Raw genomic sequence first — 56,241 nt, forward strand, 5'->3', positions numbered from 1 at the left:
CGACCGCCGCGGGCAGCAGCTCGCGCGCCCGCGCCGCCGCTCCGGCCGCGAGCAGGTTCGCCATCCTGGCCGGTGCGACCTGGCCCACGGACACCCCTTCCGGGAGCAGCTCGCGCGCCATCGCCTCCAGCCGGTCGAGCGTCTGGTCGGCCCGCGCCGTTTCACCCGAGCGACGGTGCAGGGCGGCGACGCAGGCCAGCAGCTCGATCTCCGCGTGCCGCCGGCCCCGGTCCTGCGCGCGCCGCCGGGCCGCGTCGACGTCCCGCCAGGCGCCCTCCAGATCGCCGCTGCGCATCCGCTCGGTGGCGAGCCAGGTCCGGTGGTAGATCTCCTCCTCCAGACCCAGCTCGGACGCGAGCGCGACGCCCCGCTCGGACGCGGCGATCGCCTCCCGGTGCTCGCCGCGGACAGAGTGGCTGCGCGCTACATTCGTCAGCGTCATCGCCACCCCGTAGCGCTCGCCCGTCTCCTCGAACCCGCGCAGCGCCCTCCGTAGGGCGTCCGCGCCGCCCTCCCAGTGGCCGCGATCGGCGCGGATGAACGCCTCCATCAGGTACGACATGGCCCGCGCCCACCCGTCGGGACGGCTCCGCGCCCGGCGCAGCTCGCATGCGACCACGTCGTCGAAGCCGAAGAGGTGGGCCGTGAGCAGCGTCACCGCCACCAGGAGCGGATAGCGCTCCATCGCACCGGTGCGGACGCACTCGTCGAGCACCGAGCGGGCCAGCTCGCCGTCCGAGACCACCGACCCGCTGTTGTTGGCGAGCAGGTGCAGCGCGGTGAAGGCGGCGCGGACGTGGTCGGGCAGCGCGTCGCCGAAGCGGAGCACGTCGGCCACGAAGGTGTCGGAGCGGGCGTCGAACCGGGCGTGCCAGTACAGGTACAGCGGGCCGAGGAGTCGCCAGGCCGGATCGGCCTCGCCGCCGTCGATGGCGGTGCGCAGCGCGAACACCAGGTTGTCGTACTCGGCGTCGAACAGCGCCGCAGAGTCCAGCTGCCTGTCCGTGATCAGCAGCGGCTCGTGCTCCTCGGCCAGCTCGGCGAAGTAGCGGACGAGCCCGGCCGAGACGGTCTCCCGCTCACCGGCTCGCAGGAGCCTGTCGGCCGCGTACGCGCGCACGGTCTCCAGCATCCGGTACCGCGGATCGTCCTCGCCCACCCTCTCCACGAGGGACTTCTCGACCAGCGAGCCGAGCACGTAGATCGTGTCCTCGGCCGGCAGCGCCTCGTCGGAGCACACCGCCTCCACGGCGGCGGCCCCGGCCCCCGCGGGGAACACCGACAGCCGCCGCGCCAGCACCCGCTCCTGCTCCGTCAGCAGGTCCCAGCTCCACTCGACCACCGCGAGCAGCGTGCGCTGGCGCGGCATCGCGGACCTGTCGCCCGAGGTGAGCAACCGGAACCGGTCGTCCAGCCGGCGCGCGATCTGCTCGACGCTCATCGAGCGCAGCCTGGCGGCGGCCAGCTCCAGGGCGAGCGGCATGCCGTCCAGCCGCCGGCAGATGTCCACCACCGGGCCCACGGTGGACTCGTCGAGCGCGAAGCCGGGCCGTACCGCGGTGGCCCTGTCCACGAACAGCCGCACCGCGGCCGAGCCGGCGGCTTCCGGGATCTCGGCGGGCAGGGCGAGCGGGCCGAGCTGGCACAGGGCCTCCCCGGTGATCGCCAGGGGCTCCCTGCTGGTGGCGAGGATACGCAGGTCAGGCAGCCGGTCGAGCAGGTCGTGGCCGAACTCCGCGACGGCCGCCACCAGGTGTTCGCAGTTGTCGAGCACCAGCACCGCCTGGCCGAGGTTGAGGAGCCCGGCCACCCAGTCGATCGGCTCCGGCCCGGGGGATCGCCCGTCGGAAGGCCGCAGGTCCGAGGAACTGAGCGCGCCGAGCACCGCGTCGGCCAGCCGATCCGGCGTGCTCACCCCTGCCAGGGGGACGAACCACACCCGACCTTGCCGGTGGGCCCGGTGCCGGGTCACCGCCTCCACGGCCAGCCTGGTCTTGCCCGCGCCGCCGGGGCCGACGACGGTGACCAGCCGGGACCTGTCCATCAGCTCGGCGAGCAGTTTCAGCTCGTCGTCCCGGCCGACGAAGCTGGTCAGTCGCGCGGGGAGGCGGCCGGGCGCGGGCTCCGATCGTGTCCGGGGGCTGCCGAGCTCGCCGCGCAGGACGGCGAGATGGGCCTCCCGCAACTCGGCCGAGGGGGCGACGCCCAGCTCCTCGTCCAACGCGGCACGGGTGTGCTCGTAGACGGCCAGCGCGTCTGACTGGCGTCCCGCCGCGTACAGCGCGCGCATCCGCAGGACGGCCAGCCGCTCGCGCAGCGGGTGCCGCGTGCCCGCCGCCTCCAGGTCGGCCAGGACCTCGGCGTGCCGGCCCAGCCACAGCTCCGCCTCGAAGCGGTCCTCGGTGGCGGCCATGCGCAGCTCGTCCAGCCGCGTGGCGGCGGCGACGGCGAACGGGACGTCCGGGAGATCGGCCAGCGTCGCGCCCCGCCACAGCCCGAGCGCCGCGCCGAGCACCGAGGACGCCTCCTCCGGCCGCCCGGCCGCCAGCTCCCGCCTGCCCCGCGCGGCCAGGTCCTCGAACCGGTGGGCGTCGACGTCCTCAGGGCGCACCGCGAGCCGGTAGCCCCCGGTGACCGACTCAAGGGTCCCGGCACCGCGCAACGCCTTGCGCAGCCGGGACACCACCGCCTGCAGCGCGTTCGGGGCGTCGGCCGGCGGCCGCTCGCCCCACAGGCTGTCGATCAGCGAACCGGCGGGCACCGCGCTCCCCGCGTCGAGGGCGAGCCGGGCCAGCAGCATGCGCAGCCGCGCACCCCCGATGTCCATCGGCGCCCCGTCCGAGGCGTACGCCCGTACCGGTCCGAGCAACGCAATTCGCACCGCACCACCTTCTCAGAACCCGTGGCGGCGGGCCGTCGCGAGCCCGCCCGGTAGCGGGGTCGCTACCGGGCGGGCACCGCTCACGAGCGGGTTACGCGGCCTTCGCCCGGGTGTCGAGAAGCTCCCCGAGAAGGTCTGTCAGGCTCACCATGCCGATGACCACGCCGCCCTGCCCCGTCACCAGGGCGAGGTGGGCGCGGGCCTCCTGGAGGGCCGTCACGGCCTCGGGAACCTGCGTGACGCAGGCCAGCCTCGGCACCGGCCTGGCCAGCCGGCCCGCCGTGGCCTCTGGCTGGAGCAGCGCGTCGCGGGCGTGCAGGACCCCCTTGATGTCGCCCGAGGCGCCGACGAGCAGCCTCAGATGGCCGCTGCGGGCCGCGGCGGCCTTGATCGCGGCGGAGTCGGCCGACGGCGGCACGGAGACGACCTGGGCGATCGGCACCATCAGCCGCTCGATGCCCTCGGCCTCCAGCCGCAGCGCCCTGGTCAGCAGGTCGTGCTCGTCCCTGTCGAGCAGGCCCATCCGTCCGGACTCGCCCACCAGCATGGCGAGCTGGCGCGGGGTCCTGGTGGTGGCCAGCTCGTCGCGCGGACGCACGCCGAACAGGCGCAGGATGAGGTTGGTCAGCCCGTTCAACGCCGACAGCAGCGGGCGCATCAGCCAGGTGAAGCCGCGGAAGGGCAGCGTCAGCAGCATCGCGGCCCGCTCCGGATGGGTCAGCGCCCACGACTTGGGCGCCATCTCGCCGACCACCATGTGCAGGAACGTCACCAGCGCCAGCGCGATGGTCAGCGCGATCGGCATCCGCAGCGACTCCGGCACGCCGATGAGGGCGAAGACGGGCTCCAGGTACTCCTCGATCGCGGGCTCGGTGACCAGGCCCAGCCCCAGCGTGCAGAGCGTGATGCCGAGCTGGGCGCCCGCGAGCATCAGCGACAGCTGCCTGCCGCCGCCCACAGCCGACTTGGCGGCGATCCTGACGAGACGGTTGCCTCCCGACGCCATCTCCTCCAGACGGTGCCGCCTGGAGGACACGAAGGCGAACTCGGCGGCCACGAACAGGGCGTTGAAGGCCAGCAGCGCGAGGCTGAGCAGGATCAACGTCATCGAGCCACCTCCGCGTGCTGGGCCGGCGCCACACGCACCCATTCGGGGACGCGCCGGTTGAGCGACAGCACGGTCAGCTCGGCCAGGTGCTCGTCGTCGTCCTCGGTGAACGGGTCGGTCTCCGGCTGGGTGGGCACGGTGATCGTGTCGCCCGGTTCCGGCATCCGTCCGAGCTTGGCCAGCACCAGGCCGGCCAGCGTGTCGTAGTCGTCGCTCTCCGGCAGCGCGACACCGGTGGCGCGCTCGACCTCGTCCAGCCTGAGCGAGCCGGGAACCTCCCAGATGCCGCCCGGCTGCTCCACGGCGCCCGCCGGCTCGGGGTCGTTCTCGTCGACCAGCTCGCCGACCAGCTCCTCCGCCAGGTCCTCGACGGTGACGACGCCCGCCAGGCCGCCGTACTCGTCGATGACGCAGGCGATGTCGTCGCCGGCGGTGCGCATCCGGTCGAGGACGCCGGGTAGCGGCACCGAGTCGGGCACCAGCACCGCGGGCCTGGTGATGTCGCGGACCAGGCCGCTGTCGCGTCCGGACGAGATCAGCTCGCGCACGCCCGTCACGCCCACGACGTCGCCGTCGGCGCCCAGCACCGGGTAGCGCGAGTGCCCGCACTCGCGCATGGCCTCGACCAGGTCGGAGATCGGCTGCGAGTCGCGCAGGACGACCACGCGCGGGCGCGGAACCATGATCTCCTCGGCGGTGCGGTCGCCGAACTCCAGCGCCCGTTCCAGCAGCTCCGACAGGCGGGGCGGCAGCTCGCCCGCCCGGGTGGACTCGGCGATGATCCGCGAGAGCTCCTCGGGGGTCGCGCCGTGCTCCACCTCCTCGACGGGCTCGACGCCGACGAGCCTGAGCACGCCGGTGGCGGCCGAGTCGAACAGGCGGATCACCGGCCCCACGACGGCCAGGTAGACCAGCGTCGAGCGGGCCAGGAACTTGGCCACCGGCTCCGGCCTGGCGATGCCGAGGTTCTTGGGTGCGAGCTCGCCGAGGACCATCTGCACGGCCGTCGCGACGAAGACGCCGATGGCCAGCGACAGCCCGGTGATCATCGCGTCCGGCAGGCCCAGGTCGGCCAGCCAGGGCTGTACGATCGCCGCGATCGCCGGTTCGGCCAGGAAGCCCACCATCAGCGCGGTCACCGTGATGCCGAGTTGGGCACCGGAAAGCATGAAGGAGAGGCGAGCTGTCACCTTGAGGGCGTTAGCGGCGGCGGTGTCGCCGGCGGCGGCCTGCTCGCGCAGAACCCCTCGGTCGGCGGCCACGAAGGCGAACTCCTGCGCGACGAAGTAGCCGGTCGCCGCGGTGAGGAGGAAGAGGGCAAGCAGCCCGAGATAAGCGCTCACCGGGGTGAACTCTCAGGGGAACCCGTGCTCATGCACGGGCGACTACTCCATGGGTCCGGAGCGGACACGATCGTCCTTTCGCTAGATGTATCCACAACGCTAACGACCGAGCATGGCGTCAATGTTTCCGGTGTGACCCTCCGCGTGTTCTGTGTACGTTTCCGTAGGAAAACCTTGGTGACAGTTCTGCACTCATAGGGGGTTGGACGTAGCGTCTATGGCAATCGATGGGAAAGAAGAGCCAAGTGTCTGACGAGGACCGGACGCGAGCCATGCGCTCGCCAGGCGACGGCCGCCCGCTGCCCGACAACGGGCCGCAGTTGCGCGGCGGGTCCGGCGCGCCCGCACACCAGATCCCGGGAGCGACGCAGAAGATGCCCGCCGCGGCTCCGGCCGCCGATGCCGGCCCGCCGAGGAGCAGTTCGCGCGTGTACGGCAGAGAGCGCTCGGGCAACAGCCCGGTCAGGCCGCTCAGGCACCGGGACGAGGCTGAGCCGTCCTCGCAGGGGCCCTCGCAGGGGCCCAGACCGCCGCGCGGGCGGGTGAAGGGCCGCACCATCCTGAAGATCATCGCGGGTGTGGTGGCGGTGCTGCTGGTCGCGAGCGTCGGCCTGTTCTTCTGGATCAACTCCAAGTTGACCGGGATCGAGGGCGTCCTCGAGGACTACCCCGGCCGCATCGCCGACACCCCCGGCACCAACTGGCTGCTCGTCGGCTCCGACAGCCGCAAGGGCCTGTCGGCGGCCGACCGCAGGAAGCTGGCCACCGGCAAGGCCGCCGGCCAGCGCACCGACTCGATGATGCTGCTCCACATCCCGGCGGGCAGCGACAAGCCGACCCTGGTCAGCCTGCCGCGCGACTCGGCTGTCACGATCCCCGGCAAGGGGCGCAACAAGCTCAACGCCGCCTACGCCCTCGGCGGGCCCAAGCTGCTGGTGCAGACCGTCGAGAGCGTCACGGGCGTCCGGATCGACGACTACATGGAGATCGGCTTCGCCGGGTTCGTCGGCATCGTCGACGCGGTCGGCGGCGTGGAGATCGACGTCCGGGCCGCCGTCGACGACCCCAAGGCCGGGCTCAAGCTCAAGAAGGGCAAGCAGGTGCTGAACGGCGCCCAGGCCCTCGGCTACGTCCGCACCCGCAAGGGCGGGGCGCTGCCCGACTTCGAGCGGACCAAGCGGCAGCGGCAGTTCCTCGGCGCGGTCGTGAAGAAGGCGGCCAGCCCGGGTGTCCTGATCAACCCCTTCACCTCGATCCCCCTGGCGTTGAGCGCCACCGAGGCGGTCACCGTCGACGACGGCACGACCGCGTTCGACATGCTCTCGCTGGGCCTGGCCATGGGCGACAGCCCGGTGACCACGGTGGTGCCGTTCGGCGGCAACGAGATCGCGGGCGGCGGCAGCGCGGTCAAGTGGGACAGGGAGAAGGCACTCGCCCTGTTCAACGCCCTCAAGGAGGACCGGCCGGTGCCGAAGGACATCATCGACGGCAACTGACGCGGCGGCCTGGGGCGGTGGCCTGGCCGGTCAGCCGCTGGAGGCGGCGGCGCCGATCGCGGCCGAGGTGACGGCGATCATGGCGGCCGAGTTGATGGCCGCGATGGTCTTGGCCACCGCGTCGGCCGCCCAGGCGCCCTCGGCGATCTCCTTGACGCGCTCCTTGCTCGCCTCCGGGAACGCCTTGCGGTCGAGCTTGGCAGCGTGCGCGATCGCGATGAGCACGGCGGTGCGCGCGTCGGGGTCCGCGCCCGCCAGCGCACTCGACACCCGCTCCCTGACCTCGGCCTCGACGCTCCCGTCGGCCTCCGGCCAGCGGGTGGTGGGGAAGATGCCGAGCACCTTGCCGCGCTCCTCCGCCAGCACGCCCGCGTCGGCGAGTCTGGTCAGCAGCCGCCTGCGGAGCTTGGTGGAGTACAGCTTCTGTACCCACCACGCGGGCCTGCGCTCCTTGCCGTCGGCGGCCATCCGGGCCAGCGCGGCGTCGAGCTCGTCGTCGCCGAGCGGGGTGGGGTCCGTGACGGAGAGCTTCTTGTCGGTCAGCTGGATCCGGTCGTTGACCGCCAGTTCCGCCAGGATCGCCCCGCCGAGCGCGGGATCGAGCTGAGCGGAGCCGATGAGCTGCTTGCCGTCGTCCTCGCTGTAGGCCAGCAGGAGCAGTTCCTCCGCGATCGTCACACCCATACCTCGACACTAGCCTGCCGTCCATGGATATCTCCGAGAGGTTGCACGCGATCGGACGCCCGCTGCTGGAGGCGCAGCTCGCGCATCCCACGGTGGTGGGGATCGGGCGGGGGGATCTGCCGGAGCCGGTGTTCCGGTCGTGGCTGGAGCAGGACTACTTGTTCCTGCACGACTACGTGCGGGTGTTCGCCCGGCTGGCCTGGCAGGCGCCCGACGCGCACCTGGGTGACCTGGTCGATCTGGCGCACACCACCTTCCACGACGAGCTGGACCTGCACAGGTCGCTGTCTGCCCGGTTCGGGGCCGATCTGGACGGCGCCGCCAAGGGGCCCGCGTGCGCGGCGTACACGTCCTTCCTGCTGGAGGCGGCGGCCTCGTACGGGGAGGGGCTGGCCGCGCTCTATCCCTGCATGTGGGGGTATTCGATGCTCGGCAGGAAACTGGCGGAGAACCCGCCCACCGAGCCGCGCTACCGGGCCTGGGTCGACACCTACGCCGATCCGGGGTTCGCGGCCCTTGCCGCCCGGATCGCCGAGATGATCGACGAGGCCGGCCCCGACCCGGCGCGGGCGGAGGCGCTGTTCACCGAGGGCATGGCGCACGAGCTGGCGTTCTGGGACGTGCCCTGACAGTCCACAGGCTGTGGACGACGCCACGTACCCTGGTGGCATGCCGGAGCTTCCCGAAGTGGAATCGCTCACCGGGTTCCTGCGCGAGCAGGCGGTGGGCCGCACCATCCTGGGCGTGGACGTGGTCGCGATCCAGGCGCTCAAGACGTTCGACCCGCCGGTCACCGCGCTCGGCGGGCTGACCGTCACGGGCGTGTCGAGGCACGGCAAGTTCCTCGACCTCGACTGCGACGGGGTGCACCTGGTGATCCACCTGGCCCGCGCGGGGTGGCTGCGCTGGCGCGAGGACCTGTCGGGGGCGAAGCCGGTCCGTCCGGGCAAGGGGCCGCTCGCGGTCAGGGTGCGGCTGGCCCCCGACGACGAGGGTCGTGCGCCGGGCTTCGAGCTGACCGAGGCGGGGACGCAGAAGCGCCTAGCCGTCTATGTCACGAAAAATCCGGATGAGGTGCCCGGCATCGCCGCCCTCGGCCCCGACCCGCTCGACGAGTCCTTCACCCCGGCGGCGCTCAAGAGCATCGTCAGCGGCAACCGCACCCAGATCAAGGGCCTGCTGCGCGACCAGAAGGTCATCGCGGGCATCGGCAACGCCTACTCCGACGAGGTGCTGCACGCCGCCAGGATGTCGCCGTTCAAGATCGCGTCCACGCTGACCGACGCGCAGATCGCCGACCTGCACGAGGCCATCGTCACCACGCTGCGCGAGGCGGTCGAGCGGGCGCACGGGCTGGCGGCCAAGGACCTCAAGGCCGAGAAGAAGTCCGGCCTGCGCGTGCACAACCGCACCGGCCAGCCGTGCGACGTCTGCGGCGACACGATCCGCGAGGTCTCCTTCGCCGACTCGTCGCTGCAGTACTGCCCCACCTGCCAGACGGGCGGCAAGCCCCTGGCCGACCGCCGGCTGTCGCGGCTGCTCAAGTAGCGCAGGTTGGAGCACCGTCCGATTGCCGCAGTCCGTCCCGTTCACCACGCGCGACACGCGATGATGGAGATATGACGGTTCCCGAGATCGCAGCGCGCGACGTCCCCGCCGACGGCTTCCTGCTGGACGTGCGCGAACAGGAGGAGTGGGTGGCAGGGCACGCTCCCGAGGCGGTGCACATCCCGATGACGCAGATCCAGGGGCGGGTCGAGGAGGTCCCCGCCGACCAGACCGTCTACGTGGTCTGCCGGGTCGGCGGCAGGTCGCAGCAGGTGGCCGCGTGGCTCAACCACCTCGGCCGCGACGCGGTCAACGTCGGCGGCGGCATGCAGTCGTGGGAGGGCGCGCGGCGTCCCATGGTCAGCGAGACCGGCCAGCCCCCGTTCGTGGCCTGAAAGCCACTGGTAGCGGCCTCGGTCTGAAATCCGGTTGCCCGGCGCCGGTTTCCGGTGCTGGAGTGGGCCGGTGAATCGAGACGAGGTGCTGGCGGCCTTCGACCGCCAGGTGCGGGCAGGGCAGGGCGAGCGGGCGGGCGGCGTGGTCCGCGAGGCCGCCGAGGGCGGCTGGAACGGCGTGCTCTGGTCTGATCTGGACGAATCCACCGCCGACACGGCGATAGCTGAGCAGGTGCGGCATTTCACCTCGCTGAACCGCGCGTTCGAGTGGAAGCTGTACGCCCACGACCGCCCGGCCGACCTGGCCGACCGCCTGCTGACGGCCGGCTTCACGGCGGAGCCGGAGGAGTCCCTGATGGTCGCCCGGGTCGGCGATGTGCCCACGGACGCCCGGCCGCCCGAGGGCGTGCACCTGCGTCCCGTCGAGGACGAGGCCGGGGTGGATCTGCTGATGGAGGCCCACGACCGGGCGTTCGGCGAGTCGGCCCCAGGGCTCAGGGAGGAACTGCTCGCCCGGCTCGCCGAGCGGCCGGAGTCCCTCGCGGCGGTCGTCGCGATGGCCGGTGACGTGCCGGTGAGCGGGGCCAGGATCGAGTTGCAACCCGGCGTCGACTTCGCCGGGCTCTGGGGTGGTGGCACCGTGGCGGCCTGGCGCGGGCGGGGCGTCTACCGGGCGCTGATCGCGTACCGTGCCCGCATCGCGGCCGAGCGCGGCTACCGCTACCTGCAGGTCGACGCGTCCAGCGAGAGCCGTCCGATCCTGCTGCGGCTCGGGTTCGCGCAGCTGACCACCACGACCCCGTACATGTACCGGCCTCTGGTGTCCTGAAGATCTTGGTCGCCCTTTCAGATCAAGGAGCGGCGTGGGCCGGCCTTCCGCTTCGACAAGACCCCGGACAGCTACCTCGCCGGGCTCCACCTGCGAGGCGCCATCCTCTGGATGCGAAGCCTCCGACCCACCTAAGATCCAAACTCCGGACACGGCCTAACGGCGGACGTGGAGGGAGGGTTTCTCGTCGTCGCCGCAGCCCGCCCTCCCGGCCAGCAGGAGACGGGAGGGGGCGGGGGCACGAGTGATCGTGAAGCCGTCACCGCAGACCCCGCCGGCGACGCCGCGGTAGTCGCGGGTCCATCGTCGTCCGTTGTAGCGCAGCAACGTGACCCGCGTGGCTTCATCGTCGCCGCCGTACTCGACACCGGCCACCCACACGTCGTCAGCGGCGAAGGCGGTGACGCTCTGCAGCGTCACCTTCCACCGGGGCAGCTTGATCTTCTTCCAGGAGGTTCCATTCCAGTGCAGGACCAGCGGTCCGCCCGGACCGTCCTGGTCGCAGGCCCACCGGGTGCCGGTCTCGCCCACCGCCCACACGTCGGACGGGCCGTTCTGCCAGATATGCCGCAACGAGCCGCGTCCCAGCCAGGGCAGCCTCATCTGCGTCGGCGCGCCACCGGGGGACGCGCTGTGCCAGATCGCCGGGTGCGAGTCCGTGCATCGGCCGCTGGACGACATGCCCGCGATCCAGATGTGCCCCGCTCCGGCGTCCACGGCGTTGAACCTGCCTCCACGCCGATACTCCCGCCTGCTGAAACGCCTGCCGTTCCAGGTCAACAGGGTGGGCGAGCTGATCTCACCGGCGGACTCCAGGCCGCGCAGCCCGATCAGAGCCGCTCGCCGGCCGTCCACGGCGACGTCGGTCAGTCGGTCGGTCAGCCAATGATCCTTGCGGTCTTTGAAGGACGTGTGCAGGTCCCAGGCGTCTTTGAAGGGCGTGTGTATCTCCCAGTTTCGGCCGTCCCAGCGCAAGGCCAAGGGGAACCGTTTGAGATCCGGGCCGTCTTCACCCATGGCATCGACGCTGCCGACGACCCAGGCGTTGCCGGAGTCGTCGGCGTCCACTGCTCTCAACTCCGAGCTGAGCGCGCCGGAGATGCGACCCCAGATGTTCTGCTCGGCTCGCCATCGCAGGCCGTCCATGCGCACCAGAACTCCCCGGGGAGACTCGTCCTCCGCGCCGGCGTGATGACCGACCGCCCAGGCCGTGTCTGGACCCGTCGCCGCCACATCGTTCAGAGCGGTGGCGTACTGCTCACCGTCCGGCTCCACCGACTGCCATTCAGGCGTCGAAACCGGAGAGGCCGTCGGGGACGACTGCGGTGCCGCGCTCGACGCGGACGTCTTCGGTCGGCCCGCTGAAGCCGGCGGGCCGGCCACCGGTGATGGTTCGGCCGTGCACGCCGCCAGCCCGAGCACGCAAGCGATCACTACCGTTCGGCTACGCGTGATCTTCATGCTGACGGATTGTGGCAGAGCATCAGCTTTCTGGGCGGCGGGGCAATAGGGCCCACAGGGCCGGGAGCGATCGAGGACCGGGGGAGGGCCCAGCAGCGAACTATGGTGGATGGAGAGAGCGCATCAAGCCGAATCGGAGTTCCGGAGGAGGCTGCGATGAGGGAGCACTTCGTCTGGGTGACGACGCGCCGCATCAAACCGGGCATGTTGGAGGAGTTCGAAAGGGCATGGCGCCCGAGCCCGTACCCGCAGGGTCTGCGCCACGCCTATGCGTACTGGTCCGAGGACGAGCAGGAGATCACCGGGGTGTCGCTGTGGGACACCAAGGAAGCGTGCGACTCCTGGCGGACCTCCGAGGCCGAGACGCGTCGACGTGAGGCCATGGCCCCTTATGTCGTCGCGGAGCGGGAAGGCTTCTACCGCGGCCGCGAGCTCGCCGTCCCCGTGCGGTAGCCGCGGTGCGAGCGGTTCCGTTCGAACCGCCGTAGCGGGGAGTCAGCGGCCGAGGCGACGCCGTGTGGTCGGCGTGAAAGGCCGGGTAGGGCTCACCGGGTAGACCCGGGCACGCCATCGCGGTCTGCCCATGCCCGGAGTCCTTCACGGTGCGGCCGGTCGACGCCTCGGCCCAGGCGTACACGCATCTCCCGGGGGGCCACCGCCAACATCGGCCCCCAGTGACGTCCGCCCTTGCCCGCCGTATACCTGCGGTAGGACGTCTTCCCCTTCTCCTTGAGATCGGTGGCGAGCAGGATGGCACCGGTCGCCCGCGGGGAAACCTTGATCACGCCCCAGGCCGCCTTGCATGTGCGCGACCACATGAGCGTGACGTCGCCGACGTCCTCCTTGTTGACGTAGGTGAGCAAGTCCCCTGTCTTGATCACGCGGGAGGAGCGGGCGCAGGGGAGTAGCCGGGGGTGGGGTAGTTGAATGCGGGCGAATGGTGCATCATTGGGGCGCGAGCTGGGGTGATCGCAGCTCGTTACACGTCCAACCGCGGGAGCTCGGGGCTATCGGGCTGAGAGGGCGACTGGAAGCCGTCGCCGACCGCATGAACCTGTCCGGGTAATGCCGGCGTAGGGAGTGTGCGATGACGCATGGCGTCAACGAAGTTCCGCTGACCCTCGACGAGGCTCCCCCGAAGACCCTCGGCGTGCTCGACCAGGGCGCGCTCTGGGCCAACCTCGGGGTCAGCCTCCTCGGCTTCTCCGGCGCGCTGTTTCTGCTCGACCCGCTCCAGGGCACGCCGCTCAGCCTCACCGCGGCGCTCGTGGCGGCGCTCGTCGGCAGCCTGATCGGCACGGCCATGGTGGGCCTGGCGGCGGTGCCGGGCACGCAGACGGGGCGTCCCGCGATGGTGCTGCTCCGCGGCCTGTTCGGGACGCGGATCTCCTACGTCCCGACTGTGCTGAACATCGTCCAGATGCTCGGCTGGGGGGCGTTCGAGCTGTGGGTGATCGCCAAGGCGGCTACGGCGATCTTCGGGACCTCCGTGCCCTACCAGGTGTGGGTGATCGCCGCGGGCGTGCTGACCACCGCGCTGACGATCTGGCCGCTCGGCGCGATCAGGCTGCTGCGCAGGTACGTCACGGCCGGCGTGATCGTGGCGCTGGTCTGGTTCGCCGTGGTCTTCCTGAGCAAGGCGCAGCCGCAGACCGGCGGGTCCTGGACGGCCTTCGCCCCCGCCGTCGACTACGTGATCGCGCTGTCGGTCTCGTGGGTGCCGATGGCGGCCGACTTCGCCAGGCACTCCCGCTCCAGCCGCGCCGCGTTCACCGGCGTGGTCGGCGGCTACACCCTGGCCCAGGTGGCCTGCCTCGGCCTCGGTGTCTACGCGGTGGCCATCGCCGGGGCCGGCGCGGTCTTCCAGGACAGCACCGCCGTCTTCGAGCCGTTCATCGCGGCGCCGCTCGGCGCGCTGTTCTTCGGCATCCTGGTGCTGCGCGAGACCGACCAGTCCTTCGCCAACGTCTACTCGACCACCGTCTCCCTGCAGAACCTCATGCCCAGGGTGGACCGGCGGATCTTCTCCACCGCCATCGGCGTGATCACGGTCGTCATCGCCCTGATCGTGGACGTGACCTCGTACGGGGCGTTCCTCGGCGTGATCGGCGCGGTCTTCGTGCCGATGTTCGCGGTGCTCGCCGTCGACTACTTCCTGCTCGGCGGCTCGACCTGGTGGAACACCGCCGAGGACGCTCCCGCGCGGTGGTCCATGGTGCTGCCCTGGGCGCTCGGCTTCGTCGCCTACTGGCTGACCACCTCGACCCCCACCCTGAAGGCCTGGGACGCGTTCTGGGCGTCGGCCCGCGAGGCCATCGGCTTCACCAGGCAGCCTTGGATGAACGGGGCGCTCGGCGCGGCGGTGGTGGCCGCGCTCGTGACGCTGCTCATCGGGCTACTGAGGCGCGCCTCTCGACGTTGAGCAGGTGCTGCTTGGCGGCCACGCCCCCCGCGTAGTCGCCGAGCCCGCCGTCGGCGTGCACGACCCGGTGGCACGGCACGATCACGCAGACGGGGTTGGCCCCGACCGCGTTGCCGACCGCGCGCAGCGCGCGCGGCCTGCCGATGCGCTCGCCGATCTCCTCCAGGGTCGTGGTCGTGCCGTACGGCACCGCCATCGTCTTCTGCAGCACCGTACGCGCGAAGGGCGTGGCGAGCGCCAGATCGACCGGCGTGGCGAAGGTGCGCAGCCGGCCCGAGAAGTACGCGTCGAGCTCCCTGCGTACCGGGTCGAGCCTGCCGGGATCGGGGCCGACGAACGTACCGACGTGCCGGATGATCTGCTCGAACACCCGGTTCTCCGGCTCGAAGCTGCACGCCGCGAGGCCCTTGCCCGTCACGGCCAGCACCAGCCTGCCGACGGCTCCGTCGTAGGTGCCGAATGCGATGTCGGGCGGCGCCTCTCCGCGATATGTGGAGGAGGTAACCCGCAACAGGGCATCGAGGTCATTGCTCGACATACCCTCACCCTCCTCGGAAAGCCGTGACCGCAGCGTATCGGACGGATCGCCCGTCGGCGGCACGACGCCACAGGCACTATGGAGGTGTGGGGGACTACAGGGCCAGTAGTGACCAGGAAACAGCAAGTGCGGTACTCGCCAGTTCGCCCAACGCGGTGGTCGCGCTCGACAGGGACCAGACCGTCCTCGTCTGGAACCTCGCCGCGGAGCGGCTCTTCGGCTGGACCGCCGAGGAGGTGCTCGGCCGCAGAGTGCCGATCGTCCCGGGCGAGCTGACGGCGGAGCACAACGCGGTGCTCGAACGCGTGCGGACGGGCGGGCAGGTGTCGCTGCGCACCAAACGGGTACGCAGCGACGGCACCGTGCTCGACCTGCGGGTCGACATCAGCGCGCTGCGGCAGGGCAGCTCGGTGGCGGGGTACGTGTGCGTCCACCACCTGGCCGAGGCCGACGAGGCCGCCGGGCAGCGCATGGCCCGCCGCGCCCGGCTGGTGCGCAGGCTCACGGACGTGGTGGGCGACATCAACGCCGAGCTGGAGTTGCCGGCGGTCCTCGACCGCATCTCCGCCAGCCTGACCGAGCTGACCGGCGCCGACGCGGGCGGCTTCGTGCTCATCGAGGGCGACCTGCTCCGGCTGGTCAGCACGTACCAGCTACCCGACTCGATCAGAGGCACCGTCACGGACCTGCACACGAGCCTGGTCGGCAAGCTTTTACGTACGGGCAAGACCGTCATGCTGGAGTCGCAGGGGCTCGACGAGCTGGTGTGGGCCGAGCTGAGCGGCCTGCACACGATCGCGCTCGGCCTGGCGGCCGTCGGCGGCCGCCCCTACGGGGCGCTGTACGCGCTGTTCGCCAGGCGCAAACCGGGCCATGTGGAGCTGGAACTGCTGGAGCTGCTCGCCGGGCACGCGGGTATCGCCGTCGGCAATGCGATGGCCTACCAGGACGCGGTCCGCCAGCGCGCGCACGAGCGGGCGATCTTCGACGCCAGCGCCGACGGCATCGCCGTGCTCGACGGCGCCGGGCGGGTGCTGCGCTGGAACCCCGCCGCGGCCGAGATCACCGCCATGCCCGCCGACTCCGTGATCGGCGGGCACCCGCCCTTCCCCGTGCCGGACCCGGGCGAGAAGCTGACCTTCCAGCTCGACACCGGCCGCTGGCTGGACGTGGTCAGCGCGCGTATCGAGGAGACGGGCGAGCTGGTCGTCGACTTCCGGGACGTGTCCACGGCCAAGGCGCTGGAGGAGGCGAAGGATCTGTTCCTGGCCACCACCAGCCACGAGCTGCGGACCCCGATCACGATCGTGCGCGGGTTCGCGAGCACGCTCGCCGCACGCTGGGACAAGCTGAGCGACGACGAGCGGCGCTCGGCCGTCCACACCATCGCCGAGCGGTCCAGGTCGCTCGCGCAGCTCATGGACCACCTACTGCTCGGCGCTCGCGCGGGTGCGGAGGAGCCGGCCGTGCGGGTGGAGACGTTCGACCTGGCCGAACGGATCAGCGCGGCCACGCTCGGCCTGCCGGTGCTGTCCGACAGGCACCGGGTGGAGGTGCGGGTCCCCGACGGCCTGCCGCCCGTGCGGGGTGACGCGCTGGCGACCGACATCGTCCTCGGGCAGCTCCTGGAGAACGCGTTCAAGTACTCGCCTGAGGGCGGCCTGATCGGCGTCCAGGCCTGGGCGGAGGACGGCACGGTGATCGTGGTGGTCGACGACGAGGGGGTCGGCATCGCGGCGCACGACCGCGAGCGGATCTTCGAGCGGTTCGTCCAGGCCGACAGCGGCGACCGCAGGAGGTTCGGCGGCGTCGGGCTCGGCCTCTACATCGTGCGTAGCCTCGCCAGGGCCCAGGGCGGAGAGGTGAGCGCGCATCCGCGCCCCGGAGGGGGCACCAGGATGAAGCTCGTCATGGGCCGTGCTCCCACTATCGGATCCGACACACCGATGCGGTAACGAGGTGGTCACGGATGCGCTGATCTATCGTCCAATGTGTACAAGCTGTGATCGAGATGCGGTTTCTGGGATTGAGTAACGGGGCATTTCGGTCGTACCGGGGTGTGTTCCCACGGGGGGCACTGGGAGCGGGGAGGTGGGTGTGTCAAGCGTGGTGCTGCTGCCGTACGCGCCGTCCAGTGTCGCCGTCGCCCGCCAGCGTCTAAGTACTGACCTGCAGGATTGCGGGGTTTTCGCCCCAGCGATCGACGATGCCGTCCTCGTGGTGAGCGAGCTGCTGAGCAACGCCCTGAGGCACGCGCATCCGCTGCCCTCAGGGATGGTCAGGGTGGCCTGGCTGCGAAGCGAAGATCATGTAGAGGTGGCGGTGAGCGATGGCGGTGCGGCGACCGAGCCGCGCGCGTCCCGCCCCACTCTGTCCTCCCTCGGCGGACGAGGGCTGGGCATCGTCGAGTACGTCGCGGAGAGCTGGGGAGTCCGCCACGAGGGCGACACCACCACGGTGTGGGCGATCCTGCCCGCCCCCAACGGAAAGATGAACGGGCAGGTCCACGCCCTGAGAGAGGCCGGGTAGCCGCGGTCTCAGAGCGGCCGGGCGGCGAGTACGGCCCGCTCCCCGGCCGTCCACGCCGTGGAGACGAGCAGGTAGAGCGCGGCCGCCAGCGGGAGCACCGTCGCGGCCAGCACGGCCCCGAACGGAAGCAGCGGCAGCAGCCTCCGCACGAGCTCCGGCTGCTCCTCGGAAACCTTGATCCTTCGGGACGCGAACCAGGCCACGACCGCGATCAGCACGATGACCACCGCAAAGACCAAAACCGGCCAGCTGACCAGACCGAAATTAGCCACGACACCCGCGACCTGTTGGCCCAGTGGAGCGCCGAAGAGCTGGTGCCCGGCCAGCGCCGTGGGATGCGTGGCCACCCGGAAGATCAGCCACATGAACGGCGCCTGCGCCAGCCCGGGAAGGATCCCGGCGAAGGGCGAACTGCCCTCCTTCGCGTAGAGCGCCGACATCTCCTTGGACAGCCGCTCCGGACTGCGTCCGTACCGCTTCTGCAGCTCCCGCAGCTTGGGAGCCAGCCGCTCCTTGACGCGGGCGGCACGCGCCTGCCTGACGCCGAGCGGCAGCAACAGGACCCGGACGGTCAGGGTGAACAGCACGATGCCGAGAGCGGCGTTGCCGCCCGACACGCCGATGACGAATGTGACGAGAGAATCGATCATGAGCCCTTCGATCAGGAGATGGGATCGGGGCTCGTGCGCAGAGCCCCGCTTCAGCCGGAAGCGGGGCGCGGTGACGGAGCTCTCGGACGCGGCCTCCCGGCCGCGTCGGGGTCACGCTGACGCTGGAACGCCGTACGCCTGGCGTAGACCAGCGGAAAACCGGGCCGCGCCGTGCCGCTCACAGGCAGCAGGGTCGCGGCCCACGTGGCCAGCAGCAGGATCGCCACCATGGTGACGCCCACCAGCCACGGATCGAACAGGAACAGCGTCGTCACTGCGACGAGGACGACTTACCGACCATGGTGACCGCGATGAACACGAGCAGCGCGACCACTCCGATGACCAGTGCGATCTTCAACAGCCCCACGACCATGGGGAGGATGAAGTTGAACAACACGAACAGCGCCAGAAGGGCGCCGATAACGAGCATGACTACTCGACCCATGTGCCCACCGTACGTCCTGCGGACATGATCCGCGAGGCTTACGAACCAATGACGTCGGTGTCGGTTCCCCTTCCCCTCGTCAGGGCCCGCCGTACGGTGAGAAGGTGAACACCCGCATCCTGGTGGTCGACGACGATCCGACCGTGGCGGAGGTCGTCGCGCGGTACCTGGAACGCGACGGACACGAGGTCGAGTGCGTGGGCGACGGTGCCGAGGCGCTGCGTCGCGCGCTGGCCAGGCCGCCCGACCTGATGGTGCTCGACCTGATGCTGCCCAAGATCGACGGCCTCCAGGTGTGCAAGAAGCTCAGGGAACGCTGGCCGGTGCCGGTGATCATGCTGACGGCGCTCGGCGAGGAGATCGACCGCGTGGTCGGCCTGGAGACCGGCGCCGACGACTACGTGACCAAGCCGTTCAGCCCGCGCGAGCTGGCGCTGCGGGTCCAGTCCGTGCTGCGCCGCGCCAGGGGCGCGTCGGTCACGGGCGGCACGGGCGTGCTGCGCGACGGCGACCTGGTGGTGGACGTGGGCGCACACGAGGTACGGCTGCGCGACGGCGCGGTGATGCTGACCGCCCGCGAGTTCGACCTGCTCGCCTACCTGATGCGCAACCCCAGGCAGGCCTTCAGCCGGTCGGCGCTGCTGAACCAGGTGTGGGGGTGGTCGTTCGGCGACTCGTCCACCGTGACCGTGCACGTCAGGCGGCTGCGGGAGAAGATCGAACCGGACCCCACCGAACCGCGGCGGATCGTCACGGTCTGGGGGGTCGGGTACCGGTACGAGCCGCTGGAGACGGAGCCGTGACCGCCGTGGCCGGATTCGCGGCTGCCGGCTTCGCGTCCGCCGGAGACGGAGGTGTGGCCGCGCAGGCCGCGATGGACGACCTCGGGATGATCATCGCGGTCACCGCGGGGCTGGGGCTGCTCGTGGCGATCCTGGGCGTCGCGGTGATGTGGTGGCTCCGCACCCGGTCGATCGGGGTCATGCTCGCGATCGTCATGGTGGTGGCGATCGCCGCGACGCTCGCGGGGGTGGTGGCGATCACGCTGAAGATGATCATCGACGGCCCCGTCCGGGACATCGTGCTCAGCGTGGTCGCCGTCGGCGGCCTGGTCGGGCTCGGGGTCGCGTACGTTCTGGCCAGACGGGTGGTGGGGGAGAGCAGGCGGCTCGTCGCCGCGGTGCGCGACCTGCCCTTCACCGCGCCGCGCGGCCTGCCCGCCGAGCTCCAGACGATCGCCAACACCCTGGAGGAGGCGTACGCCAGGGAACGCGCCCTGGAAGGCGCCCGCCGTGAGCTCGTCGCCTGGGTCAGCCACGACCTGCGCACCCCGCTCGCCGGGATGCGGGCCATGGCCGAGGCGCTCGAAGACGGCGTCGTCGCCGACCCGCACACCGTCGCCCGCTACCACGCCCAGATCAAGCTGGAGGTGGAACGCCTGTCAGCCATGGTGGACGACCTGTTCGAGCTCTCCAGGATCCACGCGGGCGCCCTCCGTCTCTCCCCGTCCAAGATCGGCCTGGCGGACCTGGTCGCCGACACCCTCGCGGGGGCCGAGCCGCTGGCCCGCGCCAAGGGCGTGCGCCTCTCGGCGGAGGCGGCCGAGGCGGTTCCCGTCACGGCCGACGCGGGCGCTCTGAGCCGTGCCCTCGGGAATCTCGTCGTCAACGCCATCAGGCACACGCCCTCGGACCAGACCGTCGTCCTCCGGGCGGCCGTGGACGCGGGCATGGCCTGCCTGTCGGTCACCGACTGCTGTGGAGGGATCCCCGAGGAGGATCTTCCCCGGGTGTTCGACGTCGCCTTCAGGGGTGAAACGGCCCGTACCCCCACCCTGGACGGCGGCGCCGGCCTCGGCCTGGCCATCGCCCAGGGCATCGTCGAGGCGCACGACGGCGTCATCGGCGTGGTCAACGACGGTCCCGGTTGCCGCTTCGAAATCCGCCTGCCCCTGGTGACCTGACGTCCGGCCCTGCCACCCTGCCCTGCCACGTGGCCCCCAGCCCGACCACGCCGCCCGTCGCCGCTCCTCGCCCGGCCACGCCAGGACGCCCGCCCGGCCCGACGCCGTCCCGCCCAACTACGCCACTACGCGTGCCCAGCCCGCCACCGCTTCCGTAACCGCGCGTGCCCAGCCCGACGCCGCTTCCGGCGCAACCGCGCGTGCCCCCTCACCTGGCCGCGCGAGGGCGCTCAGCCAACCCCGAACCGTCCAGTCAGAGCGACTCCGAGAGGGAGGTGTCGCGGGCGGTGCTGAACGACTCCGACATCGCACGAAATGTCGGGCACGGCCATCGCCACATGCAGCTCCGGCACCGCAGGATCGGATGCGCGGAGTCGCTGGTGATGCCGCCGGCGTCGCGGGGCTGGTGGAGGTCGAGCAGCCGCAGCCCGAGCTCGGCGAACGTCAGCAGGTCGTCGCGGGCGCCGGCGAGGAAGTCGAGGTCCTCCCTGGCCAGCCGGGTGTGGACGGGAACGTAGCCGTCGTGGTTCACCAGCTCGCGAAGCCGTCCGGCCTCGTCGTGCCACGAGGCGGCCTTCCCCGTGCGGATGAGGATGGCCTCCAGCCTCTCGCGGAGCTGCTGACGCTGGGGATCTTCAGGGTGTTCTCTGTTCATCGATGCGCGGGCCCGTGCTCTCGCCCCGCCCCTCCCTCTGGATGAAGTGGCGACCGGTGCGGAGGTTTCCGGGCCTCCCCCTTGCCGGCCTGGCCGGTGTCACGCTGTCAAGCTTCGCGTACTCTCCGTTTCCGTGGAGCCTAAACGGGGGACAAAAACCTGTCGTTCGCCTATCGGCGAGAGAACGTGACCGGAAGCCGTCGCGCCGCTAGCCTGCCCATGTGGAGCTCAAGGTCTCGACTCGATCACATGCCGGCCATGCACTTGTTGCGATCGCCGGTGAAATCGACCTCTATACGGCACCCCATCTGCAGGCGGAGTTCACTCGGCTGTTGCAGGACGGGCCCAGCCGCGTGGTCATCGACATGTCCGCCGTGGATTTCTGTGACTCCACGGGGATGAACGTGCTGCTCTCAGCACTCAAACGGATCAAGGAGCAGGGCGGCGTCCTCGACATGGCCGCGCCCCGCCCCGCCGTACGCAAGATCCTGCAGGTCACCGGGCTGGACTCGGTGTTCACCGTGCACGACGAGGTGCCGCAGGAGTTCCTTATCTCCGACAAGTCATGACACCACCTATCCGAATCAGCGAACGGCCGACAGCCAAGGCCGTTCGCGGAACAGGCGAGCAACGGTGAGCGATGTAGCGGTCATCATCCCCGCCAAGGACGAGGCCGATCGCATCGGCCCCACCGTGACCAGTGCCCTCGCCCTGCCCGGCGTGGACCTCGTCGTGGTCGTCGACGACGGCTCGACGGACCAGACGGGCAGGGTGGCGAGGGCCGCGGGCGCCAGGGTGGTACGCCACAGCCGCAACAGGGGCAAGGCGGCCGCCATGGAGAGCGGCGCGGAAGCCGTCCGGCTCCTCGACACCGACACCGCCCGCCACCTGCTCTTCCTCGACGCCGACCTGGGTGAGACGGCCAAGGCGGCAGCCGCCCTCATTGAGCCGATCCGCTCAGGTGCGGCCGACATGTCCATCGCGGTGTTCGCGACCCGCGTGAAGCTGGGGGGCCACGGCATGGTGGTCCGCCTCTCCAGAGAGGGCATCCGCCGCGCCACGGGCTTCACCGCGTCCCAGCCCCTGAACGGCCAGCGCTGCCTGACACGCGACGCCTTCGAGGCGGCCCGCCCGCTCGCGCACGGCTTCGGTGTGGAGACCGGCCTGACGATCGACCTGCTGCGCAAGGGGTTCCGAGTGGTGGAGGTCGAGGTGGAGATGGCCCACAGGGCCACCGGAACCGACTGGCGCGCCCAACTGCACCGTGCCAGACAGTTGCGGGACGTGGCCCTCGCTCTGGCGACCCGCGAGCCGCTAATCGCCCAAAACCTCAACAAACTCCGCCCCAATCGGTAGCCAGTCGCCGCCCAAGCAACACCCTTCGTTCTTCAACCCAAACCCCACCAACACCCCCTACCAACGACCGCCCCACAAACGAGCCTTCCTCGCTGCCGGCAACCGCGTTCCCGCAACGCCTGCCCACCCCCCACTCACCACGTCGCGGCGCCTCCTCACGACCGCGCCCGCCCCGGAGCGACCCGGTTGGCCGAGGGGCTCCAGTTATCCACAGGCCCCCATGCTGGGGTTTGACGAGCAGCTGAGTGTGCTGGAATTTGCGGGTGACTTCGGAGAAGCGGCGCGGATGGGCGCCCGACTGGCTCGCCAGGGCGGCAGTGGCAGCGATCGGCGTCTCGATCCTGCTGACCATCACGATCGGCCTCCTCGGCCCATCGGCCGCGGTTCCCGCGCTGAGCGGCCCAGCCTGGCAGCCGCCGTACTCCCTGAACGCACACGCGGCCTCGCACCTGGTCGTCGCGCTCGCCGCAGCCGCGATCATCGTCGGCGCCCTCGGCCTGCTCGCCGCCCTGGCAGCGACCAGCTCGCCGACCAGTACCTCGGTGCCCGCCTCCGATGGCGCCCACCACATCGACCTCACGTCGAAGGCGACGGCGCACGGTCCGTCCGGAGCCGGCCGCACACCAGTGGTCTCACAGCGGCGCGAGCAGGCCAGGGGCGGCCCTTGGCGGCCGAGCGCCCAGGTCCTCGTGCTCATCGGATGCGTCGCAGCAGGCGTGCTCGCCTTCCTGCCCCCTTCGGGCTCCGGCGATCACCTCAACTACGCCGCCTACGGTCGCATGGTGACGCTCGGCGTCAACCCGTACACCACCGGCGCAGCCGACATGCCGGGCGATCCCATCGCCGACGCGGTGGAAGCCCCTTGGCGTGAAGAGCCGACCGTCTACGGCCCCGTGGCGACGGCCGTGCAGGCCCTGGCCAGTTTGGTCGGCGGCGACTCGCTCCGGCTGACCATCTTCGTGCTCGCCCTGTTCAACGCCGCCGCCTTCATCGCCACGGGTCTGCTGATCGACCGTTTCACCAGAGACGATCCCGCGAACCGCCTGAGGGCCGCGCTGCTGTGGACGGCCAACCCGCTCCTGCTCTACCAACTGGTCGCGGGAGTGCACGTCGACACCCTGGCCATCGCCTGTATGGTCGCGGCCCTGGTGGCCAGGGCCCGCCCGATCCGATCCGGCGCCCTGCTCGGCCTGGGCGTCGCGATAAAGGTCAACGCCGGAATCGTCGCGCTGGGCCCGGCCTGGGAGCTGCGGCGGCGACCAGGACGCCTGGCCCTGATGGCAGGCACCGCCCTGGCGGTGGTGGTCGTCGGCTACGCGATCGCCGGCCCGGAGGCGATCGGCCCCGTGAGCCGCACCAGCAAGTCGATCTCGCTCGCCTCGTTCTGGAGGTTGGTCCAGGGCTGGCTGCAGTCGATCGTCGGCACGGGCAGTGCCTACCGGGCGGAGATCCAGGTCGGCTCCCTGCTCGTCCTGGCCCTGGTGGCCTGGGTCCTGTTCCGCCTCGCCTCCCGTGCGACAGCTGCCGCCACGGTTCGCGCCGAGCTCGATGCGCCGCTCGTCGCGGCTGTGCTGGTCGTCGCCTATCTCTTCGCGACGCCGTACGCGCTGCCCTGGTACGACGGGCTGGCGTTCGGGGTGCTGCCACTCGTGGCGGCCTCCGGGCTCAACCGGTCCACGCTGTCCACGCTCGACCGGTTTGTCGTGCTGCACCTGCTTGTGCTGTCGCTCGGCTACCTCCCGGCGCGAGTCGGCGTGCTGCCGGAGAACCTCGCGTGGCTCACCACCGTCGTCAGGGCTCAGGTCGTTCCGTGGGTGCTGCTGGCGCTGACTGTGGCTCTGGTGTGGTGGGCCTGGAGAGCTGGAGGGCGCGTACACAGGCGGCGAGCGTGAGCGGCACCGCCACGGTGAGCGCCATGGCGGGGATGGCGATGCCCGAGTCGTTGATGAGGAAACCGATGAAGGCGCAGGTGAGGGCGCCGAACAGGCCCGCGCGCAGAGCTGGGGCGAGCTTGTAGGCCTGCCCGAGCGCCGACGCCCCCCACCGCGACGGGCGGTCCAGCACCAGGAAGAGGAAGGCCAGCGCCACCAGCGACAGGAGGGTCAGCGACCAGTTCCCGATGGTGACGCCGACCATGGCGCTGAACTTGCGGCCGACGACGGTCCAGGCCTGGCCGTCGATGATCTGCTGCACGAAGGTGCCGAGGTGGGTGCGTTGCGCGTCCGGACGTAGCCAGTCGAACACCGCGATCGCGCCGATCAGCACGGCGCCCGCCACCGCCACCAGCAGCAGCTTCACCACCGAGACCCGACGACCGGAGAGCAGGATGAGGAACACCGCCAAGCCGACCACGAAGGCCGGAACGCCGCCGAAGTCCGCGCCCCACGACGGCCACCCGTCGGCGAACACCGCCAGGCCGCCGTACAAGGTGCACACCAGCAGCACGAGAGGCCGCGACGTGCCCTTACCGAGCAGCCACTGGGCCACTCCCGCCAGGCCGAGGACGGTGCCGGTCGCGTAGATGGCGAAGGCGATGTTGCTGAAGCCGTAGAAACGTCCACCGGTGACGGGCTCGTACCCGGTGACGGCGTTCACCTGGAGCGTGGAGCCGGTCATCACGTCGACGAGCAGGGCGAACGAGGTGATGAGCGCTACCACGGTGAGCGGTCCGAGCACGTGCGCCCGCCACGGGCCGGCGAACGCCAGGGCGGTGATCAGTCCGGCGATGCCGAGAATCGTGACGATCAGGGCGAGCATCGGCGCGGGAAGGCTCCACCAGGGCACCAACTGCGCGAGAAAGGTGGAGATCGCGATGGCGCCGCTGAGCACGGCCACGACCTGCACGGCGACCAGCAGCCTGGACGCGCTCGCCAGCTTGCCCCCGTCCGTGACGGCGCCGGAGCCTGCCGGCGAGCCCAGGAGCGAGGTCCCGGGGGTCCGCTCCGTGGAGGCGGCTGGGCTACCGGAGGGGGCCTCCGTCACCGAGGCGGGCGACGGAGGTGCTTCCCCTTCGGGGGTTTGGGGTGTGGATGCGGTCGAGCCTGCGGTGGGGGTGTTGGCGGACGTGGAGCGGCGGCGGCGGAGGGCCAGGGCGGCGAAGGCGTAGAAGAGGAGCTGGACCGTCACGAAGACGGCGAAGAACGGGCCGCGGACGTCGCGGAGGACCTGGCTGGCGAGGTCCGTGTCCGACAGTTCCGTCACCGTGTCGGTGGGGGTGGCGGGGGCGGAGCCGTCGTTGAGCCAGGCGCGGCCGACCACGGCACGGGGGGCGTCCAGGCCCAGGAGCTGGATCGTGGTGGCGGTCAGGTCGGTGATCGTGACGAGGGCGTCCTGGCGGGTGGAGGTGGCGGTGAGGTAGCCGTGCCGGTACGGTCCGCCCGCTGGGGAGGGGCCGGTGGCGATCGCGACGTGCAGGTGCGCGGCCGGGGTGATGTCCGAGACTCCGGCCACCAGGATCGTGGTGTCTGACGGCAGCTTGCCGAGAAGGGCGCCGACGCGGCGGTCCGCTTGGGTGGCGGCTGCCTGCCTGGTGGACGGCGAGACAGGGGTCGGGACACCGTACTCGTCGAGTGGTTGGCGGGACCAGGCGGTGGCGAGGTCGCCCGCGTCCAGGACGATCAGGTTGTAGGGGGTGAGGTCGGTCAGTGAGTCGGGGCTGTCGGCGTATTTGGCGATATTTCCGGTCTTGTCGGCGGCGGCGAGCGCGGCACCAGGGCCGACCGCGGCCACCTTGCCACCCGCGTCCGTCACGAGCTGACCGAGGGTGCCGAGCTGGGCGTCGTAGCCGGTGCCGCCCTGGTACGCGGCCAGCTGGGCCCAGCCGGGAACGGCCGCGCCCTCGCCGTTCGGCTGAGGAGCGGGGGCAGCGGGGCAGCCTCTGCCCGCCGTGCCGGATCGCTGCCCCGCCGACACTGTGAGCCACCCGGCCACGGGGCAGGTGACGCCCCGGTCGGGGGGCGGCACGGCCCTGGTCGAGAGGGAGGCGGACGCGCCTTCGGTGACGAGCTTCCACAGGTTCGGGGTGCGTGACCGGTCCAGGTCGCTCCACTCCAGCCCCGGGACACCGATCAGCGCGACACGTCCCCGCGCGGTCGCCCCGACCCGGGCGCCCTGCTCCCGGGAGGCGATCGGGGCATTGCGGCCGCCCGTCACCGGGCCGAGGTGGGTGGTCAGCGTGGTGTGCTCACCTGCTGCGGTGTTGAGGGATGTGCTCGCGGTGGCGTGGTCGCCCATCGACGTGGTTGTGCCGGTCAGGCCGGTGTGCTTGCCGGACTCGGTCGCCGTGTGGACGTGTTCGGCCGTCGCCGCGCCGGCTGGGGTCGTGCCGGGGAGCGTCACCAGGGCGAGGCCCAGCGCCAGCGCGGCCATCGCCCGCGTGGCCATTGCCCGCATGCCCGGCCGCCCTCGCGTGGGTGCTGGCCGTGCGTGGCCTTCGTGCGAGGCGAGACGTGAGGGGCGAGAGGGCGGGTTTGCGGGCTCGCCGACGGTGACCCCTGGCATGTCCGAACCCCCGCATGTGCGTCCTCGACAAACAACAGCCACGGTAGCCTGCCACATCGTGGCGAGTGTCGAGGTGCGGACGATCCGGCGGCAGTGGTGGGCGTGGGCGGTCGCGGTGCTGGTCATCGTGGTCGCGGTCGTCCCGCTGGTGCGGGAGTGGCTGACGAACCCGGACGACCAGCGGCTCGTCGACCTCGACGTGTACCGGACCGGCGGCCAGATGATCCTCGAAGGCCGCCCCGTCTACGGGTTCTTCACCCCGGCCCCGCAGCTGCTGCCCTTCACCTACCCGCCGATCGCGGCGCTGCTGGCCGTGCTGCTGGCAGAGATGCCGTGGGTGACGGCTCAGTGGGTCTGGACGGCGGGCGTCTTCGTGGCGCTGGGCGTGGCCGTCGGATTCTCGTTCAGGCAGGTCCTGGGCAGGCAGGCGCCGGGCGGGCAAGTCCTGGGCAGGCAGGTCCTGGGCAAGGAGGCGCCGGGCAGGGAGGCGCTGGGCAGGCACGCGCCCTGGTTGTTCGCCTTCCTGATGGTCGCGTGCGCGTACCTGATGCCGATCAGGGACCAGGTGCGGTTCGGCCAGATCGACATCCTGCTGGTCGCGCTCTGCCTGGCTGACTGCGCGGCCAGGCGGCCGTGGTGGCCGCGCGGGTTCCTGATCGGCCTGGCCACGGCGATCAAGCTGACGCCGGGCGTCTTCCTCATCTACCTGCTGGTGACGCGGCAGTGGCGGACGTTCTTCATGGCGTCGTTCGTCGCCGCCCTGCTGACGTTGCTGCCGTTCGCCATCATCCCGCAGGACGCCGCCGACTTCTGGTTCTCCGCGCTGCTCGACCCGGAGCGGCTGGGGGCGAACGCGGCGACGACGAACCAGTCGATCCGGGGCATGCTGATCCGGCTGTACCTGCCCGACGGGCTCACGGTGGGCCTGTGGGTGGTGCTGGTGGCCGTGGTGGGCTGGTTCGGGTTCCGCGCGGCGCGCGACGCCTACCGGGCGGACGATCCGGTCACCGCTGTCGCGCTGGTCGGGCTGATGGCCGCGCTGCTGTCGCCGGTGGGGTGGATCCACCATCTGGCCTGGGTGGTCGTGGTGCTGGGGGCGATCGTGGGCGACGGCCGCGATCCGGTCAGGCTGCGGGTGGCCGCGGGGGTGTGGCTGTTCTTCGTGGTGCCGATCCCGTGGTGGGGGGTTGCGCTGAAGGCGGCGGACATCCCGGTGCTGAGCCCGGTCCTCGGCAAGATCGTCCAGGACGGGTTCGGGCTGGGGGCGCTCGGCCTGGTCTGGCTGCTGGGAGCGTGGTTGCCGAAACGGCGGGGAAGCCTTTAGCCGAGACGTTACCCTCTGTGACGTACTGGTTACCGTATGGGTCATCGTGGGGGTCGTCGCCGGGGTCACCGGCGTGGTCATCGGCCATCAGGCGCTGCGAGGTGCGAAGGCCACGGCCGAGGAGTGCCGGCAGCTGCTCACCACGCAGTCGAGCGAGGGCAGGAGCGATCTGAAGGCCATCCGCGACGTGGCCGTCTACCGCTACGACGCGCTGAAGGAGATGACGGGCAGGCTCTCGTTCTCGGTGGCGATGATCAACGCGTTGGGCGACGGCATCGTCCTGACCTCGATCAACGGGAGTTCTGAGACCCGCACGTACGTGCGGTCGGTGGTGAGCGGCAAGGGGGTGCAGCCGCTGTCGCCCGAAGAGGAGGAGGCGGTTCGCGCGGCCAGGCTGGGGCTCGGGCCGCATTTCACCCCGCAGCCGATAAAGCGCTGAAAGGTTCGCACGACGCGCCAACCTGCGGATACTCTGTACGCATGCCCAGACTCGCCTATCTCGGCCCTGAGGCGACCTTCACCGAAGAGGCCCTGCGGCTTTTGGAGCCGGAGGCCGAGCGTCTGCCGTGCGCCACGGTCAGCGCCGCGCTGAACGCCGTGCGGAGCGGTGAGGCCGACGGCGCCGTCGTCCCGCTGGAGAACTCGCTGGAAGGCGGGATCACCTCGACGCTGGACGAGTTCGCCTGGGGCGAGCCGCTGCTGATCACCGCCGAGCTGCTGCTGCCGGTGCAGTTCTCGCTGCTGGCCCGTCCCGGCACCGAGATCGGGCACATCAAGCGGGTCTACACGCATCCCGCGGCGATCACCCAGTGCCGCGCCTATGTCGCGCGCGAGCTGCCCGACGCGGTCGTGGTGGCCGCGCCTTCGACGGCCGCCGCGGCGCAGGAGGTGTCGCTGCCCGGGTCGCCGTACGACGCGGCCATCGCCGCGCGCATCGCGGGCGAGCGCTACGGGCTGGTGGAGCTGGCCAGGAACATCGGCGACCGCGCCGACACCGTCACCAGGTTCGTCAAGGTGAGCAGGCCGGGCGCGCTGCCCGAGCCGACCGGGTCCGACCGCACCACGCTGGTGGTCTTCCTGGCCGACGACCACCCGGGCGCGCTGCTGGAGATGCTGACGGAGTTCTCGGTGCGCGGCGTCAACCTGACCCGGATCGAGTCGCGGCCCACGGGCGACGGCATCGGCCGCTACTTCTTCCACTTCGACTTCGAGGGCCACGTGGCCGACGCCCGCGTCGGCGAGGCCCTCTCGGGGCTGCACCGCATCTGCGGCGAGGTGCGTTTCCTCGGCAGCTACCCGCGTGCCGACGGCGTCGCTCCCCAGATCAAGCGGGGTACGGCCGACGCCGAGTTCGCCGAGGCGGGCGACTGGCTGGCGCGAGTCCGCGACGGTCGGGTTTAATCGAGGGGCGTTCGGCGGTTCCGCGCCGGTAGCCTTTCCTTGTGATTGACCTGCGTACTCTTCGTGAGGATCCCGACCGGCTACGGGCTTCGCAGCGTGCCCGCGGCGAGGACGACTCCGTCGTCGACACGCTGCTCGACCTGGACGAGCGCCGCCGCGCCGCGCTGACCTCGTTCGAGTCTCTGCGTGCCGAGCAGAAGAGTTTCGGCAAGTCGGTCTCCAAGGCGCAGGGCGAGGAGAAGGCCGCGCTGCTCCAGCGGGCCAAGGATCTCGCGGCCCAGGTCAAGTCCGCGGAGGCCGAGGCGGAGAAGCTGGCGGGCGAGCTCGACGACGTCCTGCAGACGGTGCCGAACCTCGTCGAGGAGGCCGCGCCGCACGGCGGCGAGGACGACTACGTCGTGCTGGAGACCTGCGGTGAGCCGCGCGTGTTCGACTTCGAGCCGAAGGACCACCTGGAGCTGGGCGAGCGGCTCGACGCCATCGACATGGAGCGCGGGGCGAAGGTCTCGGGCTCGCGGTTCTTCTTCCTCAAGGGCGTCGGCGCGCGCCTGCAGCTCGGGCTGCTCAACATGGCCATGCAGCAGGCGATCGAGTACGGGTTCGTCCCCATGATCACTCCGGTGCTGGTGAAGCCCGAGACCATGCAGGGAACCGGCTTCCACGTCGCACACGACAAGGAGATCTACCGGCTGCCCGAAGACGACCTGTATCTGGTCGGCACGTCCGAGGTGCCGATGGCGGGCTACCACGCCCACGAGATCCTCAACGGCGACGAGCTGCCGCTGCGTTACGCGGGCTGGTCGTCGTGCTTCCGCCGCGAGGCGGGCTCGTACGGCAAGGACACGCGCGGCATCATCCGCGTCCACCAGTTCGACAAGGTGGAGATGTTCTCCTACGTCCGCCCGGAGGACGCGAGCGAGGAGCACCAGCGGCTGCTCGGCTGGGAGAAGGAGATGCTGCAGCGGATCGAGGTCCCGTACCGCATCATCGACACGGCGGCGGGTGATCTCGGCATGTCGGCCGCCCGCAAGTTCGACTGCGAGGCCTGGATCCCGAGCCAGGGCCGCTACCGCGAGCTCACCTCGACGTCCAACTGCACGGAGTTCCAGGCCCGCAGGCTGGGCGTGCGCTTCCGCGACAAGGACGGCAAGCCGCAGCACCTGGCCACGCTCAACGGCACGCTGGCCACCACCCGCTGGATCGTCGCGATCCTGGAGAACCACCAGCAGGCCGACGGGTCCGTGGTGGTTCCCGAGGCGCTGCGTCCCTACGTGGGGCTCGATGTCCTGGAGCCGACCAAGTAGGCGGGCGTGCGGCGGGCGTCGCGCCTGATGCGCCCGACGCCCCCGGCTATCGCGCCCGAGGCGAGCACGACGGCCACCGCGACCGCGGCGGCGTACGACGGCGGCACCCCCACCGACCAACCCAGGAAGGGCAGGTACGCGCCCGCGTAGACCAGCGGCGCGGGATGGCGACCCTGCTGGGCCGGGCGCGTCCGGCGATGGCCAGGAGGCCGCAGACCACCACCGCGAGCGCGGTCAGACCCAGACCGGCGGCCAGCTTGGTCGGGTCGAACCCGAGAACGAACTGCCCTTCCGGGGCCTCCAGCAGGACGTAAAGCCCGAAACACCCTGCCGTCGCGAACACCGTGAAAGCGGGGTAGTACCGGCGTAGCCCGGTGGCGACGGACCCCAGCAGCATGGCCACGGCGAGGACGATCGCGACGTTGCGCTCCGGATCGAGGACGCCGTCGTCGTCCTCGATGGACGCGAGCGGCCCCGGCCACCCCACCCGCCGCCACTCGCCGGACGTCTCCCGCACCACGATCCCGTCGAGCCCGCCGGCGACCACGACCACGTGCCCACCGGGCCTCGCCTGCACAGCCAGAGCCCGCGGGCGCACGCCCGGCGCGTAGCCGTACCGCCTGGCCAGCCACTCGCGCCTGTACTCGGGCTGCTCCCAGGAGTCGCGCCAGGTGCGCTGCCGAACCCACCACGCCACGGCGAGCGCGGGCAGCGCGAGGAGGAGGTCCGTGGAATCGGCCAGGACGCGCGAGGGACCCGCCAGCAGGCTCCATACCTGGGAGGCGGCGTCAGCGCCCGTCTCCGTGGATTTCACGACCGCGAAGAGCGCACCCGTCAGCAGGACGGCCACCGCGTCGGCGCGGCGCCGGAAGAGGAGCGCGACCAGGGGCGGCGCCACGACGAGCCCGGCCACGTCGCTCAGCTTGCCGGTGACGAGCCCGGGCCAGGCCTGTTTGAGCAGGTGGTCGTTGAGCAGCAGCACTATCACCGCGACCACGGTCGCCGGGTGACATAACCATGCGTACCTCATATATGAGGTGATGCTTAAGAAAGAGGGAGTGTTCGTCCGGACGTGTGAGTCGAGTCACATCTGTGACTGGTCCGACATTTCCCCAGAAGTTGGTAGCGAGATGGTTACGTGTCGTTCGCACAATGGTTCACCGTGTGTCACGGGCGCTGTACGGCCGGAGACGCGAAAGACCGGAGTCCGCTGGAAGCGAACCCCGGTCTGTCTCGCTGCTACGTCAGATAGCCCGAACCTGCGAAGCCTGCGGCCCCTTCTGGCCCTGCGTGATCTCGAACTCGACCCGCTGCCCGTCTTCAAGGCTGCGGTAGCCGTTGCCGACGATCTCGGAGAAGTGCACGAACACGTCCGGCGCACCGCCGTCCGGGGCGATGAAGCCGAAGCCCTTCTCAGCGTTGAACCACTTGACGGTTCCCTGAGCCATAAAAGCTCTCCCTCAGGATGTGAATCTATGGGACCCACACCTCGTGGGTCCCGGTGTGTCGTACAGCAAGCACCCGGGGTGGCTCAGACAAAGTCATGCTGGTTTTCACTACGGGATCAGCTAATACAACGCCATCACATCTAACACCATTCTGGAGCGTTGGTGTTCCCGTCGGTGCGAAGATTTCTGAGCGTCGGCATGACCGGGCAAACTGGAACCTGTTATGCACAGCCTTCCCACGCCACGTCTTGTGGCCACCGACCTCGACGGTACCGCGCTGCGGACAGACGGAACCGTATCTCCACGCACCGCTGCCGCCTTCGCGAAAGTCGAGGAATCCGGAGCGATGCTCGTCTTCGTCACAGGCCGCCCACCTCGCTGGATGGGCAGCGTGGTGCGTGCCGTACGGCATCGTGGCGTGGCCATCTGTGCCAACGGCGCGCTGATCTACGATCTGCATACCGAACAGATAGTTGAATCTCACCTGATCGAGGTCGAGGTGCTCGAGGAGGTCATCGCTCAGCTTCGAGCGAACGTCCCCGAACTCGCATTTTCGGTCGAGTACGAAGGTGGTTTTGTGCACGAGTCGGAATACCGGCTCGGCGGGTTGGACAGCAAGGCGCCCCACGAGGTGGTGGTTACGTCCACGTTGGCGGCCCGCCCGTGCGCCAAGCTGCTGGCCCTGCACCCGGAAATGGACCCCGACCGCCTGCACGCCACCGTCCACGATCTGGTGGGCCATCTGGTGACCCCCACGCACTCCAGCGGCAGAGGGCTGATCGAGATGAGCGCGCGCGACGTGACCAAGGCCACGGCGCTCGCCGCGCTGGCCACGACGCACGCAATCACGCCGTCGCAGGTCGTGGCGTTCGGCGACATGCCCAATGACCTGCCCATGCTGGCCTGGGCAGGGCGTTCGTACGCGGTCGCGAACGCGCACCCCGACGTGCTGGCGGCGGTCGACGACGTGACGGCCGCCAACGACGACGACGGCGTGGCCCGAGTACTCGAAGAGCTCTACAGGTAGGGCCCCGACCCGCCGTGCGGCCGCTGCTGCTCGTCGCCCGGCACCCCTGGAAGCGCCCTGCGCATCTGCTCAAGCTGGGCACGGGCGGCCATCTGCTGCGCGAACAGCGTGGTCTGGATGCCGTGGAACAAGCCTTCGAGCCACCCGACGAGCTGGGCGTGCGCGATGCGCAGCTCGGCATCGCTGGGGGGCGCGCCGTTCTCCTCGGTGAAGGGCAGCGACAGCCGCTCCAGCTCGTCGACCAGCTCGGGCGCGAGGCCGTCCTCGAGCTCCTTGATGGACGACTCGTGGATCTCCTTCAAACGCTTGCGGCTGGCCTCGTCGAGCGGGGCCGCACGGACCTCCTCCAGAAGCTGCCTGATCATGCTGCCGATGCGCATCACCTTGGCGGGCTGCTCGACCAGGTTCGTGACCGATCGTTCGTCCTCGCCGTTATCGCCCTGGCCTTGGAAGTCCGGGCCGACCACCACGATGTGGGGGGTGTTGTTGTCCTCAGCATTCATAAGACTCACCGTACTAGCAGGATCTTCCCGACGTGCTCCCCAGATTCCAGCATTCGATGAGCTTCCGCGGCCTGCTCCATCGGCACCTCGGCGTACACGACCGGACGGACCGCGCCCGCGCTGACCAGCGGCCACACGTTCTGGACGACGCTGCGCACGATCACCCCCTTCTCCTCGACGGGGCGCGAGCGCAGCGCGGTGCCGTGCACGGACGCACGTTTGGCGAGCAGGGCGCCGAGGTCGATCTCGGCTTTGCTGCCGCCCTGGAGGCCGATGATCACCAGCCGCCCGCCGGTGCGGAGTGTCTGGATATTTCTGGACAGGTAGCTGGCGCCGATGATGTCGAGGATCACATCGGCCTGCACTTTTTCCGCAAAATCTTCCTCGCGGTAGTCGATGACCTCGTCGGCTCCCAGCTCGATGAGCCGCCGCGCCTTCTCCGCGGACCCGACCGTCGTGACCACCCGCGAGCCCAGCGCCTTGGCGAGCTGGACGGCGAACGTGCCGATGCCGCTGGCCCCGCCGTGGACCAGCAGCGTCTCCCCCTTGCGCAGCCTGGCCAGCATGAACACGTTGGACCACACCGTGCACGCCACCTCGGGCAGCCCGGCCGCCAGCAGCAGCGGGACCCCCTCGGGCACCGGCATGACCTGCTGCCACGGCACGGCCACCTTCTCCGCGTACCCGCCGCCCGCCAGCAGGGCGCACACCTCGTCACCGGGCGTGAACTGCTCGACGTCCGTGCCTACCTCCACCACGGTGCCCGACACCTCCAGGCCCGGATACCGCGGCACGCCCGGCGGCGGCTCGTAGAACCCGCGGCGCTGGAGCACATCGGCCCGGTTGACCGCGGAGGCCGCCACCTCGATGACGACTTCGTCCTGGTCGGGACGCGGATCGGGCACCTCCTGCCAGCGCAGTGCCTCGGGCCCGCCGAACTCGGTGATAACAACGGCTCGCATGTCAACCACGGTAGCGGGGCAAGGAAGTTGAGGGTTGCCTGTGTTCATGGGAACGCGTGGCGTTACTCTGCAAGGTATTTGCTGCCCCTTTAGACCCACCCGAGGGGGAACACGGTGGCAAGACACGATCGAGAGGAATCTCTCGAGGAACAGCTGGCCTGGCTTGACGCGATCAAGGAGACGGAAGAGACGCCGGTCAGGGTCAGCGCTGCGAACGTCCCCGTCGACGAGGCGGTTACGTCGCCGTACCCCCCTGACCCGTGGCAGCTCGTGCCGACGCCGCCCGACACGCCCACCCCGCCGCTGTTCCGCGCCGCCGTCGACACCGTGTACGGGTCGGCCGCCGCCGAGGAACTGCCGGAAGGGGAGAGCGAGGCCGCCGAGTGGCTGGAGACGGCGTCCAAGACGGACGACGCGAAGGACGAGCCGGTCGTGCCCCCCGTCAGCCTGGGCAGGCAGGACGGCGACGCGTTCCTCGCTCCGCTGAAGCCGCTGCCGCGTCCTGACGACACCGACCCGTTCGCGTTCTCGTTCACGGACACCGAGGAGCCCGCCGACCAGACGCGCGGGGAAGAGACCTCCTGGCCCGAACGGCCGTCGTGGACGACGCCTGAGACCTCTGACGAGCCGGAGCCGCGCGGGACGTCCGAGACCACCGCCAAGCAGGAGGCCGAGGAGTCGCCGCTCGCCTTCGACGAGCCCGCCCCGGCCCCCCGCCCGGCCGGCGAGCCGAGCACCACGGACGAGCCGCCCACCGAGGGCGACCGCCCGCCCTTCGACGAACCGCGCACCCCGGACGAGCCCCTCGCCTCCAGCGGAGTGCGCCAGGCGGACAAAGCGCCGCCCTCCGACGAGCCCCACCCTCTCGATACGCCCAGCCCCTTCGAGGAGCCGCGCGCTCTCGGCAGGCCGCGTGCGTTCGAGGAGCCCCGTGCGTTTGAGGAGCCCCGTGCGTTTGAGGAGCCGCGTCCTGTCGAGCGTTCACGGCCGTTCGAGCGGCCGGGCGCGTTGGAGCGGCCGGCCGCGTTCGAGCCGCCGGCTGAGGAGCCGCGTCCGTCCCGGCGCCGTCCCGCGCCGATCCCGGTGTTCACCGCCCCGCCGCGCCCCCCGGTCACCGGCAGGCCGAACGCCGACAGCCTCGACCCCGAGAGCCTGCTGCGCGGCAGGCGCAACGCGCCGTCCAAGGGCTGGCGCCGCCTGGTCTACAAGGCGTCCGGCGGCTGGATCAAGCCGGGCGAGCCGCCGGAGATCCGCCGCCGCCGCGAGCTGCTGACCAGGGCCCGCACCCCGGTCGCCACCGGGCACCACCGGGTGGCCGTGCTGAGCCTGAAAGGCGGCGTCGGCAAGACCACGACCACGGTCGGCCTGGGCGCGACGCTGGCCCAGGTGCGCGGCGACCGCGTGATCGCCGTCGACGCGAACCCCGACCGCGGGACCCTGTCGGACAAGGTGGAGCTGGAGACCTCGGCCACGGTCCGCGACCTGCTGAACGAGCGCGACCAGGTCAAGCGGTACGTCGACATCAGGGCGTTCACCTCGCAGGCCCCCTCGCGCCTGGAGGTGCTGGCCTCCGACCGCGACCCGTCGGTGTCGGAGGCGTTCAGCGGCGCCGACTACCAGGCGGTCTCACAGGTGCTGGAGAACTTCTACTCGATCTGCCTCACCGACTGCGGCACCGGGCTGCTGCACTCGGCGATGGGCGGCGTGCTCGGCCTCGCCGACCAGATCGTGCTGGTCAGCTCTCCGTCGGTGGACGGCGCCAGGGCGGCGTCGGCGACCCTCGACTGGCTGGAGGCGCACCACTACGGCGACCTGGTCAGGGAGGCGACGGTGGTGTTGTGCAGCGTCAGGCCGCGGTCGAAGTCGGCGGTCGACATCAAGAAGCTGGAGGCCCACTTCGCGGCCAGGTGCCGGGCGGTGATCCGCGTCCCCTACGACCCGCATCTGGAGGAGGGGGCGGAGATCGATCTCGACCGGCTGCAGGAGCCGACCAGGGACGCCTACCTCCAGCTGGCGGCGAGCGTCGGCGACGGCTTCGCGGGGGCCCAGGAGTAGAGCGGAGGGTGTGGGATTCGAACCCACGAGGCCATCGCTGACCTGGCCGCTTTCAAGGCGGCTGCACTCGTCCACTATGCGAACCCTCCAGTGCGCACACCACCATAGCGGCTGTCGTGGCAGCGGTGTACGTTCAGGAGGTGACGGATCTCAGCGTTGAGGTGGAGCGAACTGGCGGTGCCGTGGTCGTGCGCCTCGGCGGAGATCTCGACAAGCTCACCGCTCCACGGCTCGGCGACTGCCTGTCCGGGCTCGTCCGGGAGGGCGAGGTCGAGATCGTCATCGACGCGGAGCGGCTGTCGTTCTGCGATTCGAGTGGTCTGTGGGTGCTGGTCGAGCACCAACGCAGGGTCGGCGCCCGCCAGGGGGCGCTCAGGCTGACGGGCGTGCACGGGGTGCTGCTGCGCGTCCTGGACGTGACGGGCCTGAGAGCCGCCTTCGACGTCGGGCTACCCGCCCAGCTGTGAAAGCAGCCACTTCGGCCCGACGGTCTCGGCGCCGAGCTCGCTGACACGCTCCTTCAACGCCCGGTCGGCGGTGACGACGAGCACCCGCTCCCACGGCCTGGCCTTCCGGACGACGTCCACGACGGTGTCGTCACCGCTGCCCGTGGCCGCCACCACCTGGACCCCGTTGACCGGCGCGGCGCCGCGCGCGGCGCCTTCGACGACCGCCAGGATCCTCGGGAACCACCGCGCGAGCACCGGGTGGCTCAGCTGGGCCGCGGCGACGTCGGCGATCAGCCGTTGGGCGGCGCCGAGCCGGTCGCGCCACCATCCGTGCTCGGCCCGCGCGCCGATGATGTTCGCCACGTCCAGCACGAGCAGATCGGGGGCGAGCGTCGGCTGGATGGTCGCCCACGTCTCCGCGAAGCCGGGGTGCAGCTTCCTGGAGGCGACCTGGGCCAGCGGCAGCCAGCGCAGCTCGGTGCTCTCACTGTTCGCGGGCGCCACGGCCAGCAGCTCCGGTGACTCGGCGATCACCGTCTCGAACGCCCAACCGCCGTGGTCGTCGAGGTAGACGCCCTTCACGCGCAGCACGTCGCCGCTCAGCGCGGCCTCCTCGTACGCCTCACGCAGCGCCCCCGCCACGGCGTCCTCGTGGCTGTCGAGGGCTCCGCCCGGCAGCCCCCACGTGCCGCCGTGGTGGCTCCACCAGGACCGCTTCTGCATCAGCACGTGCGGGACGCCCTGCTCGTCGTGGTGCACGGCGAGCAGCCCGGACGCGCCGTGCAGCCCCCAGTGCCGGTGGCCTCGCGAGCACTGCGCCCACCCGTCGCCGTCCTTAGCCGCCATACCTCGATTGTGCTGGAAACCGGCACGCCGCGACAGGAAGGCGGCCGCGCCTGCGTGAAGCCGTCAGCCGAGCATGTCCGCGATCAGTTCCGCGTCGACCGCGGCCGGGGTGAGGCGGTAGCCCTGCGGCGGCTCGACCCTCATGAGGTCGTGGTCGAACGCCGGCTCGCGGCGGGCTCCTCGACCGGACCGGCCTTACGGTCGCGCAGCAGCAGGAGGGCCAGGACGGCGGAGGCGAGCACGCCGCAGGCGCCGGCCACGAAGGCGACGGACATCGCGGTGGTGAAGGCGTCGCGGGCGGCCGCGGCCAGCCCGGCGTCTCCGGCGCGGGCGGCCACACCGAGCGCGTCGGCGATCGAGTGGCGGGCCGCCTCGGGCGCCGAGGCGGGCATGGCGCCGGTGAACGTGGTGGCCAGGACGCTGCCCAGGGCGGCGACCCCGAGCGCGGCGCCGGCCTGCTGGACGGTGTCGTTGAGGGCGGACCCGACCCCGGCGTGCTCGGGCGGCACGGCTCCCATCAGCGCCGCGATGGCGGCCGGCTGCGCCAGGCCGGCTCCGATGCCGAACAGGACCAGAGCCGTGGCCACCATCGGGAAGCCGTCATCGGCCGAGAGCGTCGCCAGTACGCCGAACGCGGCCGCCAGCACGACCAGCCCGGAGACGACCAGGGGCCGGTTGCCGATCTTCTGGCCCAGGGTGGCGCCGACGCCGTTGACCACGATCACGGCCACCGCCATCGGGGCGAGGGCCAGGCCGGCCTGCGTGGGCGAGTAGCCGAGCACGAACTGCAGGTACTGGGTCAGCGCCAGCAGCAGCCCGCCGTTGCCGACCTGCGCCAGCACGAGGGAGAGGCTGCCGCCGCTGAAGTTGCGGTCGCGGAACAGCTGCAACGGCACCATCGGGTCCGGCGTGCGGATCTCCCAGATCACGAACCCCACCAGGCCGAGCACGGCGACGGCGAGCGCGGCGAGGGTGCCCGGGTGGGCGAGGCCGTGCTGCGGCAGCGCGATGATCACCCAGACCAGGGCGGTCATGCCGGTCACGGACAGGACCGCGCCGAGAGGGTCGGGCTTGCGCCACGGCCCCTTGGACTCCGGCATCCACGTCAGGGCCGCGACGATCGCCAGCACCACGACGGGGACGTTGATCAGGAAGACCGAGCCCCACCAGAACTTGGCGATCAGCGCTCCGCCCACGACCGGGCCGCCGACCATGCCGACCATGAGCACCGAGCTCCAGATCGACATCGCCTTGCGCCGCTCGGTGTCGTCGAACACGGTGATGAGGATCGACAGCGTGCTCGGCATGACCAGCGCGCCGCCGACTCCCATCAGGACGCGGCCCGCGATCAGCTCTGCCGGGCTCGCGGCGTAGGTGGCCACCAGCGAGGCGGCCCCGAAGACCAGCAGGCCGATGATCATCACACGGCGCCGGCCGTAGCGGTCCGACAGGCTGCCGGCGGTGAGGAGCAGGCCGGCGAAGACCAGGATGTAGCCGTCGATGATCCACTGGATGTCCTGGGTGCTCGCCCCGAGGTCGTTCGTCAGCGGCGGGATCGCCACGGTGAGCACTCCGTTGTCGACCACGAGAACCCACGTGCTGAGACAGAGCACGACCAGGATGAGCCAGCGCCGGGGATGGCGATCCATCACAACCTCCTTGAACGGTGTGCAGCTGTTGCACAGTGTGCAGCATAACTGCACACCGTTCAAATCCTGGACAGTGTTCGAGTTCCTTGAAGCTGTACAGTCACTCGCACGGTGTACAACTGGCCGGTATCCTGGGCCGGGAGAGCAAGGAGGCCGCATGCCAGCCGAAGAGCAGTCGTTCCCCTCGGTGTGGGCCCGCCCGCGACGGCGGCGGCGCGAGCAACCGGCGCTGAGCCAGGAGCAGATCGTGTCGGAGGCCCTTCAGCTCCTCGACAGCGAGGGCATCGACGCCCTGAGCATGCGACGCCTCGGCAACCGGCTCGGCGCCGTCGCCACCGCCGTCTACTGGCACGTGGCCAACAAGGACGAGCTGATCGAACTGGTCATCGACGAGATCTACGGCGAGGTGGAGGTGCCGGAGGTCGACGACCCGGCGGCCTGGCGCGAGGCGGCGGCCGCGACCGCGCGCAGCCTGCGCTCGATGATCCTGCGCCACCCGTGGATCGTCTCCGTGCTCGACGAGGTGGCGCTGTGTTACCTCGGGCCGAACCTGATGCGGGCCTCCGACCGCATGCTCGGCGTCTTCACCACGGCGGGCTTCGACCTGGTGGAGGCCGACCAGGCCATGAAGAGCCTCGTCGCGTACGTCCTGGGGATGGCGGCCAGCGAGGCCGCGATGCTGACCAGACTCACCCGCAGCGGCCGCACCGAGCAGGAGTGGGTCGAGAGCATGTCGGCGACCGCCGAGGAGGCCGCCCGGCCGTACCCGCGGCTGCACGCGCTGTACGCGGCCGACCCCTTCAGCGACCCGGAGAGGGTGCGCGTCGACAACTTCGGCTACGGGCTCGACCGGGTCCTCGACGGCCTCGAAGCCCGGCGAGCCGCGGCGAAGAACTAGCCCGTTTCACCTCCCTGAGACCCCGTGCTATTCGATCAGCGCGGCGGCATGATGGTGAGGTGAGCGTTTCACCGGAGGGTGGTTCCGGCGAGGCATCCGGCTCGGGGCGGGCCAAGCGGATCGTGTGGTTGGCGGGGTTGTGTTCCGCGATCTTGATCGCGGTGGGTGGAGCCTGGTTCACGGGCCTGTTCGGCGTGGTCGCCGACTCAGGCGAGGCCGCGGACGTCGTCCAGGACACCCTGGGGCGGCCGGCGCTTCGCGTGAGCGTCGTCCAGCAGCGCGGGCAGTTGACCGCCACGGCGCTCGGGGAGCGTCCGAAGGGGGCCGACAAGGGCGTCCTGCTCGGCGGAGAGACGGCGCAGGGGCAGCTGCGCGACCTGGTGAAACGCCGTCAGGGCGCACCGGTCGGCAAGGCGGTCGTGCGGGTGGAGCTGACCGGCGGGCGCAAGGCGGTGCGCGTCGTCGGCGCCCGCCCGGTGGTGAAGAAGGTGGGCACGCCGCTGACGGCCGCCCTGCTCGCCTGCGAGACGGCGGGAGAGGAGAGCACGGTCGAGATGGTGGCGCGCCTCGACCCGGTGTCCCCGGCGTTCCTGGGCAAGCCGCCGAGCAAGCGTCCGTACTTCGAGTCCAGGACCATCTCCCTGAAGCGGGACGAGCAGGTGACACTCGACATGACGGTGATGCCGGGAAGCGGCGTCTACGACTTCACCATCGTGATCGACTACCAGTACGACGGCAGAACGGAGACCCAGGAGGTCTTCGACGCCGACGGCAGGCCGTTCCGGGTGACAAGCGCCGTCGCGCCCGGAAAGTACGGCGTGGTGTACCAGCCCACGACCGCGGAGAGCTATCACGCGCTGCGCAAGACGGAGGTCGAAGCCTACTTCCGGAACCGGGGCGTCAGGGGATGCTGAGCGTCCGGAGCCTCCTGCCGGCCGCGTTGCTGGTGGCGGGGGCGTTCGCGCTCGTGGCGGACTCGGCGTCGGTTCCCGCGCACCGGCCGGCGTCGGCGCTGCCCACCGGGATCAGCGAGGCGTGGTCGTTCGCCTCGAAGGGGCTCGGCCAGGGCATGGACGCGCGTCCCGCGATGGTGGTGGGGGCGGAGGCGATCCTGCCGAGCGGCCCCACGCCGTCGCTCTCCGGCGACCTGGAGGTGCACGACGTGAGCACCGGCCGGACGCGGTTGTGGCGCGAGGACTTCCTGCTCGACGACGACATGTCCGTGGCGGTGGGCGACGTCCTCGTCTCGGCGGGAAACCGGGGAGGGCCCGGCGTCGTGACCGGGTTCGAGCTGGGGAAGGACCGGCATCTCTGGACGCGGGAGCTGGCGGAGCACGCCGACAGGATGGTGGTCGCCGACGGCAGGGTGATCCTCGTTGCGGGTTCGACGGTGCAGGCGCTGATGCCGGGCAGCGGGGCGGTGGCCTGGGAGAAGCCGCTGCGGCGCGACTGCGGCTACCCCGTCGACTCGTGGGGACGGTTCGTCGCGCTGACCGAGTTGTGCTCGTCCGAGCCCGGCCGCCGGATTCTCGTCCTCGACGCGAGCAGCGGTGCGCAGGTGCTGGACGAGCGCGTCGCGGACGGGAAGGACCCCTCCTTGTGGGCGGCGGTCGGGGAGCTGGTCCTGCGGGAGTCCCCCGGAGGACTGGAGTACGTCGGGGCGGGTGGCGCCGTGCGTCACCGCGTCCCGGGATCCGGCATCGAGGTGGAGCAGGTGATCCAGGGGCCGCGGGGCAGCGGCATGGTTATCGCGTCGGCCGACGGCGGGCGGTCGGCGATGGCCTATGACGAGGCGGCGCACCTGCTGTGGAAGCGGCCCGGCCTGCCGGACGTGTGGGGCTCAGAGAGGGAGCCACTCGTGAGCGCCGATCGCCGGTTCGCCTACTCGCTGCTGAACCCGAAGGCCGACGAGGGCGACACGCTGGTCTTCCTCGACGTGCGGTCGTTAGCGGACGGGCGACGAGCGATCTTTCCGCTTCCGCTCCACGGGCTGGGCGCCAGCATCCTGGGCGTCTCGGGGAACTCCGTGGTCATCAGAGCGACCGGCGCGGACGGGCCCGCGGTGACCGTGTTCCGCCTGGAAGGGGCGGATCAGGCGGGAGAGTCGATCGAGGTGCACGGAACGCGCTTCACCGCCTGGCCGGACCCGTGCTCGCTCCTCCCCCCTGACACGCTGCCCGCCGGCGGCAAGGGGTACGACCACCGGTCGGAGACGGAGTTCGGGAGACCCGCCGTCTGCACGCTGATCCCGTCCGACGAGCACGATCCCGTCCTGCGGGTCGCCATCGCGTGGATGGCGGACACGCCCGGGTTCGCCGGCCGTCTCCTTGCTGCCGCGCGTTTCGACGACGAGCAGAACGCTCCCGGCGAGCACGGCCTGCGAGCGCTCGGCGGGGGAGCGTATCTGCGGGCGTACGAGAACGGTCATGGTCACCAGGATCTGGCCCTGGTCGTGGTGGGCCGGCTCGTCGTCAGCCTGCAGGCTGCGGACGACGAGCGGGCAACGGTGAAGTACGCGAAGGTCCTGGCCGCGTACCTGCACAACCGGTGAGGCCGGTCGTGCCCGCCGACCCGGAAGCGCTCGTGATCAGGACTGCCGAGCCGCCTCGCTGATCAGCGTGAGAAGCGCGTGATCAGGGGCACGGAGCGGCCTCGCTGATCAGCGTGAGAAGCGTGCGATCAGGAGAGCCAGCCGGCGTTCATGGTCCTCGCGGCGGAGCCTGCCGTTGCGCATGAGCGTGACGAGCCCGTGCAGCCCGCTCCAGAAGGTCTCGGTGAGCACATCCAGGTTGTCGTCCTTCGCCAGCGGTCGCAGGCTCTCGCGCAGCTCGCCGAAGGCGGCCTGCAGGGCGGCAGGCGCCTGGGGGGTGGCGAACGGCAGGTCGACGGCGTGCGTGAATATCACGTCGTAGAGCGCGGGTCGTTGCTCGGCGAACGCCGCGTACGCCGCACCGACGGCGGCGAGCACCTGCTGCGGGCCCGCCGCCGTGCGGGCCGCGTGCAGTTCGGCGGCGAGGTCGGCGCAGCCCTCCACCGCGACCGCCGCCATGATGGCGCCCTTGTCCTTGAAGTGGCTGTAGAGGACCGGCTGGCTGTACTCGATCTCCTCGGCGAGCCGCCGCGTGGTCACCGCGTCCCAGCCTTCTGATTCGGCCAGTTCCCGCGCGGCCGTGACGATCAACCGTTCCCGCTCTGCTCGCTCGCGCTCCCGGCGACTCTGGATAGACATGACAGTCATTCTAGCACCGCTAGCGTTCCTGTCGAAGTTATGCTAGTTTCGCTCTCGCATCTAGCGCTGCTAGCAAAAGGAGAACGTCATGCTCACCACCGCCGCCTACGGACTGGCCATCGCCCTCGACCTCCTGATCCTCTACATCGGCCTCCGCTTCCTCGTGGTGCCGCAGGCCTCGGCGGCCGGCTACGGAGTCGCCGCCAAGCCGGACGGAGACGCCGCCTACCTGACCATCAAGGGCCTGCGCGACTTCACCTTCGGCGTCGTCGGTATCGCCCTGCTCGCCTTCGTGGGCGCCCGCGCCGAGGCCTGGTTCATGCTCGCCGTCGCCATCGCCCCTCTCGGCGACACCCTTATCGTCCTGCGCCACGGCGGCACCAAGGCGGTCGCCTTCGGCATCCACTTCGCCACCGCCGTGGTCGTCCTCATCAGCGCCGCCCTGCTGTTCGCCGTCTGAAAACCCACACCAGGCAAGGAGTCACACCGATGTCGCTGATCGTGCCGAGCTTCAACGAGTCCGTCGTCGTCCGATCCGCGGAGGCCGAAGTGATCGGACGGGCCCCGACCACCATCCCGCGACCTGGGACAGTGCCCGCAAGGGCGATATGTCCGGCTTGTGATGACGTCATGGTCGATCGATGATCACGTACCTGGGGCTCCGAGCCCGTGACCAGCAGACTTGTCGCCATGAACCCCATCGCCGCCGCGCTGGTCGCCCTGGCCATCGCCCCCACTGTTCCGGCCGCCCAGACCGCCTCGCCCACCTGGGGCGCCTGCCCAGCCGCCTCAGGTGTCGATGCCCGGCAGGAGTGCACGACCCTCCAGGTGCCGCTCGACTACAGCGCGCCGGCCGGTGAGGCGATCTCGGTGGCCGTCTCCAGGATCCGGACGGCCAAGCCGGGCCTGCGCAGGGGCGTCCTGGTCTTCATCCCCGGCGGGCCGGGCAGCCCCGGCCTGAACCGTCCCAGCACGCTGGCGGGCCGCCTGCCCCAGGAGGTGCTCGACCGTTACGACCTCGTCAGCTTCGACCCGCGCGGCGTCGGCCAGAGCACGCCCGTCAGCTGCGGCCTCGACCATGACGACCTCGCCCCGACCCGGCTCAAGCCCTGGCCCTCGGCCGACGGCGACATCACCGAGAACGTGAACTGGTCGCGCAGGATCGCCGAGGCGTGCGCCCGCAACGCCGGGCCGTTGCTGCGCCACATCAGCACCCGCAACGAGGCGAGGGACCTCGACCGCATCCGCGCCGCCCTGGGCGAGGAGCGCCTGTCGTACTGGGGCGTCTCCTACGGGACCTACGCCGGCGCCGCCTATGCCACGATGTTCCCCGGCCGTACCGATCGGGTCGTGCTCGACAGCAACGACGACCCCGACCCGCACCGGGTGGCCCGCACCTGGCTGGCGAACTACGCGGTGGGCGTCGAGGACCGCTTTCCCGACTTCGCCGCGTGGGCGGCGGCCCGCGACGGCGAGTACGGCCTGGGCGCCGACCCGGCCGCGGTCCGCCGCACCGTGATCGGGCTCGCCGCCCGGCTGGACCGGGAACCCCTGCCCTGGCAGGGCAGCAACCCGCCCGAGCTGAACGGCAACGTGCTGCGGGAGACGATGCTCAACGCCTTCTACTCCGACGCGAACTTCCCCGCGCTGGCCGGGCTTATGAAGGCGGCGCTGGCCTCGGGTCCGCTGCCCGCGCCCAACACCCCGCCGGACGCGGTCATGCAGACCATCGCCGCCACCGCCGGCGCGACCATGTGCAACGACGTGGAGTGGCCCGACTCGGTCGGCGCGCACCAGCGGCTGGTCACCCGCAACCGGGCCGCCTACCCGCTCACCGCGGGCATGCCGGTCAACATGGGGCCGTGCGCCTTCTGGCCCTACCGGCCCGCCGAGCGGCCCGTGCGGGTCACCTCGCGCGGCCCGTCCAACGTCCTGCTCGTCCAGAACCTGCGTGACCCCTCCACTCCGCACAGCGGCGCGCTGCGGATGCGCGAGGCGTTCGGCGAGCGGGCGCGCATGGTCAGCGTGGACTCGGGCGGCCACGGCTCCTACCTCGCCAACGGCAACGCCTGCGGCGACAAGGCCGTGACCGACTTCCTGGTCAGCGGCCGGCGCCCGGCCCGCGACGTGGTCTGCGACTGACCCCGGCAGGCTCGCCTTCCCCGCTCCCCCCGTAGTCTTGCGTCGGTCTGACGCGGGGGGAGCGGGGTGTCGCAGGTTCGGGTACCTCGGCTGGCGCAGGGGATCGTGATCGTGGTGCTCGCCGGGTTCACGTCCGTCTACGTGCTCGCGGGCTCGGCGCTCGCACTCGTGGCGTTCGGCCTCCAGCTCGTCTACGTGCTGCGCCCCCTGCGCCGGTTCAGGCGCCCGTGGTTGCTGGTCGCGCAGGCGATCGTCGGGTACGCGGCCACGCTCGGGTTCGGCACCTCCGTCGGGCTGCTCGGCTTCCTCGGCGGGTCGCTGCTGCTGACCCCTGCCTGGCCGCTGGCCCCGCTGGTGGCCGTCAGCGCCGCGGTGATCGGCCCGGTGGACCCCGCGATCAGCATGATGCTCATCGCGCTGGTGGTCTACGGGCTCACCCGGCTCACCGAACGGGTGGACGAGGTGCACGCCGCCCGGCTGGCCCTGGCGGTGGCGGCGGCGGCCGAGGAGCGGCTGCGGATCGCCACCGAGCTGAGCGACGGCTTCGGCAGCGGGCTGACGGCGATCACGACGGGCGTCCGGGCCGTCCTGGCGCAGCCGGAGCGCGCGGCGGACGTGCTCGGCGAGGTCGTCAGCACGGCTCGCCGGTCCCTGGCGGACGCCAGGGGCGCCGCGGCGGGCTACCGCGCCTCGTCCCTGACGCCCGAGATGACGACCGCTCGGGCGATGCTGACCGCCGCCGGAGTCACGACGGAGATCCGTGTCGGGCACCGTGAGCCGCTGGGCCCAGCGGGCGCGCTGCTCGCGGCGGTGCTGCGGGAGACGGTGACCGAGGCCGTGCGGCGGAGCACCGCCAGGACGTGTGTGATCGAGACCACCGCCGAGGCGGTCGAGCCGGGCGGGATGATACGGCTGCGCGTCACGCACGACGGCGCCCCCACGGCCGAGGACGGTTACCTGGCCGACCTGGCCCGGCAGCTGGAGCAGGCAGGCGGCAGCCTGGTCACGGGCCTGTCCGCCGAGGGCTGGCTGACCGTCGAGGCGGCGCTGCCCGAGGGGCCGGTGGAGACCACCGACGACCCGGGCGCCTATCGGCTGTCCGTCGCGCTGCTGGCCGCCGTGCTGGTCGGGTTCGTGGTCAAGGGGCTGCTGATCGTCCCGGAGAGCCTGGTGGTGCCCGCGGCGGCCTGCCAGATGATGATCGTCGCCATGCAGATCCGGGCGATCAACGGGCGGCACATGCGCGCGCTCGCGCTGATGGCGCTGCTCACCTACCTGCCGATACCCGTGTTCGGGAAGGCGTGGCTGGGCGTGGCCGGGTTTCTCGCCGGCCCGGTGCTGCTCGCGTTCCGGTGGACGGTGGCCTGGCCGCTGGTGGCGGCCGTGATGACGAGCGTGGCGGTGAGCTCGGTGCTGCTCGGCCTGCCGCTCCCGGTGACGGCCAACTACACCGTGAGCACGCTGGTGACGGGGCTGGTCGTGTACGGGCTGCTCAAGCTCGCCCAGCTGGTGAAGGAGCTGCAGGAGGCCAGGCAGGCGCTGGCCCGGTCAGCCGTGGTCGAGGAGCGCCTGCGCGCCGCCCGGGACCTGCACGACCTGCTCGGGCACAGCCTGGCAGCCATCCTGCTCAAGTGCGAGCTGGCCAGACGCCTCGACCCCGTACGGGCCAGGGCCGAGCTGGAGGACGTGCTCACGATGGCCCAGAAGGCGGAGGCCGACCTGCGGGTCGTCTCCGGAGGGCAGCAGGCGCTCTCGCTGGCGGCCGAGGCCGGGTCGGCACGGTCGGTGCTGGCCGCCGCGGGCATCCGGGTGGAGCTGGACCTGGCGCACGACGAGCTGTCCGCCGAGGTGGAGAACGTCCTGGCCACGGTGCTGCGCGAGGCGGTGACCAACGTGCTCAGGCACAGCTCGGCGCGGCAGTGCGCGATCACGACGGCGGCGGGGGAGGGCACGGTACGGCTGGCCGTGCGCAACGACGGTGTCCGCTCCGCCGGAGGGCGGCCCGGCTCGTCCGGGATCGGCAACCTGACCACCCGCCTGGCGGCGCTGGACGGGCGGCTCGGCACGTCCTGTGCGGACGGCTGGTTCGAGCTGACGGCCGAGGCGCCGACGCCGGCGGGTTAGATCCAGCCCGCCTCGGTGGCGATGCGGACGGCGTCCGTGCGGTTGCGGGCGTTCAGCTTGGCGACGATGGCCGTCAGATAGTTGCGTACCGTCCCCGCGCCGAGAAAGAGCTGCGCCGCTATCTCCGTCGCGTCGGCGCCGCCCGCGATCAGGCGCAGCACGTCGGCCTCCCGGGGCGTGAGCGGGTTGTCGGCCAGGTCCCAGGCGGTGACCGCGAGCGAGGGGTCGAGCACGCGTCCTCCCGCCACGACCTTGCGGATCGCCGCGATCAGCTCCTCGGGCGGCGCGGTCTTCAGCAGGAATCCGTCCACCTGCGCGCCGAGCGCGCGGCGCAGGTGGCCCGGCTTGCCGTGCCCTGTCAGCATGACCGTCCGGCACGACGGCAGCTTCGCGCGCAGCTCGGCCGCGGCGGCCAGGCCGTCGAGCGTTCCGGGCATGTCGACGTCGAGCACCGCGACGTCCGGCAGATGAACCAGGGCCGAGGGGACGGCGGCGTCGCCCGACTCGACCGCGGCCACGATCTCCAGGTCCGGTTCGAGGCCGAGCAGCGCGACCAGGGCGCCTCTGATGACGTGCTGGTCCTCCGCCAGCAGCACACGAATCACAGGGATATGTCTACCAGTGTCCAGATCATGACGAGGTCATGGCGCACGCGTGACCGCCTCTCTGGGCCGCGCCGCCTCCGTCCAGCAGGGTCGAAGCATGACAGATGTGGTGCGTATGGACGCCGTGAGCAAGGTGTACGGGAAGGGCCAGGGCGCGGTCGCGGCCCTGCGCGAGGTGTCGGTGGGCATTCCCCGCGGGAGCTTCACCGCGGTCATGGGCCCGTCGGGGTCGGGCAAGAGCACGTTCCTGCACTGCGCGGCGGGCCTGGACGTGCCGTCCTCGGGCTCGGTCCGGCTCGGCGGCAGCGAACTGGCCGGGATGGACGAGACGGCGCTGACCGAGCTGCGCAGGCAGCGCGTCGGCTTCGTGTTCCAGGCGTTCAACCTGGTCGCGGCGCTCACCGTGATCGAGAACATCACGCTGCCCCTGCGGCTGGCGGGTGTCCGGCCGGACCGGGCCTGGCTGGACGAGGTGGTGTCCAGGGTGGGCCTGGAGGGGCGGACCGGCCACCGCCCCGCCCAGCTGTCGGGTGGCCAGCAGCAGCGGGTGGCCATCGCCAGGGCGCTAGTGACCAGGCCCGAGGTGGTGTTCGGCGACGAGCCCACCGGCGCGCTCGACACGATGACCGCCCGCGACGTGCTGACGCTGCTCCGGGAGATCGTGGACGCGACGGGGCAGACGGTGGTCATGGTCACCCACGACCCGGTGGCCGCGTCCTACGCCGACGTGGCGCTGTTCCTGGCCGACGGCAGGATCGTGGACTCCGTGACGGCTCCCACCTCGGAGCAGGTCGCCGAGCGGATGACCAGGCTGGGAGCGTGGGTCCGTTGATCTCCCTGGCTTTGAGGACGCTGCGGCACCGCGTGGCCGCGTTCGCCGGCGCGTTCGTCGCGCTGCTCTGCGCCGCCGCGCTGGTCTGCGCCTGCGGCATGCTGCTGGAGACGGGACTGCGCGGCGGCGTCGCCCCCGAGCGCTACGCGGGCACTCCGATGATCGTCACCGGCGACCAGTTCGTCAGAGAGACGATCCGCAAGCCGGAGAAGACCAAGACGAAGGCCAAGCCGGTGGCGGAGCGGGCCTGGGTTCCCGCGTCCCTGGCCGAGCGCGTGCGCCGGGTCCCCGGCGTCTCGCGGGTGGTGACCGAGGTGACCTTCCCCGCCTACCTCGCGGGCCGCCCCTTCCAGGGGCACGGCTGGGAGTCGGCGCCGCTCACCCCGTTCACGCTGCGCGCGGGACGCGAGCCGAGGACGGCGGGCGAGGTCGTCGCGGAGGCCGGGACGGGGATCTCCGTGGGCGCGCGCGTGCCCGTGCGAACGCCTGCGGGCACCGGCACCTACCTGGTCACCGGCGTCACCTCCCAGGACCTGCCCGGCCAGGACTCCCTGTTCTTCGCCACCGCCGAGGCCCGGCGCCTGGCAGGACGGCCGGGGCAGGTCAGCGCGATCGGCGTCTTCCCCGCAGTGGACGTGTCCGGAGCGCTGCACGACACGACGGCCCTCGCCTACACCGGGGACGAACGCGGCACCGTCGAGTTCCCAGACGCCGAGAAGGCACGGGTGAAGCTGATCAGCCTGGGCGGCGCCCTCGGCGGCACCTCGCTGCTGGTGGCGATCCTCGTCGTGGTCGGCACGTTCGCGCTCTCCATCCAGCAGCGCCAGCGAGAGATCGCGCTGCTCAGGGCCGTCGCGGCCACCCCGCGCCAGGTCCGCCGGATGCTCGGCGGCGAGGCGCTGCTGGTCAGCGTGGTGGCCGGGCTCCTCGGCTCGGCGGCCGGAGTCGGGCTGGGATTCTGGTTGCGGTCCAGGTTCGTCGCGCTGGACGCGATGCCGGAGAACCTGCAGCTGGTGGTCAGCCCGTTCCCGCTGCTCGCCGCGCTGGCGGCCACCGTGGCGGCGGCGTGGGCGGCGGCTCGCCTCTCAGCCCGCCGCGCGGTGCGGATCCGCCCGGTCGAGGCGCTCGGGGAGGCGGCCCTTCCCACCACGCGGATCCCTCCGGGCAGGCTGGTCGCGGGGCTGCTGTGCGCCGGGGGCGGCGTGGCGCTGACGGTGGTGCTGTCGTCCCTGTCGGTCGAGGCGGCGGCGAGCCCGGTCACCATGCTCACCGCACTGGTGTGGACGGTCGCCGTGGCCCTGCTCGGCCCGCTGATCGCGGACGCGGCGACGGCCGTGCTCGCGGTGGCGCTGCGCGCGTCCCGGGTGGGCGGGTACCTGGCCGCGGCCAACCTCAGGGCCGGGGCCAAGCGGCTGGCCTCCGTCGTCACGCCGCTCACCCTGATGGTGGCGATGACCTGCGTGATCCTGTTCGTGCAGACCACCATGGGGCACGCGGCGCAGGAGCAGGCGGCAGCGGGCACCAGGGCGGGGCACGTCCTCGGGCCGCACGTCCCGTCCGGCGCGGCGGCGGCCGTGCGGAAGGTCCCGGGGGTCGAGGCGGTCACCGAGGTGCTGCACACCTCGGTGCGGGTGGGCCTGGACAAGTACGGCGCGCAGGCCGTGACCCCCGACGGGCTCGGCAGCACCATGGACCTGGGCGTGCTCTCCGGCTCGCTCGACGGCCTCGACGACGGCTCCGTCGCGGTCAGCCGGACGGCGGCCGAGCGGCTCGGCGTCACGGTGGGCGAGAAGATCCGGCTGACCCTCGGTGACGGGACGCCCGCCGAGCTGCGCGTCATCGCCGTCTACGCCCGCGGGCTCGGGTTCGGCGACCTCACGCTCTCCCACGCGCTGGTGGTCCCGCACGTGGACGACCCGCTCGGGACGGCGCTGGTCACGGCCCCCACGGTGACGCGGGCCGACCTGGAACGGGCGGTGCCGGGGATCGGGGACGCGTCCCCGGCCGCCGAGGCGGGCACGTCCAACGCGGAGGTCTCCTACGTGGCGATGGGCCTGATCATCGCGTTCACCGCGATCGCCGTGGTCAACACCCTGGCCATGTCGACGTCGGCGAGGTCGCGGGAGCTCGCCCTGCTGCGCCTGGTCGGCACCACGCGGCGGCAGGTGCTGCGGATGCTGCGGCTGGAGACCCTGGCGGCGGTCGCGATCGCCGTGGTCATCGGGACGGGAATCGCGCTGCTCACCCTGTCGGCGTTCAGCATGGGCATGACGGACTCGCCTGTGCCGCACATCCCGCCGCTCGGCTACCTCGCGGTGGTCGTCACCGCGGCAGCGCTCGCCCTGCTCGCCACCGTCCTGCCTGCCCGTGCCGCCCTCACCGGCCGCCCGGCCGACGCGCTCGGCGCACGCGAGTAGGCGGGTCGGGTGGTCGCTGGCCCAGCGGCTGCGTGAAGAGTTCACGACCAGGGCGGAGCCCACGCCGGTACGCGACTCGGGGGCCGCGTACCAGGCGTTCAGGCGGCTGTCCGACGACGACAGGGAGCTGCTCTACGCCAATCCCGAGCTCTGTGGCGGGCTCACGGAGCCGGGCAAGGCCTCGATCACTGTGACAGAACTGCCCCTGGACGCCGAAGCCCTCCGCGACCCTTACCCCGACTGCGCCGCCCAGTAGGCCGACCCCGGAGCACTCGGCACCCGGCCTGGCCGGGTGCCGAAGGCGGCTCAGGCGCTGCTGGTGTCCGGCTTGACGTAGGTGACCCTGACGTTCAGGTAGCTCGCCACGCCGTAGTCATGGCCGCGGATGGCGAGCAGGTTGCAGCACTCCAGGTACCTCGCCGGGACGACCACGTCGATCGCGCCGGCGTTGCAGTTGCCGCTCACGGCGGTCTGCACGAGCCGGCCGTTCATGTAGACCTTCGCGTCGTTGTCCACCGTTCCCTGGATGCGGACCTCCTGGGCGTCCCGCGGAATGTGCAGCCAGTGACGCACCACGAGGTCGGTGTTGGCGTCCCATCGGGTCTTGACCTGGGCGGGGTTGTTCCAGGGGCACACGCCCCCGGTCGTGCCGAAGCCCTCCTGTCCGGACGGCCAGCCGCTGTCGTCGAAGCCCCGCTCGTAGAAGGCGGGGTCGTCGGTTCCGGGCGGCACCTGCCGGTATCGCCAGCCCGTGCTGTTGTAGTCGAGCGCGGTGACGACGGTCGCGGGAGCGTCGGCCGGGGAGGCGGACGCGGATGCCGGGACTGACAGGGCCATGGCGGCCAGCAGCGCACCCGCCGCCAGAGCTGTGGGCAGGGAACGCACTGGTCTCCTGAACATAGCGACCTTCCTTGTCGATTGTTCGCAGGCAGCGATCGACAGGCGTCCCGAGCCTGTGGAACGCCATTCGCTGCACACCTGACTGATTCGGCGAAAGCAAATCACGGCCGGGTCGCCTGCGAACGTGTTCGCCGCCACAGGATTGATCATTCCTTGCGCAGACATTGCTTGGTAAGGCCGGGTCTTCGCTTTGGTAATGAGTCTGATTTTTCGGTTTTCTGATAAGCGTCCGCAGTCGATCACGCTTGGTCGGACGTCCCCGTGACCTGCGGCGTGCAGTGTCGTATCAGCAGCTCGCTGCGCCCGGATCCAGGAAATAAAGGAGGAACGGGGCCTCCCAGTACAACTGCCGGCAGAAGTTGCGCGCCGCCGTTTTGTTCGCCGTCCTCCTCCTGTTCGGAAACGTGAACCGGATTACTTTCTGAAGAAATCGGCCACCCCAAGTCTCGCTGGATTCTCGGCAATCGACCGCAGGCCAGAACGGCGCAGAGTAGTCGCACCGGCAGTCCGTGGTGGGACCTGCCTCAGGAGTACGGTTCGTGGTCCACCATCTACCGCCGGTTCCGGCCGTGGGAGGGCTTCCCGCGCCTTTCCGCGGGGCGGATGCAACAGTTCGCCAGGCAAGTCCATCTGGGAGGTGACACGGACGACGAAAGGCGAAGGCAGTTGGAAGCAGATCCCCGGTTCGCCGGGTTCGTAGCCGAGCGCGGCGATGCGCTGTTGCGTTACGGCTACGTCCTGGCCGGGAACCCGCACGACGCGGCCGACCTGGTGCAGGAGGCGCTGCTGAAGCTACGCGCCTCCTGGCCGAGACTGCGCGCCAAGGACAATCCGGAAAGTTATGTGCGTACCACCATGGCCAGGCTGCACACGGCGGCCTGGCGGTTGCGGCGGCGCGAGCTGCTCGCCTGGGACCCACCGGAGCACGGCTACCACGACGCGCTGCCCAGCGAGGACGAGCAGGCGATGTGGGAGGTGCTGGCCGGATTGCCCCGCAAGCAGCGGGTGGTACTGGTGTTGCGCTACTACGAGGGGCTGAGCGACGAGGAGATCGCGGCGGCTCTGGGGATCTCTCGTGGAACCGTGCGGAGCCAGGCGTCGCGGGCGCTCGGCAAACTCCGATTCGCGGTGGGCGAGCACATCGAGGAAGGCGTCGGGTCGGATCGCGGGGAGCGGCGATGAGCGGTATCGAAGAGCGGTTGAGCAGGACCCTGGGACATGCGGCCGAACGGGCGCCACGGCTGGCCGCTCCGGCGGCGGAACGGCTGGAGACCGGTTACCGGCGGCGCAGGCACAGGTCCCAGGCGCTACTCGCGGCGGCGGCCGTGGTGGTGGTCGCCGGCGGGGTGGTCGTGGGCCTGCGGGCGGGCGGCGACGGGACGGCACTGCCCGCGGACGGCCCGTCGGGGGCGCCGTCCGCGGTGATCAGCGCCGGCACCGCGCAACCCGTCGAGAAGGTGTGGCCGCAGGCTGTGTGGAAGATGCCCGTCAAGGACTCCGAAGGCAGGGAGCTGCGCCCCGTCGCGCTGACCGACGACGGGAAGCTGCTGGTCCAGGCGTGGCGCAAGAGCCTGCGGCCCGAGGTGCTCTACCTCTACGACCCGGCCGGAGGGGACCTGCGGAAGATCGCGGACGTGCCCGCGTCGAAGAAGGGCGGGGCGGGCGCCTCGAACATCAGCATGGGTGAGGGCGTGGTGGCGTGGTGGACGTGGACGAAGACCTCCGTCCACCTCTGGGCCGTCCCGCTGACCGGCGGCGAGGCCCGGCAGGTGGCCGAGCACAAGACCAGAGACGACTTTGTCGGCGGCCTCGCCGTGGCGAACGGCGCGATCGTGTTCTCCATGCAGAAGGGCGGGGTGTTCAGTGTTCCCGTGAACGGGGGCCAGGTGACACCGGTCGACCGCGGAGCCGGGCTGCACCTGTTGTCCTGGCCATGGGCGGGCTCGCCGGGCACGTGGAGCCCCAAGGACGGGGCGCCGTTCACGCACCTGGTCAACCTGGAGACCGGGCAGACCAGCGACGCGGCCCCGGCCCGCCAGGGAGAGCAGTTGCTCGCCTGCGGCGTCCAGTCCTGCCTCGCGACGACGTCCGGTGGCGCCAGGGCGTTCACCCGGCAGCGTGACGGTTCGGAGCAGCAGGAGGTGCCGACCGGCTTCCAGATCCCGGAGCCGCCCAGCCAGAGCCGCTTCTACGTGCGCACCCTCAGGAGCGATTCCCCGGGGCTCGGGCTCTACGACCTGAAGACCGGAACGCTGGCGGACCTGGGCATCGGGGACATGGCCGCGCGGACCGGCGAGGTCCCGGTCGCCGACCGGGCCGGACGGATGATGACGTACCGGACCAAGAGCGGCAGGTACGTGATCGACCTGTCCAGGATCCCCTGACCGGAGGCCGCCGTCCGCTTCAGCGGGAGGCCAGCGTGGTGGCCAGGACGAGGCTGGCGGCTCCTCGGGCGTGCGCGCTGTCGTCCCACTGGCGGACGGTGATCTCCAGCCCGGACAGCACACCTCCCTCGACCGCGGGGCGGAAGCCGGGCTCGAAGTAGGGCCAGAGCACGTGGCTCTCGCCGATCACCGTCAACGCCCGTACGGCCAGCACGTTGACCACGCCGGCCGCCGCGCGCCCGAGGGTGGCGCCCGCCTCCGCCATCAGGGTGCGGATGCCGGGCGCGTCCGCGCTCGCCAGCCGGTGCAGGTCGGCCACCGGCACGACGGCCGGGGTCAGCCCGCGCTCGTGGGCGCGCTCGGCCAGGGCGTAGTCGGCCGCGTACGTTTCCAGGCAGCCGCGCCGCCCGCACACGCACGGCGGCCCCGAGGGGTCGACCGGCACGTGCCCGAACTCGCCCGCCACCCCGTCGGGCCCTCTGTGCAGCCGCCGGCCGAGCACGATGCCCATGCCCACGCCGCCGCCCACGGCCAGCACCAGGAAGTCGTCATGGTCGCGGCCGGTGCCGAACAGCAGCTCGGCGGTGGTGCTGGCCCGGGTGTCGTTGTCGATCAGTACGGGAACCGGCAGGCGGTCCGCCAGGAGGGGCCGCAGCGGCAGGTCCGACCAGCCCAGGTGCGGCGACATGCGCACCACGCCCTTGGCCGGGTCTATCACGCCGGGCACGGCCAGGCCGATGCCGCGCACCCGGTCGCCGGTTCCCGGGTCGGCGAGCACCTCCAGGCACGCCTTCGTCAGTTGCCCGACCGGGTCGGTGTGCGGGTCGAAGGGCAGCGTGAAGCGGCTCACCTCGCTGCCGTTGGTCCGCATCAGCACCCCGACCAGGTGCGTGTGATGCACGCGCAGGCCGAGCGTGTAGGCCGCGTCCGGCACCACCT

54 protein-coding genes, 1 tRNA gene and 1 riboswitch (1 of these 56 only partly in view) are annotated in these 56,241 nt (G+C 71.3%); of the genes, 32 read left to right on the plus strand and 23 right to left on the minus strand.

All coding sequences use genetic code 11. The features are described from left to right. The 3 genes from ABZ297_RS19845 to ABZ297_RS19855 form a co-directional block, all read right to left on the minus strand. On the minus strand, nt 1-2,881 hold a 2,881-nt coding region (locus ABZ297_RS19845; RefSeq protein WP_355347835.1), incomplete at its 3' end, for a BTAD domain-containing putative transcriptional regulator. Nucleotides 2,882-2,972: 91 nt separating this feature from the next. Further along, nucleotides 2,973-3,989 carry a hemolysin family protein gene (locus ABZ297_RS19850; protein WP_355347838.1) on the minus strand — a complete coding sequence of 339 codons (1,017 nt, stop codon included), beginning with the start codon at nt 3,987-3,989 and terminating at the stop codon, nt 2,973-2,975. Next, nucleotides 3,986-5,332 carry a hemolysin family protein gene (locus ABZ297_RS19855; protein WP_355347841.1) on the minus strand — a complete coding sequence of 449 codons (1,347 nt, stop codon included), beginning with the start codon at nt 5,330-5,332 and terminating at the stop codon, nt 3,986-3,988. The genes ABZ297_RS19850 and ABZ297_RS19855 overlap by 4 nt, the downstream gene beginning before the upstream one ends. A gap of 245 nt (nt 5,333-5,577) precedes the next feature. On the opposite strand from ABZ297_RS19855, the gene ABZ297_RS19860 reads away from it, so the two are divergent. Beyond that, nucleotides 5,578-6,828, plus strand: a complete 1,251-nt coding sequence (locus ABZ297_RS19860; protein WP_355347844.1) for an LCP family protein — start codon at nt 5,578-5,580, stop codon at nt 6,826-6,828. 30 nt (nt 6,829-6,858) lie between these two features. Here the strand turns inward: ABZ297_RS19860 and ABZ297_RS19865 are convergent, their stop codons facing one another. After that, nucleotides 6,859-7,512, minus strand: coding sequence for a GPP34 family phosphoprotein (locus ABZ297_RS19865; protein WP_355347847.1), 654 nt, complete (start codon nt 7,510-7,512; stop codon nt 6,859-6,861). A gap of 23 nt (nt 7,513-7,535) precedes the next feature. On the opposite strand from ABZ297_RS19865, the gene ABZ297_RS19870 reads away from it, so the two are divergent. From ABZ297_RS19870 to ABZ297_RS19885, 4 genes are all read left to right on the plus strand, one after another. Beyond that, complete coding sequence (locus ABZ297_RS19870) at nt 7,536-8,141, plus strand: TenA family protein (RefSeq protein ID WP_355347850.1); 606 nt, start codon at nt 7,536-7,538, stop codon at nt 8,139-8,141. 40 nt (nt 8,142-8,181) lie between these two features. Beyond that, nucleotides 8,182-9,060, plus strand: coding sequence for a DNA-formamidopyrimidine glycosylase family protein (locus ABZ297_RS19875; RefSeq protein ID WP_355347853.1), 879 nt, complete (start codon nt 8,182-8,184; stop codon nt 9,058-9,060). Between the two features lie 71 nt (nt 9,061-9,131). Next, entirely contained in the window at nt 9,132-9,455 is a 324-nt protein-coding gene (locus ABZ297_RS19880) for a rhodanese-like domain-containing protein (protein WP_355347856.1), read from the plus strand. 70 nt (nt 9,456-9,525) lie between these two features. Further along, complete coding sequence (locus ABZ297_RS19885) at nt 9,526-10,284, plus strand: GNAT family N-acetyltransferase (RefSeq protein WP_355347859.1); 759 nt, start codon at nt 9,526-9,528, stop codon at nt 10,282-10,284. 156 nt (nt 10,285-10,440) lie between these two features. Here ABZ297_RS19885 and ABZ297_RS19890 read toward each other — a convergent pair whose 3' ends face one another. Next, nucleotides 10,441-11,430 (minus strand): hypothetical protein, encoded by a 990-nt coding sequence (locus ABZ297_RS19890; protein WP_355347862.1) that lies wholly within the window; start codon nt 11,428-11,430, stop codon nt 10,441-10,443. A 471-nt stretch (nt 11,431-11,901) separates the two neighbouring features. Here ABZ297_RS19890 and ABZ297_RS19895 point away from each other — a divergent pair, with 471 nt between their 5' ends. After that, nucleotides 11,902-12,198 carry a hypothetical protein gene (locus ABZ297_RS19895; RefSeq protein WP_355347865.1) on the plus strand — a complete coding sequence of 99 codons (297 nt, stop codon included), beginning with the start codon at nt 11,902-11,904 and terminating at the stop codon, nt 12,196-12,198. Between the two features lie 92 nt (nt 12,199-12,290). Here ABZ297_RS19895 and ABZ297_RS19900 read toward each other — a convergent pair whose 3' ends face one another. After that, nucleotides 12,291-12,626 carry a hypothetical protein gene (locus ABZ297_RS19900; RefSeq protein ID WP_355347867.1) on the minus strand — a complete coding sequence of 112 codons (336 nt, stop codon included), beginning with the start codon at nt 12,624-12,626 and terminating at the stop codon, nt 12,291-12,293. 102 nt (nt 12,627-12,728) lie between these two features. Further along, a riboswitch (TPP riboswitch) is annotated at nt 12,729-12,842 on the plus strand. On the opposite strand from ABZ297_RS19900, the gene ABZ297_RS19905 reads away from it, so the two are divergent. Then, entirely contained in the window at nt 12,833-14,167 is a 1,335-nt protein-coding gene (locus ABZ297_RS19905; protein ID WP_355347870.1) for a cytosine permease, read from the plus strand. It overlaps the preceding riboswitch by 10 nt. Here the strand turns inward: ABZ297_RS19905 and ABZ297_RS19910 are convergent. After that, nucleotides 14,133-14,705: a methylated-DNA--[protein]-cysteine S-methyltransferase gene (locus tag ABZ297_RS19910; protein ID WP_355347873.1), complete on the minus strand. Its 573-nt coding sequence runs from the start codon at nt 14,703-14,705 to the stop codon at nt 14,133-14,135. The genes ABZ297_RS19905 and ABZ297_RS19910 overlap by 35 nt on opposite strands. Before the next feature lie 86 nt (nt 14,706-14,791). On the opposite strand from ABZ297_RS19910, the gene ABZ297_RS19915 reads away from it, so the two are divergent. Both ABZ297_RS19915 and ABZ297_RS19920 read left to right on the plus strand, forming a co-directional pair. Beyond that, nucleotides 14,792-16,660, plus strand: coding sequence for a PAS domain-containing sensor histidine kinase (locus ABZ297_RS19915; RefSeq protein WP_355347876.1), 1,869 nt, complete (start codon nt 14,792-14,794; stop codon nt 16,658-16,660). A gap of 136 nt (nt 16,661-16,796) precedes the next feature. Beyond that, nucleotides 16,797-17,234 (plus strand): ATP-binding protein, encoded by a 438-nt coding sequence (locus ABZ297_RS19920; protein WP_355347879.1) that lies wholly within the window; start codon nt 16,797-16,799, stop codon nt 17,232-17,234. An 8-nt stretch (nt 17,235-17,242) separates the two neighbouring features. On the opposite strand, the gene ABZ297_RS19925 is transcribed toward ABZ297_RS19920, so the two are convergent. From ABZ297_RS19925 to ABZ297_RS19935, 3 genes are read right to left on the minus strand one after another with little or no spacing between them, the layout of a single operon-like run. Then, on the minus strand, nt 17,243-17,884 hold the full coding sequence (locus ABZ297_RS19925) for a membrane protein insertase YidC (protein ID WP_355347882.1): 642 nt from the start codon (nt 17,882-17,884) through the stop codon (nt 17,243-17,245). 50 nt (nt 17,885-17,934) lie between these two features. Further along, nucleotides 17,935-18,159 (minus strand): DUF6412 domain-containing protein, encoded by a 225-nt coding sequence (locus ABZ297_RS19930; RefSeq protein WP_355347885.1) that lies wholly within the window; start codon nt 18,157-18,159, stop codon nt 17,935-17,937. Beyond that, nucleotides 18,156-18,329, minus strand: coding sequence for a hypothetical protein (locus ABZ297_RS19935; protein WP_355347888.1), 174 nt, complete (start codon nt 18,327-18,329; stop codon nt 18,156-18,158). Before ABZ297_RS19935 ends, ABZ297_RS19930 begins: the two co-directional genes overlap by 4 nt. A 104-nt stretch (nt 18,330-18,433) precedes the next feature. Between ABZ297_RS19935 and ABZ297_RS19940 the strand changes: the two genes are divergently transcribed. Next, complete coding sequence (locus tag ABZ297_RS19940) at nt 18,434-19,132, plus strand: response regulator transcription factor (RefSeq protein WP_355347891.1); 699 nt, start codon at nt 18,434-18,436, stop codon at nt 19,130-19,132. Next, the gene (locus ABZ297_RS19945; RefSeq protein ID WP_355347894.1) at nt 19,129-20,292 is read left to right on the plus strand and encodes a HAMP domain-containing sensor histidine kinase; all 1,164 of its coding nucleotides are present in this window, start codon (nt 19,129-19,131) and stop codon (nt 20,290-20,292) included. The genes ABZ297_RS19940 and ABZ297_RS19945 overlap by 4 nt, the downstream gene beginning before the upstream one ends. Nucleotides 20,293-20,545: 253 nt before the next feature. On the opposite strand, the gene ABZ297_RS19950 is transcribed toward ABZ297_RS19945, so the two are convergent. After that, nucleotides 20,546-20,947: a hypothetical protein gene (locus tag ABZ297_RS19950; RefSeq protein WP_355347897.1), complete on the minus strand. Its 402-nt coding sequence runs from the start codon at nt 20,945-20,947 to the stop codon at nt 20,546-20,548. A 221-nt stretch (nt 20,948-21,168) separates the two neighbouring features. On the opposite strand from ABZ297_RS19950, the gene ABZ297_RS19955 reads away from it, so the two are divergent. From ABZ297_RS19955 to mptB, 3 genes are all read left to right on the plus strand, one after another. After that, a complete protein-coding gene (locus ABZ297_RS19955) occupies nt 21,169-21,516 on the plus strand; it encodes an STAS domain-containing protein (RefSeq protein ID WP_350809782.1) in 348 nt (115 codons plus the stop codon). 64 nt (nt 21,517-21,580) lie between these two features. Next, the gene (locus ABZ297_RS19960) at nt 21,581-22,303 is read left to right on the plus strand and encodes a glycosyltransferase (RefSeq protein ID WP_355347901.1); all 723 of its coding nucleotides are present in this window, start codon (nt 21,581-21,583) and stop codon (nt 22,301-22,303) included. 263 nt (nt 22,304-22,566) lie between these two features. Continuing rightward, nucleotides 22,567-24,195, plus strand: a complete 1,629-nt coding sequence (gene mptB, locus ABZ297_RS19965) for a polyprenol phosphomannose-dependent alpha 1,6 mannosyltransferase MptB (protein ID WP_355347903.1) — start codon at nt 22,567-22,569, stop codon at nt 24,193-24,195. Here the strand turns inward: mptB and ABZ297_RS19970 are convergent. Then, a complete protein-coding gene (locus ABZ297_RS19970; RefSeq protein WP_355347906.1) occupies nt 24,095-26,695 on the minus strand; it encodes a hypothetical protein in 2,601 nt (866 codons plus the stop codon). The two genes, mptB and ABZ297_RS19970, sit on opposite strands and share 101 nt — an antisense overlap. A gap of 166 nt (nt 26,696-26,861) precedes the next feature. On the opposite strand from ABZ297_RS19970, the gene ABZ297_RS19975 reads away from it, so the two are divergent. From ABZ297_RS19975 to serS, 4 genes are read left to right on the plus strand one after another with little or no spacing between them, the layout of a single operon-like run. Next, entirely contained in the window at nt 26,862-28,127 is a 1,266-nt protein-coding gene (locus ABZ297_RS19975; RefSeq protein WP_355347909.1) for a glycosyltransferase 87 family protein, read from the plus strand. A 46-nt stretch (nt 28,128-28,173) separates the two neighbouring features. Beyond that, the gene (locus tag ABZ297_RS19980; protein WP_355347912.1) at nt 28,174-28,566 is read left to right on the plus strand and encodes a DUF4446 family protein; all 393 of its coding nucleotides are present in this window, start codon (nt 28,174-28,176) and stop codon (nt 28,564-28,566) included. A 41-nt stretch (nt 28,567-28,607) separates the two neighbouring features. Continuing rightward, a complete protein-coding gene (gene pheA, locus ABZ297_RS19985) occupies nt 28,608-29,528 on the plus strand; it encodes a prephenate dehydratase (RefSeq protein ID WP_355347915.1) in 921 nt (306 codons plus the stop codon). A gap of 41 nt (nt 29,529-29,569) precedes the next feature. Then, a complete protein-coding gene (serS, locus tag ABZ297_RS19990) occupies nt 29,570-30,832 on the plus strand; it encodes a serine--tRNA ligase (RefSeq protein ID WP_355347918.1) in 1,263 nt (420 codons plus the stop codon). Between the two features lie 46 nt (nt 30,833-30,878). On the opposite strand, the gene ABZ297_RS19995 is transcribed toward serS, so the two are convergent. Together ABZ297_RS19995 and ABZ297_RS20000 are read right to left on the minus strand one after the other, a co-directional pair. After that, the gene (locus ABZ297_RS19995) at nt 30,879-31,862 is read right to left on the minus strand and encodes a hypothetical protein (RefSeq protein ID WP_355347921.1); all 984 of its coding nucleotides are present in this window, start codon (nt 31,860-31,862) and stop codon (nt 30,879-30,881) included. A 214-nt stretch (nt 31,863-32,076) separates the two neighbouring features. Then, the gene (locus ABZ297_RS20000) at nt 32,077-32,280 is read right to left on the minus strand and encodes a cold-shock protein (RefSeq protein WP_043619750.1); all 204 of its coding nucleotides are present in this window, start codon (nt 32,278-32,280) and stop codon (nt 32,077-32,079) included. 250 nt (nt 32,281-32,530) lie between these two features. Here ABZ297_RS20000 and ABZ297_RS20005 point away from each other — a divergent pair, with 250 nt between their 5' ends. After that, nucleotides 32,531-33,307 carry an HAD family hydrolase gene (locus ABZ297_RS20005; RefSeq protein ID WP_355347924.1) on the plus strand — a complete coding sequence of 259 codons (777 nt, stop codon included), beginning with the start codon at nt 32,531-32,533 and terminating at the stop codon, nt 33,305-33,307. Here ABZ297_RS20005 and ABZ297_RS20010 read toward each other — a convergent pair. Continuing rightward, a complete protein-coding gene (locus tag ABZ297_RS20010) occupies nt 33,298-33,810 on the minus strand; it encodes a bacterial proteasome activator family protein (RefSeq protein WP_355347927.1) in 513 nt (170 codons plus the stop codon). The genes ABZ297_RS20005 and ABZ297_RS20010 overlap by 10 nt on opposite strands. A gap of 5 nt (nt 33,811-33,815) precedes the next feature. Next, on the minus strand, nt 33,816-34,772 hold the full coding sequence (locus tag ABZ297_RS20015) for an NAD(P)H-quinone oxidoreductase (RefSeq protein ID WP_355347929.1): 957 nt from the start codon (nt 34,770-34,772) through the stop codon (nt 33,816-33,818). A gap of 114 nt (nt 34,773-34,886) precedes the next feature. Between ABZ297_RS20015 and ABZ297_RS20020 the strand changes: the two genes are divergently transcribed. Further along, nucleotides 34,887-36,827: an AAA family ATPase gene (locus ABZ297_RS20020; protein ID WP_355347931.1), complete on the plus strand. Its 1,941-nt coding sequence runs from the start codon at nt 34,887-34,889 to the stop codon at nt 36,825-36,827. Nucleotides 36,828-36,829: 2 nt separating this feature from the next. Here the strand turns inward: ABZ297_RS20020 and ABZ297_RS20025 are convergent. Beyond that, nucleotides 36,830-36,916: transfer RNA gene (locus ABZ297_RS20025), tRNA-Ser, on the minus strand. Nucleotides 36,917-36,967: 51 nt separating this feature from the next. On the opposite strand from ABZ297_RS20025, the gene ABZ297_RS20030 reads away from it, so the two are divergent. Next, nucleotides 36,968-37,294, plus strand: a complete 327-nt coding sequence (locus tag ABZ297_RS20030) for an STAS domain-containing protein (RefSeq protein WP_355347934.1) — start codon at nt 36,968-36,970, stop codon at nt 37,292-37,294. On the opposite strand, the gene ABZ297_RS20035 is transcribed toward ABZ297_RS20030, so the two are convergent. After that, entirely contained in the window at nt 37,277-38,122 is an 846-nt protein-coding gene (locus tag ABZ297_RS20035) for an NUDIX domain-containing protein (RefSeq protein WP_355347937.1), read from the minus strand. The genes ABZ297_RS20030 and ABZ297_RS20035 overlap by 18 nt on opposite strands. Nucleotides 38,123-38,262: 140 nt before the next feature. After that, the gene (locus tag ABZ297_RS20040; RefSeq protein WP_355347939.1) at nt 38,263-39,771 is read right to left on the minus strand and encodes an MFS transporter; all 1,509 of its coding nucleotides are present in this window, start codon (nt 39,769-39,771) and stop codon (nt 38,263-38,265) included. A 157-nt stretch (nt 39,772-39,928) separates the two neighbouring features. Between ABZ297_RS20040 and ABZ297_RS20045 the strand changes: the two genes are divergently transcribed. The 3 genes from ABZ297_RS20045 to ABZ297_RS20055 are packed head-to-tail and all read left to right on the plus strand — an operon-like array spanning nt 39,929 to nt 43,220. Beyond that, a complete protein-coding gene (locus ABZ297_RS20045) occupies nt 39,929-40,669 on the plus strand; it encodes a TetR/AcrR family transcriptional regulator C-terminal domain-containing protein (RefSeq protein ID WP_355347942.1) in 741 nt (246 codons plus the stop codon). 59 nt (nt 40,670-40,728) lie between these two features. Then, complete coding sequence (locus ABZ297_RS20050) at nt 40,729-41,583, plus strand: hypothetical protein (RefSeq protein WP_355347945.1); 855 nt, start codon at nt 40,729-40,731, stop codon at nt 41,581-41,583. Continuing rightward, nucleotides 41,577-43,220 carry a PQQ-binding-like beta-propeller repeat protein gene (locus tag ABZ297_RS20055; RefSeq protein WP_355347947.1) on the plus strand — a complete coding sequence of 548 codons (1,644 nt, stop codon included), beginning with the start codon at nt 41,577-41,579 and terminating at the stop codon, nt 43,218-43,220. The genes ABZ297_RS20050 and ABZ297_RS20055 overlap by 7 nt, the downstream gene beginning before the upstream one ends. A gap of 108 nt (nt 43,221-43,328) precedes the next feature. On the opposite strand, the gene ABZ297_RS20060 is transcribed toward ABZ297_RS20055, so the two are convergent. Continuing rightward, nucleotides 43,329-43,898, minus strand: coding sequence for a TetR/AcrR family transcriptional regulator (locus ABZ297_RS20060; protein WP_355347950.1), 570 nt, complete (start codon nt 43,896-43,898; stop codon nt 43,329-43,331). A gap of 88 nt (nt 43,899-43,986) precedes the next feature. Between ABZ297_RS20060 and ABZ297_RS20065 the strand changes: the two genes are divergently transcribed. From ABZ297_RS20065 to ABZ297_RS20075, 3 genes are all read left to right on the plus strand, one after another. Next, nucleotides 43,987-44,358, plus strand: coding sequence for a DUF4267 domain-containing protein (locus ABZ297_RS20065; protein WP_355347953.1), 372 nt, complete (start codon nt 43,987-43,989; stop codon nt 44,356-44,358). A gap of 230 nt (nt 44,359-44,588) precedes the next feature. Continuing rightward, on the plus strand, nt 44,589-46,040 hold the full coding sequence (locus tag ABZ297_RS20070) for an alpha/beta hydrolase (RefSeq protein WP_355347955.1): 1,452 nt from the start codon (nt 44,589-44,591) through the stop codon (nt 46,038-46,040). 66 nt (nt 46,041-46,106) lie between these two features. Then, nucleotides 46,107-48,164, plus strand: a complete 2,058-nt coding sequence (locus tag ABZ297_RS20075; protein ID WP_355347958.1) for a histidine kinase — start codon at nt 46,107-46,109, stop codon at nt 48,162-48,164. On the opposite strand, the gene ABZ297_RS20080 is transcribed toward ABZ297_RS20075, so the two are convergent. Next, nucleotides 48,161-48,769 (minus strand): response regulator transcription factor, encoded by a 609-nt coding sequence (locus tag ABZ297_RS20080; RefSeq protein ID WP_355347961.1) that lies wholly within the window; start codon nt 48,767-48,769, stop codon nt 48,161-48,163. The genes ABZ297_RS20075 and ABZ297_RS20080 overlap by 4 nt on opposite strands. 97 nt (nt 48,770-48,866) lie before the next feature. On the opposite strand from ABZ297_RS20080, the gene ABZ297_RS20085 reads away from it, so the two are divergent. From ABZ297_RS20085 to ABZ297_RS20095, 3 genes are read left to right on the plus strand one after another with little or no spacing between them, the layout of a single operon-like run. Continuing rightward, nucleotides 48,867-49,601 (plus strand): ABC transporter ATP-binding protein, encoded by a 735-nt coding sequence (locus tag ABZ297_RS20085; RefSeq protein WP_355347964.1) that lies wholly within the window; start codon nt 48,867-48,869, stop codon nt 49,599-49,601. After that, complete coding sequence (locus ABZ297_RS20090) at nt 49,589-52,018, plus strand: FtsX-like permease family protein (RefSeq protein ID WP_355347967.1); 2,430 nt, start codon at nt 49,589-49,591, stop codon at nt 52,016-52,018. The genes ABZ297_RS20085 and ABZ297_RS20090 overlap by 13 nt, the downstream gene beginning before the upstream one ends. Beyond that, nucleotides 51,969-52,274: a hypothetical protein gene (locus ABZ297_RS20095; RefSeq protein WP_355347970.1), complete on the plus strand. Its 306-nt coding sequence runs from the start codon at nt 51,969-51,971 to the stop codon at nt 52,272-52,274. Before ABZ297_RS20090 ends, ABZ297_RS20095 begins: the two co-directional genes overlap by 50 nt. 50 nt (nt 52,275-52,324) lie before the next feature. Here the strand turns inward: ABZ297_RS20095 and ABZ297_RS20100 are convergent, their stop codons facing one another. Next, on the minus strand, nt 52,325-52,918 hold the full coding sequence (locus tag ABZ297_RS20100; RefSeq protein ID WP_355347973.1) for a hypothetical protein: 594 nt from the start codon (nt 52,916-52,918) through the stop codon (nt 52,325-52,327). 666 nt (nt 52,919-53,584) lie between these two features. On the opposite strand from ABZ297_RS20100, the gene ABZ297_RS20105 reads away from it, so the two are divergent. Then, nucleotides 53,585-54,100 carry a SigE family RNA polymerase sigma factor gene (locus tag ABZ297_RS20105; protein WP_355347976.1) on the plus strand — a complete coding sequence of 172 codons (516 nt, stop codon included), beginning with the start codon at nt 53,585-53,587 and terminating at the stop codon, nt 54,098-54,100. After that, nucleotides 54,097-55,302, plus strand: a complete 1,206-nt coding sequence (locus ABZ297_RS20110; protein ID WP_355347979.1) for a hypothetical protein — start codon at nt 54,097-54,099, stop codon at nt 55,300-55,302. The genes ABZ297_RS20105 and ABZ297_RS20110 overlap by 4 nt, the downstream gene beginning before the upstream one ends. Nucleotides 55,303-55,321: 19 nt before the next feature. On the opposite strand, the gene ABZ297_RS20115 is transcribed toward ABZ297_RS20110, so the two are convergent. Beyond that, nucleotides 55,322-56,241: the 3' portion of an ROK family transcriptional regulator gene (locus ABZ297_RS20115; protein WP_355347982.1), read on the minus strand. Its footprint extends 196 nt past the window's final position; 920 of the gene's 1,116 nt are visible here — the last part of the coding sequence; its start codon lies beyond the right edge, outside the window — the gene reads right to left on this strand; the stop codon is at nt 55,322-55,324.

This window comes from Nonomuraea sp. NPDC005983 (genome assembly GCF_040614375.1).
Lineage (GTDB): Bacteria > Actinomycetota > Actinomycetes > Streptosporangiales > Streptosporangiaceae > Nonomuraea.

Excerpts from the sequence above, each read along its gene's own strand:
- ABZ297_RS20100 (WP_355347973.1), bottom strand. The coding sequence starts at position 52,918 with ATGTTCAGGAGACCAGTGCGTTCCCTGCCCACAGCTCTGGCGGCGGGT.
- ABZ297_RS19910 (WP_355347873.1), bottom strand. The coding sequence starts at position 14,705 with ATGTCGAGCAATGACCTCGATGCCCTGTTGCGGGTTACCTCCTCCACA.
- ABZ297_RS19935 (WP_355347888.1), bottom strand. The coding sequence starts at position 18,329 with ATGGGTCGAGTAGTCATGCTCGTTATCGGCGCCCTTCTGGCGCTGTTC.
- ABZ297_RS20045 (WP_355347942.1), top strand. The coding sequence starts at position 39,929 with ATGCCAGCCGAAGAGCAGTCGTTCCCCTCGGTGTGGGCCCGCCCGCGA.
- ABZ297_RS19950 (WP_355347897.1), bottom strand. The coding sequence starts at position 20,947 with ATGAACAGAGAACACCCTGAAGATCCCCAGCGTCAGCAGCTCCGCGAG.
- ABZ297_RS20065 (WP_355347953.1), top strand. The coding sequence starts at position 43,987 with ATGCTCACCACCGCCGCCTACGGACTGGCCATCGCCCTCGACCTCCTG.
- ABZ297_RS19970 (WP_355347906.1), bottom strand. The coding sequence starts at position 26,695 with ATGCGGGCAATGGCCACGCGGGCGATGGCCGCGCTGGCGCTGGGCCTC.
- ABZ297_RS20010 (WP_355347927.1), bottom strand. The coding sequence starts at position 33,810 with ATGAATGCTGAGGACAACAACACCCCCCACATCGTGGTGGTCGGCCCG.
- ABZ297_RS20070 (WP_355347955.1), top strand. The coding sequence starts at position 44,589 with ATGAACCCCATCGCCGCCGCGCTGGTCGCCCTGGCCATCGCCCCCACT.
- ABZ297_RS20035 (WP_355347937.1), bottom strand. The coding sequence starts at position 38,122 with ATGGCGGCTAAGGACGGCGACGGGTGGGCGCAGTGCTCGCGAGGCCAC.
- ABZ297_RS20060 (WP_355347950.1), bottom strand. The coding sequence starts at position 43,898 with ATGTCTATCCAGAGTCGCCGGGAGCGCGAGCGAGCAGAGCGGGAACGG.
- ABZ297_RS19865 (WP_355347847.1), bottom strand. The coding sequence starts at position 7,512 with ATGGGTGTGACGATCGCGGAGGAACTGCTCCTGCTGGCCTACAGCGAG.
- ABZ297_RS19995 (WP_355347921.1), bottom strand. The coding sequence starts at position 31,862 with ATGAGGTACGCATGGTTATGTCACCCGGCGACCGTGGTCGCGGTGATA.
- ABZ297_RS19895 (WP_355347865.1), top strand. The coding sequence starts at position 11,902 with ATGAGGGAGCACTTCGTCTGGGTGACGACGCGCCGCATCAAACCGGGC.
- ABZ297_RS19870 (WP_355347850.1), top strand. The coding sequence starts at position 7,536 with ATGGATATCTCCGAGAGGTTGCACGCGATCGGACGCCCGCTGCTGGAG.
- ABZ297_RS19875 (WP_355347853.1), top strand. The coding sequence starts at position 8,182 with ATGCCGGAGCTTCCCGAAGTGGAATCGCTCACCGGGTTCCTGCGCGAG.
- ABZ297_RS19850 (WP_355347838.1), bottom strand. The coding sequence starts at position 3,989 with ATGACGTTGATCCTGCTCAGCCTCGCGCTGCTGGCCTTCAACGCCCTG.
- ABZ297_RS19925 (WP_355347882.1), bottom strand. The coding sequence starts at position 17,884 with ATGATCGATTCTCTCGTCACATTCGTCATCGGCGTGTCGGGCGGCAAC.
- ABZ297_RS20000 (WP_043619750.1), bottom strand. The coding sequence starts at position 32,280 with ATGGCTCAGGGAACCGTCAAGTGGTTCAACGCTGAGAAGGGCTTCGGC.
- ABZ297_RS19905 (WP_355347870.1), top strand. The coding sequence starts at position 12,833 with ATGACGCATGGCGTCAACGAAGTTCCGCTGACCCTCGACGAGGCTCCC.
- ABZ297_RS20110 (WP_355347979.1), top strand. The coding sequence starts at position 54,097 with ATGAGCGGTATCGAAGAGCGGTTGAGCAGGACCCTGGGACATGCGGCC.
- ABZ297_RS20040 (WP_355347939.1), bottom strand. The coding sequence starts at position 39,771 with ATGGATCGCCATCCCCGGCGCTGGCTCATCCTGGTCGTGCTCTGTCTC.
- ABZ297_RS20085 (WP_355347964.1), top strand. The coding sequence starts at position 48,867 with ATGACAGATGTGGTGCGTATGGACGCCGTGAGCAAGGTGTACGGGAAG.
- ABZ297_RS19890 (WP_355347862.1), bottom strand. The coding sequence starts at position 11,430 with ATGGACGGCCTGCGATGGCGAGCCGAGCAGAACATCTGGGGTCGCATC.
- ABZ297_RS20055 (WP_355347947.1), top strand. The coding sequence starts at position 41,577 with ATGCTGAGCGTCCGGAGCCTCCTGCCGGCCGCGTTGCTGGTGGCGGGG.
- ABZ297_RS20015 (WP_355347929.1), bottom strand. The coding sequence starts at position 34,772 with ATGCGAGCCGTTGTTATCACCGAGTTCGGCGGGCCCGAGGCACTGCGC.
- ABZ297_RS19880 (WP_355347856.1), top strand. The coding sequence starts at position 9,132 with ATGACGGTTCCCGAGATCGCAGCGCGCGACGTCCCCGCCGACGGCTTC.
- pheA (WP_355347915.1), top strand. The coding sequence starts at position 28,608 with ATGCCCAGACTCGCCTATCTCGGCCCTGAGGCGACCTTCACCGAAGAG.